The sequence below is a fragment of the Streptomyces sp. MUSC 14 genome (assembly GCF_001866675.1).
Taxonomy (GTDB): domain Bacteria; phylum Actinomycetota; class Actinomycetes; order Streptomycetales; family Streptomycetaceae; genus Streptomyces.
Genome location: NZ_MLYN01000024.1, coordinates 1 through 55,698, shown reverse-complemented (window position 1 = coordinate 55,698; position 55,698 = coordinate 1). Strand labels below are relative to the sequence as shown.

The following is a 55,698-nucleotide window of genomic DNA, read 5'->3' as shown; positions in this document are numbered from 1 at the left end:
AGAAGGGGTGGCTCTGAAAGCGCCGGGCGGGCACGTCAGTTGAGCATGGCCCGCGCGGTGTGCGCCTGTTCGCGCACCTTGCGGGCGGCCGGTTCGTCGACGACCTCGATCAGCTCGGCGTAGGCGTCCAGCTCCGCCGCCCCCGAGACGAACTCGCCGCGCTGCACCAGCAGTTGCCCCCGCTCGTAGCGCAGTCGCGCCGGGTGCGATGGCACCAGCAGCGCCAGCTCCACGGCCCACAGCGCCACGTCCGACCGCTCGGGCCGGGCGGCGGCCCAGGCCCGTATGTTGTTCAGGACGCGCTGGACGACCTCCAGCGGCGCGGCCGGCTCCAGCACGGCGGGATCCAGCGGCGCTCCCGTGGCCCCGACGACCAGCAGCTCGGCGTCGGTCCCGGTCAGTACCCGGCCGCCCTCGAAGGGATCGGCCAGCACCTGCTCGCACGCCGCGCCGAACCCCACCACGAAGTGCCCCGGCAGCGCGACCCCGTACACCGGGGCCCCCGCCCGCCGGGCGACCTCCAGCCACACCACCGACAGCAGGATCGGCAGCCCGCGCCGGCGCCGCAGCACCTCGTGCAGCAGCGAGGACTCCAGCCGCTGGTAGTCGCCGGGCGTCCCGTGGAACGCGTAGCACCCGCCCAGCAGCCGCCGTACGGCCTCCGCCCAGGCGCGCGGGCCGCCCGGCCGGTACGGCAGCTCGCCCGCCAGCCGGTCCAGCTCCAGCTGCGCCGCGTCGATCCCGGTCTCGTCCAGCGAGCCGTCCGCCGCGGCGCCGATCAGCAGGCACAGCGCGGACAGGTCCGGCCGCTCGGCGCGCGCCTCCTCGGCGAACCTGCGGCGCAGCTCGGCGGCGCGCTCCGGCGGCGGCGGATACGGCGGCGGCAGGTGCGGGTGCGGCATGGCAGGCTCAGGCCCTTCCACGGCGCTCGTCCGATGCGTCCGGCGCCCGGTAGTGGTGGTAGGTGTGGTGCGGTGTGAAGCCCAGCGCGGTGTACAGCGCCCGCGCACCCTCGTTGTCGGTCTCGACCTGGAGCCAGGCCGCCGACGCGCCCTCGTCCAGCGCCCGCCGGGCCAGCGCGGCCATCACCTCCGTGGCGAGCCCCGCGCGGCGCCGGGCGGGGTCCACCTCGACGGCGGCGAACCCGGCCCACCGTCCGTCCACGACGCACCGCCCGATCGCCGCGGGCGGCGCGGTCGCGTCCGCGGTGTCCCCCGGCACGGTCGCGAACCACACCGAGGGTCCCGTGCCGAGCACCCGCAGGGCCACCTCGCTCACTCCCTTGCGCTGGTACCGGGCGAGCCACGCCTCGTCCGCCTCCCGGGCCAGGGCCACACCCGCGCCCTCGGCCCGGTCCGCGACCGGCGCCAGGGCGCCGATCCAGACCTCGGCGCTCACCTCCCGCACCCAGCCGCGCCGCTCCAGCTCCGCGCAGAGCAGCTCCTGTGTGCCCTCGGCGCCGGTGGCGGTCTGGACGTAGGCGGGCAGACCACGCTCGCCGTACCAGCGTCGTACGGCATCCAGGGCCGCGTCGAGGGGAAGTCCCGGATCGCCGAGCGGCAGCACGCTGTTGGCCCGCCGGGTGAAGCCGGAGGCCGCCCGCAGCTCCCACTGGCCGAGCCGCTCGCTCTCCACGGGCTGCCAGCCGCGCGCGCCGACGCGTGCCAGCTCCTCGTACGAGGCGGCGGGCCCCCGGCGGCGCGCGGGCGCGGCGGGCACGACCTTGGCGGCCACCACGGAGTCTTCCGCGATGCGGACGCTCTCGCCGTTCCGTCGTGTGATCATGAGCACGCCATCAGTCCATGATGTGAGAACCCCCACCGTGTCGGTGAACTTCTCCGATCTCCCTCCAGACGCTTCCAAGCGCCGCACGGAGACGCGTTTTCCCACGTCAGCAGGGGTAATGCGGACCACCAGACGTCCTGCCGCCGAGATTTCCACCGGTCAGTTCACCCCTCCTGTTCGGATCATGCTCCGGAACGGAGATACTAGGGGCGGGCATCGACGACGCCGCGCTCCCGCGCGCCAGGCGGCGGAGCCTGAGGAGGCCCGCCAGCGCCCTATCGAGGAGGAACGACAGCGTGACCTACGTCATCGCAGAGCCTTGTGTCGATCTCAAGGACAAGGCGTGCATCGAGGAGTGCCCGGTCGACTGCATTTACGAGGGCCAGCGGTCCTTGTACATCCACCCGGACGAATGCGTCGACTGTGGCGCCTGTGAACCGGTCTGCCCGGTCGAGGCGATCTTCTACGAGGACGACGTGCCGGAGGAGTGGAAGGACTACTACAAGGCGAACGTCGAGTTCTTCGACGAGCTGGGCTCGCCCGGCGGTGCCAGCAAGCTGGGGCTGATCGAGCGCGACCACCCGTTCGTCGCCGCGCTGCCGCCGCAGTCGCACGACGAGTGATCCGGTAGCGGCCCGCTCCCCCTGGTCCGGGCCCCGCTCGAACCGGGGGACCCCCGACGCCGCCTCGGTCCCGTACGGCCCCGATCGCTCCGATCACGCCGGACGGGACCGAGGCGTTTGCCGCAGCAGCCGCGCACGTACGAAAGTGAGCCACTGACCGTGTCCGCAGTCTCCGACCGCCTGCCCGACTTCCCCTGGGACAAGCTGGAGCCGTACAAGAAGACGGCAGCCGCGCACCCCGGCGGGATCGTCGACCTCTCCGTGGGCACCCCGGTCGACCCGGTGCCCGAGCTGATCCAGAAGGCCCTGATCGACGCGGCCGACTCCCCGGGCTATCCGACCGTGTGGGGCACCCCGGCGCTGCGCGACGCGATCACCGGCTGGCTGGAGCGCCGTCTCGGCGCCCGCGACCTGACCCACCGCCATGTCCTGCCGGTGGTCGGCTCCAAGGAACTGGTGGCCTGGCTGCCGACCCAGCTCGGCCTCGGCCCGGGCGACACGGTGGCCTACCCGCGCCTCGCCTACCCGACCTACGAGGTGGGCGCCCGCCTGGCCCGCGCCGCGTACGAGGTCTACGACGACCCGCGCGACCTGGACCCGGCAAACCTGAAGCTCCTCTGGCTGAACTCGCCGTCGAACCCGACCGGCAGGGTGCTCGCCAAGGAGGACCTGACGAGCATCGTCGCCTGGGCCCGCGCCCACGGCGTCCTGGTCGTCTCCGACGAGTGCTACCTGGAGCTGGGCTGGGAGGCCGACCCGGTCTCGGTCCTGCACCCGGACGTCAACGGCGGCTCGTACGACGGCATCGTGGCCGTGCACTCCCTCTCCAAGCGCTCCAACCTGGCGGGCTACCGCGCCGCGTTCGTCGCCGGTGACCCGGCCGTCCTCGGCCCGCTGCTGGAGATCCGCAAGCACGGCGGCATGATGACCTCGGCGCCGACCCAGGCGGCCGTCGTGGCCGCCCTCGGCGACGACGCGCACGTGCACGAGCAGCGCGAGCGCTACGCCGCCCGCCGCGCGGCCCTGCGTACGGCCCTGCTCGGCCACGGCTTCCGCATCGAGCACAGCGAGGCCAGCCTCTACCTGTGGGCCACGCGGGACGAGTCCTGCTGGGACACGGTCGCCCACCTGGCCGGCCTGGGCATCCTGGTGGCCCCGGGCGACTTCTACGGCGAGGCGGGCGAGAACTTCGTCCGCGTGGCGCTGACGGCGACGGACGAACGGATCCGCGCGGCGGTGGGGCGCCTGTAGCCGCTTGCCGTTCACGCACGACGAAGGGGTCCGGGGAGCACGCTCCCCGGACCCCTTCGTGCTGTGGGGGGTCAGCTCAGCGGCACACCCTGCATCGGCAGGCCGGACGTCGGCAGGGTGCCGCCCTTCGTCGCGCCGGACGCGGCGTCCCCGAGGACGTTCCCGGCCGCCCCGGCCACGCTGCCCGCGGCCTGCTGGGCCACCGGGGCCGCCTTCTTCAGGCCGCCGCCGGCCGCCTGGCCCGCGGCCGGAACCGCCGTGCCGACCACACGGCCGCCCGCGTTGCCGGCGAGCGTGGTGGCGTTCTGCGCGGCACCGTCGGCGGTGTTGGAGAGCTGCGACGCGTCCACGGCGGACAGACCGCTCAGGTTCGGGGCGACCGTGGGCTGGCTCGGGGCCGCGCTGGCGGAGCCGGCCGCACCGACCCCGGCTGCCGCTCCCGCTGCGACGAGCAGCGCGGTACGGGCGATCCGGCGGGTCAGAGGGAGGGACATGATGCTCCATTCGACGGGAGAGAACGGTGTTGGTCCGGGCTCGGGTCCGGGCTCGGACGCCGTGACTACCGCTCGAAGCCCGCGAAGGTTGCGGACGTCCCAGGTAACGAATATATAACGCATCGCATAATCAGGTGTGGATAAAAACGGGCAAAGAACATCACCCGGAAACCACGCAGAATCCTTACATCCTTTTATTTCCAAGGGTTTCCACGTCCGGTGCGAAATCGGGCCGCCCGGCGCGGTGAACCGCGGCCGAGCAACCCTCCGGAGTGACCCCTCGTACTACTGTCCGGTCACGATCCGGACGACCCCCGCGGACTGCTCCGCCCCGCCGGCCCCGTCCGACACGACCGGTTTCCACTGGCTGTCGGTGCTCCCGGCGGCCCACTCGCGCCCGGCGTACGACACCCGCTGGATGTGCAGCGCCGAGGAGTTCGCGACCGCCCACTGGGCCAGCTGCCAGCCCCGCTGCCGCTCCCCGTACCCGCCGGCGTCGGTCCGCTGGCCCTCGGGTACGGGTACGGTCACCGTCCGCCCCTGCGCGGTCGCGGTCACGCTCGGCGACGGGGACGGCGAGGGCACCGGAACGCCGCCCACCTCCGCACCGGTCTCCTGGAGCGCGTCGCGCCCGAAGTCCCGTACCAGCGCGTCGCGTACGGCGTCCGGGCCGGTCGCCGAGGCCCCGGGCTGCGGGCGGCCGTCGCAGGTCAGCGTGGCCGACGCGGTCCCGGTCAGGGACGCCGCCAGCAGCGTGGCGTCCGGCTCGTGCTTGGCGTACGCCTCCGGGTAGCCGCTGCGCTGCACCCGCTGCGCGGCCACCGTCAGGGGCAGACCGGTGTAGTCCGGCACCTTCGCCAGGTGGGCGTAGAAGATGCCCGCCGCGTACGCCGGGTCCATGACCTGCGCCTCGGTGCCCCAGCCCTGCGAGGGCCGCTGCTGGAACAGGCCCAGTGAATCCCGGTCGCCGTGCTGGATGTTGCGCAGTCCCGACTCCTGGAGGGCCGTGGCCAGCGCGATCGCCACGGCCCGCTCGGGCATGTGGCGCCCGGTGCCGACGGCCGCGATCGTCGCCGCGTTCTGCGCCTGCTCCGGCGTGAACTCGTACGACGTCCCGTCGGCGTCGGCCGACACCACCCTGCAGCCGTGGGCTCCACCGCCTCCGGTGACGTACTGCACCACGAGATAGGCGGCGACGCCGCAGAGGACCAACAGGGCCGCGGAGAAACGAAACAGACGGCCGCGACGCTTGATACGGGTGGGGGGCTCTGACACGCGTACAAGGTACTGGAGCCCCGTCCGGTCCCTGCGGGGGGTCTGGCCGGTGCCGTTGACCAGGCCGGAGCAGCGCGGGCAACCCGGCGGCCACGGGTGACGCGTTAGGGTCGCAGGCATGGCCGACACCTCGCTTGACCTCACGCTCGACGCCGCCGCGCTCACCGCGCAGCTCGTGGACTTCCGCTCCGAGAGCGGCACCGAGAAGCCGCTCGCGGACGCGATCGAGACCGCCCTGCGCGGCCTGCCGCACCTCACGGTGGACCGCTACGGCAACAACGTCGTCGCCCGGACGGACCTGGGCCGCACCGAGCGCGTCATCCTGGCCGGCCACATCGACACCGTCCCGATCGCGGACAACGTCCCCTCGCGCCTGGACGAGGACGGCGTGCTGTGGGGCTGCGGCACCTGCGACATGAAGTCCGGCGTCGCGGTGCAGCTGCGCATCGCGGCCACGGTCCCCGCCCCCAACCGCGACCTGACGTTCGTCTTCTACGACAACGAGGAGGTCGAGGCCAGCCGCAACGGGCTGAGGCACGTCTCGCAGGAGCGTCCGCAGTGGCTGGAGGGTGACTTCGCGATCCTGCTGGAGCCCTCCGACGGCCAGGTCGAGGGCGGCTGCCAGGGCACCCTGCGCGTGCTGCTGAAGACCGAGGGCGAGCGGGCGCACTCGGCGCGTTCCTGGATGGGCGCCAACGCCATCCACGCGGCGGCCCCGATCCTGGCCCGGCTGGCGGCGTACGAGCCCCGCTACCCGGTCATCGACGGCCTGGAGTACCGCGAGGGCCTCAACGCGGTCGGCATCAGCGGCGGGGTCGCGGGCAACGTCATCCCCGACGCGTGCGTGGTGACGGTCAACTTCCGCTACGCCCCCGACCGCACCGAGGAGGAGGCCATCGCGCACGTCCGCGAGGTCTTCGCCGACTGCGGGGTGGCGGAGTTCGTCGTCGACGACCACAGCGGCGGCGCCCTGCCCGGCCTCTCCCACCCGGCCGCGGCGGCCTTCATCGAGGCGGTGGGCGGCACCCCGCTGCCGAAGTACGGCTGGACCGACGTGTCCCGCTTCTCCGCGCTCGGCGTCCCCGCCGTCAACTACGGTCCGGGCAACCCGCACTTGGCGCACAAGCGGGACGAGCGGGTGGAGACGGCCAAGATCCTCGCGGGCGAGGAGCGCCTGCGGAACTGGCTGACGGCGTAGGAGCCGCTGGTGCCGGACCGGACATGCCTACGTCCCCCCTCCGTAACCCGAGGCGATCTAGTCTGAGATCGAACTACCCGCAAGTGGAGGGAGCGCACATGCCTACCGGCAACCCCGAGGGAAAGAAGATCCCGCCGGACGAGCAGCGCCTGGGCCCGGTCCTCCGGCGGCGCGGGCAGGTGATCCCGAGCACCACCGACCAGCGGCTGCTGGACGAGCGCGCCCCCACGGACTGGGTCCACACCGACCCCTGGCGGGTCCTGCGGATCCAGTCGGAGTTCATCGAGGGCTTCGGCACCCTCGCCGAACTCCCGCCCGCGATCAGCGTGTTCGGCTCGGCCCGCACCCCGGTGGACTCGGCGGAGTACGACGCGGGCGTCCGGCTCGGCCGGGGCCTGGTGGAGGCGGGCTGGGCGGTGATCACGGGCGGCGGCCCGGGCTCCATGGAGGCGGCCAACAAGGGCGCCTGCGAGGCCGGCGGCACCTCCGTCGGCCTCGGCATCGAGCTGCCCTTCGAGCAGGGCCTGAACCCCTACGTCGACATCGGCCTGAACTTCCGCTACTTCTTCGTCCGCAAGATGATGTTCGTGAAGTACGCGCAGGGCTTCGTGGTCCTGCCCGGCGGCCTCGGCACCCTGGACGAACTCTTCGAGGCCCTGACCCTCGTCCAGACCCAGAAGGTCACCCGCTTCCCGATCGTCCTCTTCGGCAGCGAGTACTGGGGCGGCCTCGTCTCCTGGCTCCAGAACACCCTGGTCGCGCAGGGCAAGGCCGCGGAGAAGGACCTCCTCCTCTTCCACGTCACGGACGAGGTCTCGGAAGCGGTGGCCCTGGTCTCCAAGGAGGCGGCCCGCTAGGTCCTGTCGTCAAACTCGCGCCGTCCGCCCGGAGGGCGGGCCTCGCGGCGTCAGGTGCGTGCTGCCGGCGTGCCGGGCCTTGGCCCTCGTACTGGATGTACTTGGGCCGGGGCCCGGTGCGGCGAGTGGGGGCCTCCCACGCCCTTAAGGCAGTGGGGGAGCGTGCATGGCCTCGCGGGGCTGGGGGCACCTCCCGGCCGAAGGCTGGGGGAGGGAGTCTGACGACAGGGTCTGGAGGACCCCTCGTCGGGCGCGGGCCGGTCAGGCCAGGCCGCGGCGGGCCACCGCAGGAGGGCGGTGGCCCGCGATGGCGGCGACCATGTCCAGCACCTGACGGGTCTCGGCGACCTCGTGGACCCGGTACACCTGCGCCCCGAGCCACGCCGACACCGCCGTCGTCGCCAGCGTGCCGATCAGCCGTTCCTTGACCGGGCGGTCCAGGGACTCGCCCACGAAGTCCTTGTTGGACAGCGAGACCAGGACCGGCCAGCCCGTCGCGACCATCTCGGGCAGCCGTCGCGTCGCCTCCAGGCTGTGCCGGGTGTTCTTGCCGAAGTCGTGCCCCGGGTCGATCAGCACCGACTCCCGCGGCACGCCCAGCGCCACCGCCCGCTCCGCAAGAGCGACCGTCACGTCCAGGATGTCGGCCATGACGTCGTCGTACGTCACCCGGTGCGGGCGCGTACGGGGCTCGGCGCCACCCGCGTGCGTGCACACCAGGCCCGCCCCGTACCGCGCCGCCACCTCCGCCAGCCCGGGATCGACCCCGCCCCACGCGTCGTTCAGCAGATCCGCGCCCGCCTCGCACACCGCCTCGCCGACCGAGGCCCGCCAGGTGTCCACGCTGATGATCACGTCCGGGAAGCGCCGCCGCACCTCCGCCACGAAGCCGACGGTCCGCCGCGCCTCCTCCTCGGCCGTGACCTCCTCGCCCGGCCCGGCCTTCACCCCGCCGACGTCGACGATCGCGGCGCCCTCGGCCACCGCCTGCTCCACGCGCGCGAGGGCCGGCTCGTCGTGGAACGTGGCCCCCTGGTCGTAGAAGGAGTCGGGCGTCCGGTTCACGATCGCCATGATCACCGGCTCGTGCGCCCCGAATTCCCGCTTGCCCAGCCTGAGCATCCGCTGTGACCTCTCCCAGAACGTCCCGCAGTACGGCCGCCTGCGACCCTAACTGTCAGACGCGCATGGCACGATCGGACCCTGACAGTTTCTGTGTCCGGCAGAGAGCGTGGGGCCCTGGCGATGGTGATGTTCTTGTTCCTGGTCGTCGCGCTGGCCGTCGTGGTCGCCGCGGTGACGCTCGCCGTGGTGGGCGGCGGCGAGAGCGCCCCGCTGCCCGAGGTGGCGCCGGAGCGGCTCCAGGACCCGCTGCCCCCGGACCGGCCGGTGGACCGTGCCGACGTGGAGAGCCTGCGCTTCCCGCTCGCCCCGCGCGGCTACCGCATGGCGGATGTCGACGACGCCCTCGGCCGCCTCGGCGCCGAGCTGGCCGAGCGCGACGCCCGCATCGCCGACCTGGAGTCGGCGCTCGCCGGCGCCAGAGCCGCGGCCGCGCACGTCCACCTGGAGAAGCCCGAGCACCCCGAGGACCAGCGATGAGCGACGGAAGTGCCCTCGCCGGACCCGACGGCGCCCTGCGCTGCCCCTGGGCCCTGTCCACCGAGGACTACGTGTCGTACCACGACGAGGAGTGGGGCCGCCCGGTCCACGGCGACGACGCCCTCTTCGAGCGGCTCAGCCTGGAGGCCTTCCAGTCGGGCCTGTCCTGGATCACGATCCTGCGCCGCCGCCCGGGCTTCCGGGCCGCCTTCGCGGGCTTCCGCATCGAGAAGGTCGCCGCCTTCACGGACGACGACCGCGAGCGGCTGCTGGCGGACGCGGGCATCATCCGCAACCGCGCCAAGATCGACGCCACGCTCGCCAACGCGCGCGTGCTCGCCGACTGGGCGCAGGGCGAGCTGGACGAGCTGATCTGGTCCCACGCCCCGGACCCGGCCGGCCGCCCCGTCCCGCAGACCCTCGCCGACGTCCCGGCCGTCACCCCGGAGTCCACGGCCCTGTCCAAGGCCCTGAAGAAGCGCGGGCTGAGGTTCGTCGGCCCGACGACGGCGTACGCGCTCATGCAGGCGTGCGGACTGGTCGACGACCACCTGGCGGCCTGCGCCAGCCGCACCGGTCCGCACGCCCGCTGACCGCTCACCGGCCCAGGTACGCGGGCTTCTCCTTCTGCACGAAGGCCTGCACGGCGATCGCGTGGTCCTCGGACTGCCCGGCCCTGGCCTGGAGCTCGTCCTCCTTCTCCAGCGTCTCCGTCAGCGAGTGCGACAGCCCGTAGGCCACCGCCTCCTTGAGCGCCGCGTACGCCACCGTCGGCCCCTCGGCCAGCGCCCGCGCCACCTTCTCGGCCTCCGCGCGCAGTTCGCCCGCCGGTACGACCCGGTTGGCGATGCCCAACTCCAGTGCGTCCTGCGCGCTGATGCTGCGCGGGAAGAGCAGCAGGTCGGTGGCACGGCTCGGGCCGATCACCCGGGGCAGGGTCCAGGAGACGCCGGAGTCGGCGGTCAGCGCGACGCCCGCGAAGGACGTGTTGAAGGCGGCCGTGTCGGCGACCACCCGGTAGTCCGCGGCGAGCGCGAAACCGAAGCCGGCCCCGGCCGCGACGCCGTTCACCCCGGCGACCACCGGCTTCGGCGCCCCGGCCAGCGCCGTCACGATCGGGTTGTAGTGCTCCCTGACCGTGCTCATCGTCTGCCCGGCCCCCGTCTCGCGGTCGGACGCGAGCAGCCCGATGTGCTCCTTGAGGTCCTGGCCCACGCAGAACGCCCGCTCCCCGGCCGCGGTCAGCAGGATCGCTCGTACGGCCGTGTCCCCGGCCGCGGCTTCCGCCGCCTCCCGCAGGGCGACCTTGGTCGCGATGTTCAGCGCGTTCATCGCCTCGGGGCGGTTCAGCGTGATCGTCGCAAGCCCGTCGCTCACCTCGTAGAGCACGGTGTCGGCCATGGGACTCCTCCTCGTGGTCGCGGCTGACGTACCGCTCAGTACGTCCGCGTACGAGCACAGCATGGCGGAGATCACGGGCCAAGGACCGGACCGGACGTGTGACCTGCGTCAAAGAAAAACGGAGCGGAGTCCGCCGGTGGGCGTCGGTGCGGTGGCGCAGTATCGCAGCCACATCCCCGAATTGGGTGGTTTTGCTCGCGCGCGTTGCCCAAGCGATGCCGACTGATGTTGGTCATCGGGTCCTGCGATGCGGGATAATGGCCGGGAAGCAATGTGTTCGATGCCGGTGTCGTGTGTCCGATCCCGGGCCGCGGATGCCCTCCTCGGGGCTGTCGGCAGACGATGAGCTGGTTTCAGGAAGGGGAACGAGCATGGCGGCCATGAAGCCGCGGACGGGCGATGGCCCGCTCGAGGTGACCAAGGAGGGGCGGGGCATCGTCATGCGCGTTCCGCTCGAAGGCGGCGGTCGACTCGTCGTCGAGCTGACCCCTGACGAGGCCAAGGCGCTCGGTGAGGCCCTGGAGAAGGTCACCGTCTGACGCGCCAGCGATCTTGTCCTTACGTCTGCCCCGGCATCGTACGCGGTGCCGGGGCAGACGCGTTCGCGGCCCGGCCGCCCGGCCTCGGCGGCCGGGCGCCGACCGTGCGTACCGTGCTCACCTCTTGACGGCGCACAGCAGCCCGTCGCCGACCGGCAGCAGCGACGACAGCAGCTCCTGGCTCTCGCGCACCGAGCGCAGCAGCTCACGCAGGCGCAGCACCTCCGTCGGCTGCGGCGCGGAGTCGACCGTACGGCCGCCCGCGAGGACGCCCTCGAACACCACGAGACCGCCCGGCCGCAACAGGCGCAACGATTCAGCGAGATAGTCCGCGTACTCCTGGCGGTCGCCGTCGCAGAAGACGAGGTCGTAGCCCGCGTCCGCGAGCCGGGGCAGGACGTCCAGCGCGCGGCCCGGGATGAACCGCGCCCGGTTGCTGGCGAAACCGCAGGCGCGGAAGGCCTGCCGGGCGAACTGCTGGTGCTCCGGCTCCGGATCGACCGTCGTGAGCACTCCGTCCGGGCGCATGCCGTGCAGCAGATGAATTCCGGACACCCCGCAGCCGGTGCCGATCTCCGCGACGGCCTTGGCGTCCACGGACGCGGCGAGCAGCCGAAGGGCCGCGCCCGTGGCCGGCGACACCGAGCGCAGCCCTGCCTCGCGGGCCCGGTCACGGGCCCAGAGCAGCGCTGCGTCCTCGGCGACGTAGGCGTCGGCGAACGCCCAGCTCGTCTGCCGGTTGCCGGTAATGACCCTCTCCTGTCCCCGTGGTTGCCTGGGCGTGACTGTATCCGTTGGCGGCGGGAACCCGCAGATGGGACCGGACGTTTAAGGGGAAGAGACGGTGGCCGGATGTGCGACGGGGGGTATGAGGTGGATCAGGGCACCGAGCAACTGCTGACGCAGCCGTATGAGCCGTGCCAGCAAGTATCAAATTCTCGTAAAACCGCTTATCCGGAGCTAACGGGCGAGGTGGCTATGGTAGGGGCTCCACTGGACACCACCAGAGCCGACAGGGGAGGTGCGGCTGCGCCCGGGGACCGGGGCGGAGTGCTGCGGCGCTTCCTCGGATCGGCGGGCAGGCCGAAATCCGTGACCTACACCGCTGCTGACCACCACGCCGGTCTCGCCGCAGGCGAGACCCAGACCGCGACCTTCTCCACCGACGCGGACGGGCAGGCGTGGACTCCGCCCACGTGGGAGGAGATCGTCAGCACGCACAGCGCCCGGGTCTACCGCCTGGCCTACCGCCTGACGGGCAACCAGCACGACGCCGAGGACCTCACCCAGGAGGTCTTCGTCCGTGTCTTCCGCTCCCTGTCGACGTACTCGCCGGGCACCTTCGAGGGCTGGCTGCACCGCATCACCACCAACCTCTTCCTGGACATGGTCCGGCGTAAGCAGCGCATCCGCTTCGACGCCCTCGGCGAGGACGCGGCCGAGCGCCTGGCCAGCCGCGAGCCCACCCCGCAGCAGCTCTTCAACGACGCGCACTTCGACGCCGACGTCCAGCAGGCCCTCGACACCCTGGCGCCGGAGTTCCGCGCCGCCGTCGTCCTGTGCGACATCGAAGGACTGTCGTACGAGGAGATCGCCGCGACCCTCGGCGTGAAGCTCGGCACGGTCCGCTCCCGTATCCACCGCGGCCGCTCCCAGCTCCGCAAGGCCCTCGCGCACCGCTCCCCGGAGGCCCGTGCGGCCGAGCGGCGCTCCTTCGTGGCCCGTGTCCCCGCTCTGGGGGGAGGGGGCGCGACCGCGTGAGTGGATCCCGGCCGAAACCTGTGGAGAAGGCGCACCAGAAGGCGCATCTCGCCGAACAGCATCTGGGAGACCGGCTCTCCGCCCTGGTGGACGGAGAGCTCGGTCATGACTCGCGTGAGCGGGTCCTCGCGCACCTGGCCACCTGTGCCCGGTGCAAGGCGGAGGCGGACGCCCAGCGCCGGCTGAAGAACGTGTTCGCGGAGGCGGCCCCGCCTCCGCCCTCGGCGAGCTTCCTGGCCCGCCTCCAGGGCCTGCCCGGCGGCGACGGCACGTCCCCGCCCGGCGGCGGCCTCTTCGGAGGCGATCCCCGCGAGGAGAGCGCCGCGAGAGCCGACGAATCCAGTCCGTCCGGCCTGACCGCCGTACCGGGCGGGGTCTTCGGCGGCTCCGGCGTCTTCGGATCGCGGCGCGGCGGTGAGCGCTTCGTCCTCGGCTACCTGCCCGCCCCCTCGCGGCCCGCCGTCCCCGCGGACCACGAGCGCGGCTTCCGTATCCACCCCGTCGGCCGCCCGGACGACGGGCGCGGCGCTTCGCGCGGTCTGCGGTTCGCGGTCGCCGCCGCCGGTGCGGTGTCCCTGGCCGCGGTCGCTCTCGGCAGTGTGACCACGGCTCTCCCCTCCGACGCGACGGCGGACGCGCGCGGCAGCGGCAGCGTCGTCCCGGCCCGCTCGGCAGGCTCGGGCGCGGGTGCGGTCACGCCCGACAGCCAGCGCCGCCGTGCGACCGGCCCGCCGGCCGTCCAGGGCAGCACGCTGCTCGGACAGACCTCGGTGGCACCGACCTCGATGTCCGCGCCGCTGGTGCCCGGAGTGCCGACCCCCGGCACCGGACAGGTCCAGGGCAGCGCGCTGCGCGGTCTCACGGCACCGGTGATGGCCGGCGTGGCCGCCCTCTCCCCGCTGATACGTCCGCTCGACGACACCGTGGCCTATCCGCTCGCCGCATGGTCCGCGGTCCCCGGAGCGACCGGCTCCGGCCTGCTGTCCGCCCCCGTCCCCACCCCTGCGTCCCCCACGGCGCCCGCCGCGCCTTCCACCTCCCCCTCCTCACCGCCGCAGACCCCCTGACCTGCCACTGCGCTCCGGCCTCGGGAACCTGGTTGAATCCTGTGAGGGCCGTTCCCGCGGCGATGACCCGGGGGCGCAGTCGACATTCCGCGTCCGCCGCCGAAGCGTGCGGCCGCGGCCAGCTGTGGGGAGAGCATGAACGAGGGGAACCGTGTTCCGCCGGGGGCGGAGCCGGAGGGACCGGCGGCGCCGGAGCCGGCCGACCGGCCGGCCGGGCATCGCGCGCAGACCACGCCGGGCGACTCGGGGCGGATCTCTGGGCCGACGGATTCCGGGTCGGCCGACTTCGAGTTGGCGCGGCCGGAGGCGCCGGATGCCGCGGCCGACGGCGACTTCGAACTGGCCGAGCCGAGCGGGGGCGAGGAAAGCGGGGCTGAGGAGAGCGCCGCCGGGGTGGCCGGCGTACCGGCTGAGACCGTCCCCGGAGAGAACGCCTGGGCGGCCCCCACCGAGCGTCCCAGGCCCCTGCACGCCCCCGATCCCTACGGCACCCCGCCGTACGGCGAGCCGGGCCCCTGGGCACCCGCACCGCCCGTCCAGCACCCGGCGGCCCGGCCGACGCCCGCACCGACGGCACCGGGGACGCAGGCGCCGAGCGCAGCCCTGCCCATCCCCGTCCCTCCGACGTCACCCTCTGAAGTCCCTGTCCCGACGCCCGGCCCCGGGGCATCGGGCACCGCCTTCCCCGGCGCCCCCACGCCCGGCGCCCCCACGACGGCACCGGGGACGCAGGCGCCGAGTGCCCCCGCCCCCGTCCCTCCGACGTCACCCCCTGCCCCTGCCCCTGCCCCGGCGCCCGGCGCCGGGGTGTCGCCCCTCGGCATGGCGCTCCCCGCACCCGGGGCCGGTACCGGGGCACCGGCCCCCGGCCCCGCAACCCCGGGACCGACGCCCCCCGCACCCGCACCCGACGCCCCCGCACTCGGCGCTCCCGCCCCCGGTGGGCTGGTCGGGGTCGATGACGATCCCTGGGGGCGGTACGACCCCTGGGCGCCCGGGTCTCCGCAGGAGCAGGCGGTGCGGCGGGGGGTGCTCCGGTACGGCGGGGCCGGGCAGGCGAGTAGGCGGTTGATGGTGGGGTGGACGGTGGTCGTCGCCCTGGTCGCCGCCGGGGTCGGAGGGATCGTCGGCGCGTATGCCGAGCGGCAGGGGCTCGACGGCGAGGTGCGCCTGCCGCAGGCCGGGCGGGTGCCCGCCGGGCGCGCGCCGGACAGCGTGGCCGGGATAGCCGCCCGCGCCCTGCCCAGCGTCGTCACCCTGCATGTCAGCGGGACCGACCAGACCGACACCGGTACCGGCTTCGTGCTCGACACCCAGGGGCACATCCTCACCAACAACCACGTCGTCGCGCCCGCCGGATCGAGCGGCGCGATATCCGTGACCTTCAGCAGCGGTGAGAGCGTGCAGGCCAAGGTGGCCGGCCGGGACAGCGGCTACGACCTCGCGGTCGTCCAGGTGCACGGCGTGCACGGACTCACCCCGCTGCCCCTCGGCGACTCCGACGGCGTCCGGGTCGGCGACCCCGTCGTCGCCATCGGCGCCCCTTTCGACCTGGCCAACACCGTCACCTCCGGCATCATCAGCGCCAAGGAGCGGCCCATCACGGCCGGCGGCGAGAAGGGCGACGGCAGCGACGTGTCGTACGTCGACGCGCTGCAGACCGACGCGCCCATCAACCCGGGGAACTCCGGCGGCCCGCTCCTCGACTCCGAGGCCCGGGTGATCGGCATCAACTCCGCCATCCGGTCCGCCGACAGCGGCTCGGAGCCGGACGGCGGCCAGTCCGGTTCCATAGGCCTCGGCTTCGCCATCCCGGTGAACCAGGCCAAGCGCGTCGCCGAGGAACTGATCAACCACGGCCGGGCGACCCATCCGGTGCTCGGCGTCACGCTCGACATGGCCTACAGCGGTGACGGCGCCCGTATCGACGGCAAGAGCGCCAGCGGCGGCCCCGCCGTCACCCGGGGAGGCCCCGGTGACCGGGCCGGTCTGAAGGCGGGTGACGTCGTCGGCGCGGTCGACGGACAGCCCGTGCACTCCGCCCGGGAGCTGATCGTCAGGATCCGCGCCCACCGGCCCGGTGACCGGCTACGGCTGACGGTCCGGCGCGACGGCACCGACCGGGAGGTCCCGCTGGTCCTGGGCACGGCGGAGCAGAACTGACACAAGTCTCACCTCGGGACGGTACCGGTCGGACGGGAACGCCGGGTACCGTTGAGCGACCGAGGACATCAATAGGAGCGTCAGGTGTTCAATGACATAGGACCACTCGAGCTGCTCACGATCGTCGTGATCGCCGTGCTCGTCTTCGGTCCGGACAAGCTCCCGAAGGTCATCCAGGACGTGACGCGCACGATCCGGAAGATCCGCGAGTTCTCGGAGAGCGCGAAGCAGGACATCCGCAATGAACTGGGTCCCGAGTTCAAGGACTTCGAGTTCGAGGACCTCAACCCCAAGACGTTCATCCGCAAGCAGCTGGACAACGACGAACTGGGGCTGAAGGAGATCCGCAACGGCTTCGACCTGAAGAAGGAGATGGCCGAGGTCACCGACGCCGTCAACAGCCGGGACACCGAGGCCCCGTCCTCCTCCGCCTCGTCGTCCTCCTCTGCCTCGTCGTCCTCGAGCTCCGGTTCCGGCGGGCGTATCGACATGACCAAGAAGCCCGAGGAGCCCGGCAACGACGACCGGCCGCCCTTCGACGCGGACGCCACCTGACCGTTGCCGACACGCGCGCGGGCGTGCACCGCGCACGTGACGCGTTTCATAACACACCCCCGGCGCGCACGGCCTGAACAGGCCGTTCGTACGACCCACGCACCTACTGCCTGCCCTGCCGCACTCGTTCGTGTGGATATGCTGCCGTGTTGTTGTGCGGACCGGAGGAGTACGCCCGAAGGGGGGCGGGCCGCCCCGGTCCGACGAGAGCGAGGAGGCGTCCGGGCAGATGGAGACGACGAGTCGGGTGGGCGCACAGGCGCCGGCCGCGGAGGGCGGACAGCAGTTCTCCTCCGCCCGGCGTACGGTCGACGGTTATCTTCAGGCGTCCTTCCCGTGGTACGGCCTCGACGAGGCGTTCACCGGACCGCGCTGGCTGATGCAGGTAGGTACGGCGGCGGACGGCGCCGTCGAGCACGGTTCGACGGGGCACGGCGACGAGCCCTCCGTGCGCGGCGAGACCGGTTCCGCCACTGAGCCGCGGGAGAAGTTCGCGGTGGTGGTCACGGTCGCCGCGCAGCCGTCGCGGCGCAGCGCCGACGGTACGGGACTGCTGGAGGCCACCTCCGTGTCCTCGGCGGCGTGGCTGGCCGGGGTGGGACTGCTGTCGTTCACCTGGCCCGGACAGATGGACCACAGCCTGCGGGACGACTGGCTGGAGCAGCAGACCGAGACCGCGTGGGCACTGGCCGACGATCTGGAGGGACCGGAGTGGTCCACGCTGTCCCTCCCGGTGGACGGGGTCGCGGCCACTTTCTACTACCGGGAGTCCGAGTTCGGCTGGGTGCTCGCCGGTACGACCGAGGCGGGGGTGCACCTGGGCGCGTACGGCCGGGGCATGAGCGCGTACGGACTCGGGTTCGCCGTGGTGAAGGACGTCGCGGCCTACGCGTGACGACGCGCGGGACCGCATGACGAAGGGCGCCGATCGATTTCGGCGCCCTTCGTCATGCGGCTGGACGGTGTTCCGTACGGCGCTAGAACTTGTTCTTCGGGGTGAGCCCCAGCGACAGGCCCGACAGGCCCCGCTGCCGGCCGCCCAGCTTTCCGGCGATCGCCCGCAGGGCGGTGCCCGCCGGGGAGTCCGGGTCGGTCAGGACCACCGGCTTGCCCTCGTCGCCGCCCTCGCGCAGGCGGACGTCGATCGGGATCGAGCCGAGGACCGGGACCGTCGCACCCGTGGTGCGGGTCAGGCCGTCGGCGACGAGCTGGCCGCCGCCCGTGCCGAAGACGTCGACCATCTCGCCGCAGTGCGGGCAGGGCAGGCCGGACATGTTCTCGACCACGCCGACGATCTTCTGGTGGGTCTGTACGGCGATGGAGCCGGCGCGCTCGGCGACCTCGGCCGCCGCCTGCTGCGGGGTCGTGACGACCAGGATCTCGGCGTTCGGGACCAGCTGGGCGACGGAGATCGCGATGTCGCCGGTGCCGGGCGGCAGGTCCAGGAGCAGGACGTCGAGGTCGCCCCAGTACACGTCCGCCAGGAACTGCTGGAGGGCGCGGTGCAGCATCGGGCCGCGCCAGACGACCGGGGCGTTGCCCGGCGTGAACATGCCGATGGAGATGACCTTCACGCCGTTCGCCGACGGCGGCATGATCATGTTCTCGACCTGGGTGGGACGGCCGTCCGCGCCCAGCATGCGCGGCACGCTGTGGCCGTAGATGTCGGCGTCGACCACGCCCACCTTGAGTCCGTCGGCCGCCATGGCCGCCGCCAGGTTGACCGTCACGGAGGACTTGCCGACGCCGCCCTTGCCGGAGGCGACCGCGTAGACGCGGGTGAGGCTGCCCGGCTTGGCGAAGGGGACCTCGCGCTCGGCCTGGCCGCCGCGCAGGGCGGTCGCCAGCTCCTTGCGCTGCGCGTCGCTCATCACGTCCAGCGTGACGTCGACGCGGGTGACGCCCTCGACCCGGGAGACCGCCTCGGTGACGCGCTGGGTGATGGTGTCGCGCATGGGGCAGCCGGAGACCGTCAGGTACACGGTGACCGCGACCGCTCCGTCCGCACCGATCTCCACCGACTTGACCATCCCCAGTTCGGTGATGGGGCGGTTGATCTCGGGGTCGTTCACCGTCGCCAGTGCCTCGCGCACCGCGTCTTCCGTAGCCATAAGGACGATGGTACGGCGCGGTGCGGGGCGTTCGGGATGCCCCTCAGCGGTCGTCTGTGTCACGTCCGGGCGACCGTTCTGACCGTTCCGCCGGGAATACGACACGGTCGCTGCGGCCCTGGCGGTCCTCCAGCTCCTTCAGCAGATCCTGGAGTTCCGAGCGCATCCAGTCGCGGGTCGCCACCTCGCCGAGGCCCAGGCGCAGGGTGGCGATCTCCCGGGTCAGGTACTCGGTGTCGGCGATCGACCGCTCGTTCTGCTTGCGGTCCTGCTCCAGGTTGACCCGGTCGCGGTCGTCCTGCCGGTTCTGCGCGAGCAGGATCAGCGGGGCGGCGTAGGAGGCCTGGAGGGACAGGGCCAGGGTCAGGAAGATGAACGGGTACTGGTCGAAGCGCAGGCTGCCGGGCACGGTGACGTTCCACAGCACCCACAGGATGATGACGACCGTCATCCAGACGATGAAGCGGCCCGTGCCCAGGAACCGGGCGATCTTCTCCGACATCACGCCGAAGGCCTCGGGGTCCCACTCCGGCAGATACCGGCGCCGGGGCGGGCGCGGCTGGTCCAGGCGGGGCGTGCGGTGCCGGGTGGCCGCCGTCGCGCCCGTCGGGGTGCGCTCACGGGTGCCGCTCTCGCGCTCAGGAGTCATGCGCGGCCGCCCCCTCTCCCTCGTATCCCTCGTCCAGATGGAACTCGTGCTCCCGCCAGTCCTCGGGCAGCATGTGGTCCAGTACATCGTCCACGGTCACGGCGCCGAGCAGCCGCCCGGCCTCGTCCACCACGGGCGCGGCGACCATGTCGTAGGTGGCGAAGAACCCGGCGACGGCGGGCAGCGCCGCGTCCGGGTCGAGCGGTTGCAGATCGGTGTCGACGATCGAGCTGACCAGCGTGTACGGCGGGTCGCGCAGCAGCCGCTGGAAGTGGACCGTGCCGAGGTACTTGCCGGTCGGGGTCTCGTCGGGCGGGCGGCAGACGTAGACCTGGGCGGCGAGGGCGGGGGAGAGGTCGGGGTTGCGGACCCGGGCGAGGGCGTCGGCGACGGTGGCGTCCGGGCGCAGCACGATCGGTTCGGTGGTCATCAGACCGCCCGCCGTGTGCTCCTCGTACGACATCAGGCGCCGCATCTCGGCCGCGTCGCCGGGCTGCATCAGGCTCAGCAGCCGTTCCTTGTCCGCCTCGGGCAGCTCGGAGAGCAGGTCGGCCGCGTCGTCGGGGTCCATGGCCTCCAGCACGTCCGCCGCGCGCTCCTCCTTCAGCTTGCCGAGGATCTCGATCTGGTCGTCCTCCGGGAGCTCTTCGAGGACGTCGGCCAGCCGGTCGTCGTCGAGCGCGGCGGCGACCTCGGCGCGGCGCTTGGCGGACAGGTGGTGCAGGACGTTGGCGAGGTCGGCGGGGCGCAGCTGCTCGAAGGTGGCGAGCAGGCTCTCGGCGCCCTGCCCGTGCTCCTCCAGCGAAAAACCGGTGACGGCCGACCACTCGACGGTCAGCGTCTCGCCCTTGACCCGCCGGAAGGCGCCGCCCTTCTTGCCCTTGCGGACGAAGACCCGGTCGACCTCCCAGTCCCGGCGGGCGGGCAGCTGTTGCACGGACACGTCGAGCACGGTGACCTCCTCGCCGGTCTCCGTGAGCGTCACGCGCCGGTCCAGCAGCTCGCCGAAGACCAGCCGCTCGGTGGGCCGCTGCTCGAAACGGCGGACGTTCATGACGCCGGTGATGATGACCTGGCCGGACTCGATACCGGTCACCCGGGTCATGGGCAGGAAGATCCGGCGCCGGGTGGACAGCTCGACGACCACCCCGAGCACGCGCGGGGGCCGTCTGCCGACGCGCAGCATGACGACGAGGTCGCGGACGCGTCCCACCTGGTCGCCGTTGGGGTCGAAGACGGGGACCCCGGCGAGGTGCGAGACGAAGATCCGGGGGGCGCCGGCTGCCATGGCTGTGCTTCCTCTGCTGACGTGGCCTGGGAATCTCCCTCAGGGGGTGTTCCGCTTTCTTTGTGAAGTGATCGATGAATTGCTCGGATTTGCCCGCTCGGGTGCGCTTCAGGCTAGCCCGTGGCGGTCGGACACGCCCTGGTGGGGGGTCCGGACGGACTGACTCCGCCGGGGGACCGGGGCACCGGTACGCTGCCGTACGCCGCTCAGGACCCGTCAGAAAGGCGACTTGACCTGTGACTGCGATTCCCCAGGGCCGAACCCGCCGGACCGCGCGGGCGACCGCGATCTGCGCACTGGCGGTGACGGGGGTGGCGGTGCTGGGCGGCTGCGGGGGCGACGATCCGGACGCGGGGACGAACGGCGTGGGCAAGCTGCCCGCCGAGCAGATCCAGACGAGGACCCGCGCGGCGGCGGACGGGGCGGCCGCGGTACGGCTGGCCGGCGCGGTCGTGACCAGCGGCCGTACGTATCAGCTGGACATGCGCCTCAAGGAGGACGGCGGCACCGGCTCGGTGACCGCGCAGGGTGCCACCTTCCAGTTGCTGCGGGTCGGTGAGCAGCTCTATCTGAAGGCCGACTCGGACTTCTGGAACCACGCGAGCGGCGGCGACGGCGGCGGTGACGGCACGGCCGGCAAGCTGAACGGCAAGTACGTGAAGGTGCCGCAGACGGACCCCGCGTACAAGAGGTTCAGCGGCTTCACGGACAAGTCCGTCCTGCTCGACGGGCTGCTGACGCTGCACGGCAGCCTGGCGACCGATGGCCACCACGACCAGTCGGGCACCCCCACCATCCGTATCACCGGCGACAAGGGCTCCGGCGGCACCCTCGACGTCTCCCTCCAGGGCACCCCCTACCCGCTGCGCCTGGTCCGCGCCGGTGGTGCGGGCGCGCTCAGCTTCTCGGACTGGGGCAAGGACTTCACGGTGACGGAACCGGACCAGGGGGACACGGTGGACTACGGCAAGCAGCTGCCGACGTCATAGCGGTGGCCCGGCGCCGAATCCGGCTGCGGGTCAATACACCTAGGCCCGCCGTCGCCTGCCGAGCAGCTTCGGCAGGCCCGCCGGAATCGGCCCCCTGGTGGTCGCCGCAGTGGGCACCGGACGCTCCGCCAGGCTGCCGTCGGGCAACGGCACCACGGACCCGGCCGGAGCCAGGCGCAGCACCCGGCACTCGCGCGCCCAGCGGCCCGGCATTCCCTCGCCGTCCGGGGCGTTCAGGCGCTTGCCCTTCAGCTCGGCGACGGCCGCCTCCCACTCCTCGGAGCCCGCCGCGAGCTCGGTCACGGCCGCAGGGAACGTGACCAGCCGGCCGCCCTTGTCCTTGCCGCGCACGGTCACCTCCGCGGAGCCGCCGTCGACCAGCTCCGGCAGCGGCTGCTCCCCGGGCCCGTCGCCGACCAGGTACACCGCGCCCTGGTGCCACACGTGCCACAGCGCCCGCGCGGCCGGAGCACCGGTGCCCCTGACCCAGATCAGGCCGGACTTCTTCGCGGCTTCCTCGATGAGGGCCTGGTCGAGAAGGGCCTGGTCGAGGGGGGCCCGGCCGGGCGGATTGCTCGTCATGCGCCCAGCCTATCGAGCGGCGCTCACAGCCAGCCGTTGCGCTTCAGCACCCGGTGGATGCCCACACACATGCCGATGGTGAGGCTCAGGACCAGCGGGTAGCCGTACTTCCAGTGCAGCTCCGGCATGTGGTCGAAGTTCATGCCGTACACGCCCGTCACCATCGTCGGCACGGCGATGATCGCGGCCCAGGCGGTGATCTTGCGCATGTCCTCGTTCTGCGCGACGGAGGCCTGCGCCAGGTTGGCCTGGAGGATGGAGTTGAGCAGCTCGTCGAAGCCGACGACCTGCTCCTGGACCCGGGCGAGGTGGTCGGCGACGTCCCGGAAGTACTTCTGGATGTCCGGGTCGACCAGCCGCATCGGCCGCTCGCTCAGCAGCTGCATGGGTCGCAGCAGCGGCGCGACCGCCCGCTTGAACTCCAATACCTCGCGCTTGAGTTGGTAGATCCGCGCCGAGTCCACACCGCGCGAGACCTTGCCGCCCGGGCCCGGCGAGAAGACCTCGGTCTCCACCTCGTCGATGTCGTCCTGCACGGCGTCGGCGACCGCGATGTAGCCGTCCACGACGTGGTCGGCGATGGAGTGCAGCACCGCCGAGGGGCCCTTGGCCAGCAGCTCCGGGTCGTCCTGGAGGCGGTGGCGCAGCGCCCGCAGCGAGCCCTTGCCGCCGTGCCGGACGGTGATGAAGAAGTTCCGGCCGGTGAAGCACATCACCTCGCCGGTCTCCACGACCTCGCTGCTGGCGGTGAGCCGGTCGTGCTCGACGTAGTGGATGGTCTTGAAGACGGTGAAGAGAGAGTCGTCGTAGCGCTCCAGCTTCGGGCGCTGATGGGCCTGCACCGCGTCCTCGACGGCCAGCGGGTGCAGCCCGAACTCGCCCGCGATACCGGCGAATTCGGCCTCGGTCGGCTCATGCAGCCCGATCCAGACGAAGTCGCCGTCGCGCCGCACCTGGCGCATCGCCTCGTGCGGGCTGAGCGGCTTGCCGCTCGCGACCCGGCGGCCGTCGCGGTAGACGGCGCAGTCCACGACGGCCGAGGAGGTGCCGGGGTCGCGGGTGGTGTCGTACGGGGCGGTGTCCTTGTGCAGCGAGGAACGCGACGACGGGCGGACCGCGGCGCGCAGGTCGCGGATCATCGACATGGGCAGGCTCCTTCGCGGGCAGGCAGCGAGAGCGCGTGACGACGGGTGGAACTACCCGGAATGAGGACGGTCCTGGCTACGGGATGTTTGGCACGTCCACAAAGCGGGGAGCACCGCACCGTCGCGGTGGCGACTTCGCCACTGATGCGGAACTGACGTTGATCAGACGGATCAGGCAAAGCGAATGAAGTGCTCTTCCGGATCTTCCGGAGCTGTTCGAAGACGACGGCCGGACCACGGCGCACACGAAAGGGCGGCGGACAGCCGGGGGTTTCAGTCAGTGACCGGATCAGCGGTCGGAAGAGCGGGTGGTACTACCAGGTCGACTTCGATCCATGACAGCCCCACCTCCTCCGGCCGGTCCCTCGTAAGGGAGTCCCCATGGTCGCCGGGGCGAGATCGACTCCCCCAGTGCCTAAGGCCTGGGAGGGGCACCCATCTGCGTGCCGCCCCGAACCACCGGCTCAGAGTAGCAGCCGCCCGAACTGTCAAGGTGCCGCTTTGCCCGGCACTGACGAGTTCTATGCTCGCCGCATGGTTGATGTTCTTCCTCTGGTCGAGGCACGGTTGAGCACCGCTCTGGGCGAACCGGACGCGCGCGCCGCCGTCACCTTCCTCGGCACGGACCGCGTCGAGGTGCTTCGGTTCCGGGAGGGGGACCTCCTGCGGTACGCCACCCTCGGCATGTCCGGGCACCCCATGACCGATCCCACCGCGGCGGTCGCGGACCCGGTCAAGGGGCCCCGCGCCGAGCTGGTCCTCACGGTTCGCGCGGACCGTGCCGACACCGACAAGGTGCTTCGCCCGCTCGCCGTGCTGGCCGCGTCCCCGCAGGTCGAGGGTCTGATCGTGACGCCTGGCGCCTCCTTGGACACCGGCGAGCCGCTGTGGCCCGGCGCCCCCTTCACGTCGGTGCTGGTGGGCGAGCCCGGCGGGCTGGTCGAGGATCTGGAGCTGGACGACCCGATGGATCCCGTACGGTTCCTGCCGCTGCTGCCGATGACCCCGAACGAGGCCGCCTGGAAGCGGGTGCACGGCGCCCAGGCCCTCCAGGAACGCTGGCTCGCCCAGGGGACGGACCTGAGGGACCCGGCCCGCGCGTCCGTCCCGCTGGACTGAACCCGGCGTGACCGAACTCACCAACACAAGGCGGATTCCGGTCAGTTGGCGAACGCGCTGACGCCGTCCTCCGTGGCGTGCGCCACGTCCCGCTCCTCGGCCCCGTCGGTGAGCGCCCTGCGCCGTACGACGATCACGGCCGCGCCCAGCAGGGCGGTGACCGCCGCGACCACGAACGGGACGTGGATGTCGGTCCAGCCCTCGGTCTTCGGCGCGAAGCAGCGGACGAAGTCGCAGCCCGCGCTCGCCACCGGGCGCAGGGCGTCCGGGACGCCGAGGGCCGGCTCGGTGCAGAGGGTGTCGTTCACGCCGATGAACGCGCCGGACAGGACCGTGCGGACGACGGCCGTGGTGTGGTCGCTGTAGCCGAGGACGAGGACGTCCGCGGCGAGCGCCACCAGCGAGGCGCCGAGCACCTTCAGCGAGCCGAGGCGGGCCTGCGGGCGCGGGGCCACGATCACCGAGAAGACGGCGAGCAGCACGCCCCGGGCGAAGAACACCGCGCCCGAGCGCCCTGCCGGGTCGAGCGCCGAGGTCTTCCGGGGCCGGCTTCGGCTGCTCCTCCAGGAACTTCGTGACGCACAGGAAGCCGATCGCCATCCGCGTGGCCGTCCCGACGAACGGGTGGCGCCGGCTGCCGTTGCCGAGGACCGCGCCGAGCAGCGGGCCGCAGACCATGCCGAGGCCGACAGGGCGTTGCCGAGGCCCCGGCCCGCCCGGAAGGCGACCAACCGGCCGACGCTGTCCGACGTGCCGGCCAGGCCCGCGAAGACGCCGACGAACACGAGGCCGAGCAGCAGGGTCCAGCGCCCGCCGATGCGGCTGGAGACAAAGCCGGTGCACTATGCAAATAGTTGCCCCCGTCAAGGGGTCCGTCCGGACGGGTGATCGTCCTTGACGTGGGCGGGCAGGGGTAGGACCGTGGGGCCCTATGAGGGGCGAACCCAGTTGCCCGAGGTGTGGTGGCCGGGTCAGGGCGCCCGGTCTCTTCGCCGATGCGTGGCAGTGCGACGTGCACGGCACGGTGTATCCGCTGCAGCCCGTGATCCCGCCCAGCGTCGAAGCCCTCGCCGCCGTCGTGCAGCGCACCCACGTCCCGGTGTGGATGCCCTGGCCGCTGCCGGTCGGCTGGCTCTTCACGGGGGTGACCTACGCGGGCGACGACCGCAGCGGAGGCCGCGCCACCGCCGTGGCCTGTACCGGTCCCGGTCCGCTGGGCGGCCCGGCCGAACTCGTCCTGGTCGCCGAGGAGCTCGGCGTCGGTCTCGGCGCGCGCTACTCGGGCATCGACGGACCGGACCCGGGGCCGTACATGAACATCGAGAAGCCACCGGACGCCAAGGTGCTCGCCGTCGGCCGCCCGACCCCGCTCTGGCACGTCTTCCGCACCCCCGAGGACCGCGCGGTCTTCGCGGGCGAGGCGCTCGGCATGTGGCTGTGGGCGGTGATGTGGCCCGAGCAGTCCGGGCTGCTCATGTACGACGAGCTGGTGCTGACGGATCTGCGGGACGCGGGGGCGGAGCTGGATCTGGTGCCCTGCGGAGCGTTGTCGCCGCGCTTGCTCCGGCCGTAGCGCCCGTGGGGGTGCCGGGTTGCCCGCCGTCGGCGGGTGCGGTGCGTTGTGGTTGATCGCGCCCAGGCGGCGGAGCCGCAGATCGATACAGTCCCGCGCCCTTAGGGGTTGCAATTGCCGGTACCATCAAGTGTTCCCCTTTGAATCGTCGGTGTCTGGAGTCCTTGTGCGTATAGATCTGCACTGTCACTCCACGGCTTCCGACGGTACGGACACCCCGGCCGAGCTGGTGCGGAACGCTGCCGCCGCCGGGCTGGACGTCGTCGCGCTGACCGATCACGACACCACGCGCGGGTACGGCGAGGCGATCGCCGCGCTGCCCGCGGGGCTGACCCTGGTCACCGGCGCCGAGCTCTCCTGCCGAGTCGACGGGGTGTCCATGCACATGCTGGCCTACCTCTTCGACCCCGAGGAGCCCGCGCTCCTCGCCGAGCGGGAGCTGGTGCGGGACGACCGGGTGCCGCGCGCCCGGGGGATGGTCGCGAGGCTCAACGACCTCGGCGTGCCGGTCACCTGGGAGCAGGTCGAGCGGATCGCCGCCGGCGGTTCCGTGGGGCGGCCGCACGTCGCCACCGCGCTCGTCGAGCTGGGCGTCGTCCCGACCGTGAGCGACGCGTTCACCGAGGAGTGGCTGGCCGACGGCGGGCGGGCCTTCGTGGAGAAGCACGAGACCGACCCGTTCGAGGCGATCCGGCTGGTCAAGGGGGCGGGCGGGGTCTGCGTCTTCGCGCATCCGGCCGCCGCCAAGCGGGGCCGGACCGTTTCCGAGGCGCGCATCGCCGAGCTGGCGGCGGCCGGTCTGGACGGCCTCGAGGTCGATCACATGGACCACGAGGCCGACGCGCGCGAGCGGCTGCGGGGCCTCGCGAAGGACCTGGACCTGCTGGTCACGGGCTCCTCGGACTACCACGGCAGCCGCAAGACCGTCGCGCTCGGCGCGTACACGACCGACCCCGAGGTGTACGGGGAGATCACGCGACGCGCCACCGGCGCGTTCCCGGTGCCGGGCACCGGCGGAGCCTGAGGCCGGGGCCGGCACCGGCCTCACCCACTCACGCCCGTATCACTTCTTTCCGCAAGGCCTGCTTCCGCATGTTCGACATCGCCGTCTTCGGCTCCCTGTTCCTGACCCTCTTTGTCATCATGGATCCCCCCGGGATCACCCCGATCTTCCTTGCCCTGACCGCCGGACGGCCGGCCAAGGTGCAGAAGCGGATGGCCTTCCAGGCCGTCTGCGTGGCGTTCGGGGTCATCGCCGTCTTCGGCGTGCTCGGGCACCAGATCCTGGACTACCTGCACGTCTCCGTCCCCGCGCTGATGATCGCGGGCGGCCTGCTGCTCCTGCTGATCGCGCTGGACCTGCTCACCGGCAAGACCGACGAGCCGAAGCAGACGAAGGACGTGAACGTCGCCCTCGTACCGCTCGGCATGCCGCTGCTCGCCGGGCCCGGGGCGATCGTGTCCGTGATCCTGGCCGTGCAGAAGGCCGGCAGTGTGGCCACGCAGGTCTCCGTGTGGTCCGCGATCCTCGCGATCCACGTCGTGCTGTGGCTGGTGATGCGTTACTCGCTGCTGATCATCCGGGTCATCAAGGACGGCGGTGTCGTCCTCGTGACGCGACTCGCGGGCATGATGCTCTCCGCGATCGCCGTGCAGCAGATCATCAACGGGATCACTCAGGTGATCCGGGGGAGCTGAGCCGTCCTCGGCCCGGCTCCCCCGGAAAGCGTGAGTGTGGTCGCCCCGTTACGAGGCCGGGGTCTCGGCCGGGCGGATCCACAGGCGCTGCCCGATGGCGGCGGCCTGCTGAACGATCCGGTTGACGGAGGCGGCGTCCACGACGGTGCAGTCCACGGTGGTGCCGTCGACCTCGTCGAGTCGCCTGATCTCGAAGCGCACGGGCTTCTCCCTTCGTCTGGTCATCCTCCTGAGGAGAACTACTGGTGACTGTGTTGCCGTACACCACAGTCAACGTGCTTCGTGTTACAAACATTCCCTACGCTAAAGAAATTTTTCGAACGACTAATTACTAGTGGGTAAGGAACCGATCGGGACCGGTTGTGTTCGCAGCGTGACCACCGGGACAATGGGGACGATGACTGACGACCCGGCGGCCCTGGCCGCCCGCATCGAGCGCACGAACGAGCTGCTGGAGCGCATGCTCGCCGAGGTGGCGAAGACGCCCTCCACGCACGCGATCTTCGTCGACGCGGGCTATCTGTACGCGGCCGCGGGCCGGCTGGTCGCCGGGACCGAGGACCGCCGGGCCTTCGACCTCGACGCCGAGGGGCTGATCGACGCGCTGATCGACAAGGCCCGCACGATCTTCGCGGACAGCCGGCTGTTGCGCGTCTACTGGTACGACGGCGCCCGCCGCCGCATCCACACCGCCGAGCAGCAGACCATCGCCGAACTGCCCGACGTCAAGGTCCGTCTCGGCAACCTCAACGCCAACAACCAGCAGAAGGGCGTCGATTCGCTGATCCGCACGGACCTGGAGTCGCTGGCCCGCCACCGCGCCATCAGCGACGCCGCCCTCCTCGGCGGGGACGAGGACCTGGTCTCGGCGGTCGAGGCGGCCCAGGGCTACGGCGCCCGGGTCCATCTGTGGGGCATCGAGGCGCCCGACGGCCGCAACCAGGCCGAGCCCCTGCTCTGGGAGGTCGACAGCCAGCGCACCTTCGAGCTTGAGTTCTTCAAGCCGTACGTCTCGCGCCGTACCGCCGCCGCGTACGACGCCTCCGCCGGAACCCGGCCCAGTCGCGAGGACGTCCGCTTCGTCGGCGCCCAGATCGCGGCGAAGTGGCTGGCCTCCCGCGGCCGCGATGCGCTGGTCGAGCTGCTGCCCGGCCACCCTTATCTGCCCGGCTCCGTCGACCAGGACCTGCTGGTCGAGGCCGAGGGGCTGCTCCAGTACTCCCTGCGCGGCCAGGCCGATCTGCGCCGCGCCCTGCGCGACGGATTCTGGGAGCACCTGCAGGCGCAGTACTGAGGTCGGTGATACGTCGGCGGCCGGTGCCGAGTCCCCTGGTGTGGGGCGGGAGGGCACCGGCCGCAGCTTGGCCGCCGGGGCTGCGCCAGTGGTGCACCGGCGGTGATGCGGAGCCCGCCCTGTGGTTCCCTTGCGGGAAGCGGTGGCGTGAACCGATAGCTCATCCGGCTCTGTTCCTGCGGCCCATCCGCGAAAACCGGCCGGTAATTCGAATATTTCCAGCCAGTGTCCGCGAGGGGGTGTATCCACGTGGTCACTGGTGAGCACACTGGCAGGCCAGCGCCGCGCACCATCGAGCATGCAGGACTCACCTACACGTTTTCTACGGGAGATCTTTCGGAGTAAAGCCAGCACCATTAATTACACTGATTGACTGCCGACAACGCCGGGGGATCCGCACCAGTGAACAAACGAGCACTGAAACGCCTGCTCAAGGACCGCCGCGCACTCATCGCCCCCGAAGCCCACGGCCTCACACGCCCCACCGGATCCGGCCGGCGTGCCCCGGGCCTGTCCCAGCACCAGGTGGATCAGCTCGTCAACCGGGCCTTCGGCACGTACCACCGCCTGGAGTCCGGCACGTATCCCAACCCGCCCGTGGACCTGCTGCGCGACATAGCCCGCCTGTTCGTCCTGAACGAGCAGGAGTGGATCTCGCTGTGCCGGTACGCGCGCGGCGAGGACCCGCCCGGCCCGCTCTACGACACCAGCGGTCACGCCGTCCCCTCCGTTTGGGAGGAGGCCGTCGCCGCCGTGGCGCACCCCGCCTATGTCACCGACGCCTCCTGGAACCTGGTCACCTGCAACGAGCCGTTCCACCGGATCTTCGAGTCCGGGCAGGCCCCTGGGAACACCATGCGCTGGATGCTGATCGACGGTCGCGGGCAACTCACCGACTGGATCAGTGCCTGGGCGCCGCTCGTCATGCCCCAGCTGCAGGCCGCGCTCGCGCAGCGCCCCGACGACAAGGTCCTCAGGCAGATCGAGCAGGATGTCCTCGACGACCGCCTCGCCCGCCCGTTGTACGAGGTCGGCGGCGCCTGGATCCACCCCGACGGCGACGAGCGGCCGATCCGCCACGCGGTCGACGGCTCGGGCTGGGTGAGGATGTGCGTCGCGGAGCCGATGGCGGCTCCGGGGGCACGCCTCACGATCCTCATCTTTCGGCCAGGTCCGCGGCAGCCGAGCCAGTGTCCCCCCATGCTCCAGGCCCGCTGACCGTTTCAAACCCCCCTTCTTTGCGCGAGATTGGCAAAGAGTGAGAGAGCATGGCCGAGACGGCAGTGGCTCGAACCAGCCAACTTTGCCGTACCTTGACCTTTATCAGGTTGCGTGCCCTAGGGGGGACACATGCCCGTCCACATCGCCCGTCCGAGCGCCCTCCTCGCTGCGCACAAGGTCACCACGGGCGAGATAGCCGACGACATCCGGGCCCACCACCCCAATCATCCGCGCCTCGGGGCGATCCTCCGTGTCCTCGGTAACTGCGGTGTCCAGACCCGGTACTTCACCCAGCCGCTGGACTCGCCCACCGTCAGCGGCACCGCCCCGGTCGAGGAGCGCGCGCCCGCCGCCTTCGCCGACGCCCTGGGCATGGCCGAGCGCGCGGCCCGTTCCGCACTCCGCAGCCACGGGCTCGAACCGGGCGACATCACTGGCCTGATCACCGCCCACGCCACCGGCTGGGCGGTACCGAACCTCGACGTCCACCTGGTGCACCGGCTCGGCCTGCGTCCCGCCGTCCGTCGTACGGCCCTGACCACCGGGGCCTGCGTGGGCGGCGTCACCGCCCTCGTCCGCGCCGTCGAGCAGGCACTGCTCCACCCCGGCTCCCGTGTCCTCGTCGTCGCCGCCGAAGTTCCCTCCTCGGTCTACAACCACACGGACACCGAGATCGAGCACATGATCTACAAGGCGCTGTTCGGCGACAGCGCGGCCGCCACCGTCGTCAGCAGCGACCCCCTCGGCCCCGGCCTCACCGTCGACGGACCCGGAGGCCTCTTCGAGTACCTCCTGCCGGACTCTCTCGACTTCTACGCGGGTCGTATGGACAGCCACGGCCTGCACTTCGACTCCACCAAGGCCGCCATGGGCGGGGCCAAGCACGTCATGCCCGCTCTCCTGGAGTGGCTCGCCGGCCGCTCGGTCACGGTTCCGGTCATCCACCCCGGCTCCCGGCCGATCATCATGGACACCGCCGCGGCCCTCGGCCTCACCGAGGACGACGCCCGCCACTCGCTCGACACCCTGTCGGAAGAGGGCAACCTCGGAGGCGTATCGGTTCTTCGCGTCCTGGAACGCACCCACGGCCGTCCTCCGGCCGACGGCGAGCAGGCTCTGATCGTCGCCTACGGACCCGGTTTCAGCCTCTGCGCCCTGCACGCCACGTGGACCGACTAGGACACGGCGGTCGGAAGTGGCACACTGAAGACGGCTGTCCTGCTCTGCATCCCCCGTCGGAGCAGGGCAGTCGTCCTGCGTCAGCGGTGCGTACGGTGACCACAGGGTCAGCGGCTCATCCGGTGACCGCGGGCGGCTGGTCCGCCACGTCCCTCACGCCCGCCCCGTCCGCAGCGTCCCAGAAGTCGGCGACGGCCTCGGCCGTGGCGAGCGGCCGGTCGGTGTTGGGCGAGTGCTCCGCGTCCGCGACGACCGTGCGCCGCGCCCGCAGCCGTACCGCCATGGCGTCGAGCAGCGGCAGCGGCCAGGTGTCGTCCTTGTCGCCCGACAGCACATGGAACGGCAGCGGTACGGCGGCCAGTTCGGCGACCCGGTCCGGCTCCGTGCACAACTGCCGTCCGGTGGCGATCAGTTGGGCGGGAGTGGTGCCCAGCCAGCGGCGCCGCAGATCGTCCCGGTCGTCGAGTCCGCCGTCGAGCGCGGCCGTCTCGGTCTCCTCGGGCGTCTCCATCGCCTGGATCGCCTCCCAGACTTCGGCCATGTTCATCACCGCGAGCGCGTCCCGCAACAGCTTCACGCGCTGCTGCTGGGACGGCGAGATCTGCGCCGGACCGGATGCCATCAGGGTCAGCGACCGGAAGGGCGCGTGGTCGAGCAGTACGGCCGCACGCGAGATCTGCCCGCCGAGCGAGTGCCCCAGCAGATGCACCGGGCTCCCGGCCCCGACGGCCTCCGCCTGCGCCAGCACGTCCTGCGCCAACTCGGCCTGGGCATAGGCCCGTTCATCCGTCTCGGGCCCGGCGGACTCGAACTGTCCGCGTCCGTCCACGGCCACCGTCCGGTATCCGCGCCGCGCGAGCGGCACGTGCAGAGGATTGAAGTCCTCCTTGCTTCCGGTGAACCCCGGCAGCAACAGCGCGATCCCTCGGGGCTCCACCCCGTCGGCCACGGGAGCGTCGACGACGGCGAACTCCCCACGCGCGGTACGCAACGCGTACGCACGCGCACCGGGGGGCGGGACGAAGGTGGCGGGCCTGCTCATGGGGAGAGGCTATCGGTCGGGCGACACCCGAGCGGAGCGGGGAGGGGACGGAAGGGGGGGGCAGGCTGTGGTCCGCCGGATGCACGACGGCCCGGCCCACAAGGAGTGGGCCGGGCCGTCGGTTACAGGCGTTCCGGATCAGCCTTCGGCTGCCTCGACGACCGCCGTGGCCTTACGGGTCCGGCGCCGCGGCTTGGCCTCCGGCTCCTCGGTGGCCTGCGCCGGGATCTCGGCGGTGGCTGCCGTCTTCCGCGCGCGGCGGGGCTTGGCCTCGGCGGCACCGTCCGCGTCGGCGGCCGTGGCGGCGGCCGTGGCGGCGGCCTTGCGGGTGCGACGGGGCTTGGCCTCCGCTTCCGCGGCCTCGGGCACGGCGGCCGCCGTCTTCCGGGTCCGGCGCGGCTTGGCCTCGGCCACCGGAGCCTCGGCCGTCGCCGTCGCCGTCGCTGCCGTCTTGCGGGTGCGGCGGGGCTTGGTCTCCGTGACCTCGGCGGTGTCCACCGCGGCCTCGGCGGCGGCTGCCGTCTTCCGGGTCCGGCGCGGCTTGGCTTCCGTGCCTTCGGCGGTTTCGACGGCGGCCGTGGCGGCCGTCTTCCGCGTGCGACGGGGCTTGGCCTCGGCCTCGGCTTCCGGAGCCTCGGCCGTCGTTGTCGTCTTGCGGGTGCGGCGGGGCTTGGCCTCCGTGACCTCGGCCGTGTCCGCCACGGTCTCGGCGGCGGCCGCCGTCTTGCGGGTCCGGCGGGGCTTGGCTTCGGCCTCGGGGGCTTCGGCCGTCTCCGGGGCGGTGGCAGCCGTCTTGCGGGTGCGGCGGGGCTTGGTCTCCGTGACCTCGGCGGTGTCCACCGCGGCCTCGGCGGCGGCCGCCGTCTTGCGCGTGCGGCGCGGCTTGGCCACCGGAGCGGGCTCGGCCGTGGCGACGGCCTGCTCCGCGGCGGGCTCGGCCGTGGTGGCGGCCTGCTCCGCGGCGGGCTCGGCCGTGGTGGCGGCCTTGCGGGTCCGGCGGCGCGGCGTGGCCTCGGCCTCCGGGGCCGCCACGGTCACCGGCTCGGACGCGGACGCGGACACGGTCTCGGTCACCGTCAAGAGCGTCTCGGCCGTGGGCTCGGCGGCGGGCGCCGGCACCGTCGGCTCCGCCGACTTGCGGGTGCGGCGGCGGCGCGGCTTCTCGTCCGCTTCCGGGGTCTCCGGCGCGGCCGGGGCCGTCACCGTGTCGGCCACGACGGCGGACTCGACCACGCTCTCGGCGGCCGGCACCGGCTGGCCCGACGCTCCGGCGCGCGTACGGCGGCGGCGACGCAGGGTGCGGGGCGCCGTCTGGGCCTCCTCCGCCGGACCGGACTCGGCTGCAGGCGCCGGAGCCGTCGTGGCGGCGGGCGTGCTGCCCGTGGCGTCCAACGGGGTGCCACCGCGCGTACGGCGGCGGCGACGCGGCGTACGGGACGGACGCTCGCGCTCGGCAGCCGGGGCGGCAGCGGCGTCCGAACCGCCGCGGCCATCACGGCCGTTGCGGTCACCTCGGTCACCCCGGTCACCGCGACCGCGCGCACCGCGGCCGCCGGTCTCGCCCAGGTCCTCCAGCTCCTCCGCGTCCAGACCGGCACGCGTCCGCTCCGAGCGCGGCAGGATGCCCTTCGTGCCCGCCGGGATGTCGAGGTCGGAGAACAGGTGCGGGGACGTCGAGTACGTCTCCACCGGGTCGTTGAAGTCCAGCTCCAGCGCCTTGTTGATCAGCTGCCAGCGCGGGATGTCGTCCCAGTCGACGAACGTGATCGCCGTACCCTTGGCGCCCGCGCGGCCCGTACGGCCGATGCGGTGCAGGTACGTCTTCTCGTCCTCGGGGGACTGGTAGTTGATGACGTGGGTGACGCCCTCGACGTCGATACCGCGCGCGGCGACGTCGGTGCAGACGAGGACGTCGACCTTGCCGTTGCGGAACGCGCGCAGCGCCTGCTCGCGGGCGCCCTGGCCGAGGTCGCCGTGGACCGCGCCGGAGGCGAAACCGCGGCGCTGCAGCTGCTCGGCGATGTCGGCGGCCGTCCGCTTGGTGCGGCAGAAGATCATCGCCAGTCCGCGGCCCTCGGCCTGCAGGATGCGGGCGACCATCTCCGGCTTGTCCATGGAGTGACCGCGGTACACGAACTGCTTGATGTTCGCGACCGTCGCGCCCTCGTCGTCCGGCGCGGTCGCGCGGATGTGCGTGGGCCGGGACATGTAGCGGCGCGCGAGGCCGATGACCGCGCCCGGCATGGTGGCCGAGAACAGCATGGTCTGGCGCTTGGCCGGCAGCATGTCGATGATCTTCTCGACGTCGGGCAGGAAGCCCAGGTCGAGCATCTCGTCGGCCTCGTCGAGGACGAGGCACTTGACGTGCTTCAGGTTCAGCTTCTTCTGGCCCGCGAGGTCGAGCAGCCGGCCCGGGGTGCCGACGACGACGTCGACGCCCTTCTTCAGGGCCTCCACCTGCGGCTCGTAGGCCCGGCCGCCGTAGATCGCCGTCACGCGCACGTTACGGACCTTGCCGGCCGTCAGCAGGTCGTTGGTGACCTGGGTGCACAGCTCGCGCGTGGGGACGACGACGAGGGCCTGAGGGGCCTCCGTGAGGGCCTCGGGGGCGGCGCGTCCGGCCTCGACGTCGGCGGGGACGGTGACGCGCTCAAGGAGCGGGAGGCCGAAGCCCAGCGTCTTGCCGGTGCCGGTCTTGGCCTGGCCGATGACGTCCGTGCCGGAAAGGGCGACGGGGAGCGTCATCTCCTGGATGGGGAAGGGGTTGATGATGCCGACGGCCTCCAGGGCCTCGGCGGTCTCGGGAAGGATTCCGAGTTCTCGAAACGTCGTAGTCAGGGTGCTGCCTCTTCTGTGTGGTGCGGTGCGAGGCGAGCGCGGGGGTCATGTCTGACCGTGCCGGGGACGTCGGCTAGCCGTACGGGCGAACCACTCGGGCAAGCCGTAAGACACGGGACCTCTGCCGACGCTCTAGCGCTCGTACCGCTGAGGGTGTCCCTCCGGTCGTCGTACGTACTGATCCGTACGGCCAGGGAGGGCTGTCGGGTCGGAGCCGATCGGGCCACCGACCGGGCATCCTCATGCGTGCGCCCTGTCGGAGCACGTCGAATATTGTCAACGCACTCAGCAGGCGCATTACCACCATACCCCGGATTGGCGCACACGCGATGGCCGATTTGGTCACGTAGTCGTGGTCACACTGATCGACCAGGCACTTCCAGGGGGGCGCGAGCGGGCTATTGTGCGGCTCATGACTAGCGCTGACAAGCCTGAGAAGGACTCCGTCGCACCCACGGGCATCGCCGCCCAGGACTGGGCGCGGGCCTCCGCCGACCCGCAGTACCGCGCGGCCGTCGTGGATCTGCTCGGCGCGCTCGCGTACGGGGAGCTGGCGGCGTTCGAGCGGCTCGCGGAGGACGCGAAGCTGGCGCCGACCCTCTCGGACAAGGCGGAGCTGGCGAAGATGGCCTCGGCCGAGTTCCACCACTTCGAGCGGCTGCGGGACCGGCTGACCGAGATCGGCGAGGAGCCGACGGCCGCCATGGACCCGTTCGTCGCGGCCCTGGACGGCTTCCACCGTCAGACCGCGCCGTCGGACTGGCTGGAGGGCCTGGTCAAGGCGTACGTCGGCGACTCGATCGCGAGTGACTTCTACCGGGAGGTCGCGGCAAGGCTCGACTCCGACACCCGCGAGCTGGTCCTCGCCGTCCTCGACGACACCGGGCACGCCGGGTTCGCGGTGGAGAAGGTGCGGGCCGCCATCGACGCCGATCCGCGCGTGGGCGGCCGGCTGGCACTGTGGGCGCGGCGGCTGATGGGCGAGGCGCTGTCGCAGTCCCAGCGGGTGGTCGCCGACCGGGACGCGCTGTCGACGATGCTCGTGGGCGGTGTCGCCGACGGGTTCGATCTCGCGGAGGTCGGCAGGATGTTCTCGCGGATCACGGAGGCGCACACGAAGCGGATGGCGGCGCTGGGCCTCGCGGCCTGAGGGCCGGTGCGCTCCGTGGGGGTCGGTTTCGGCGAGCTGCGCGGCTGCGGGTCCGTCGGGGCCGGTCGCGCAGTTCCCCGCGCCCCTTCGGGGTGCGGCCCCGAAACCCTACGCCGTCGCTGATCGGCGGATTCTGCCGGTCGGGCGCAGGAGCAGGGACAGGGATGCCGCCGAGATGACGGCGGCGCCCACGAGGCTCAGCCAGGCGGTGCCGGGGCCGAGGGCGGTGTGGGTGACGAAGTCGCCGAAGAGGGCTCCGGCGATGCCCGTGGAGAACACCAGCGGGCGGGCCGGGAGCCGGTGGGAGAGGCGGTGGGCCGCCGCCCACGCCAGGACGAGACCGAGCACTGCGGACGCGAGTGCTTCCAAGATCATGTCGGAGTCCCTCCCATGGCCGGTCTCTGCCTTGACGTTCGTAGCCCGTCATACCCGTGGCCTGCGGACTGCAACCCTCCGCTGTGCGGGAGTTGTGTCCTACCTGTGTGCGAATCCCCGAAAGCAAGGGCCCGGCGGCCGAATTGCCGCCGGGCCCTTCTCACTGCATCGGCCTACTAGGCGCCGAAGCCCACCTTGCGCACGGTGGGCTGGCCGATCTCCACGTACGCCAGGCGGTCCGCCGGCACCAGGATCTTGCGGCCCTTCTCGTCCTGAAGGCTCAGCAGGGGCGTCTTTCCGGCCAGCGCGTCGTTCACCAGGCGCTCGACCTCCTCGACGCTCTGACCGCTCTCCAGAACGATCTCGCGGGGCGCGTACTGCACGCCGATCTTGACCTCCACGGCTATGTCCCTCCGACGGCCAGTGATGTGCGCGATCTTCCGCGCCGTACGCAGCACACATTAGCCCGGTGAGGGGACGTACACGCTGCGGGGCGGAACGCCATCAGCGAACAGCCGTCGGGAACAAACGGCCGTCAGTGGTGTTCGGTGCCGTGCAGCGGGAAGCCGGCGATGCCCCGCCAGGCCAGCGAGGCCAGCAGCTGCACGGCCTGATCACGCGGGACGCTGCGGTCGCTGTGCAGCCAGGAGCGGGCCACGACCTGGGCCAGACCGCCGAGGCCGGAGGCGAGCAGCATCGACTCCGCGCGCGACAGGCCCGTGTCCTCGGCGATGACCTCGCAGATCGCCTCCGCGCAGTCGTTGGTGACCTTGTCGACGCGCTCGCGCACGGCGGGCTCGTTCGTCAGGTCCGACTCGAAGACCAGCCGGAAGGCGCCGCCGTCGTCCTCGACGTAGGCGAAATAGGCGTCCATGGTGGCGCGCACGCGCTGCTTGTTGTCCGTCGTGGACGCGAGCGCGGTGCGCACGGACTGGATCAGTGCTTCGCAGTGCTGGTCCAGCAGGGCGAGGTACAGGTCGAGCTTGCCCGGGAAGTGCTGGTAGAGCACCGGCTTGCTCACTCCGGCCCGCTCGGCGATGTCGTCCATCGCGGCCGCGTGGTAGCCCTGTGCGACGAAAACCTCCTGGGCGGCGCCCAGGAGCTGGTTCCGTCGGGCTCGGCGCGGCAGACGGGTGCCACGCGGGCGTGCCGCCTCAGTTTGCTCGATGGCTGTCACGCCGCCTCCCAAAGTCGTCCACATGCGGTGTCGGCCGCGCGGCCATCGTACTTTTCGGTAACCGTGGTGTGCGCGGTGCGAGCGCAGAATTTCATGTACCGGACGGTGGCGAAAGCCGTGATCATCCTCTGGAACGGGCCGGAAGTCCGCCAGAGGTCAGCGGTAGTCGTCCTCGTCGAGTCGGACCACGTGCGCCTGTTCGAGTTGGTCGGCCACGTTCGCGGCCCGGTCCGGGTCCACGTCCGTCAGGGGGTCGTCGCGGTCCGGCGCGAGGTCGGCGTGCTGTTCGGCGGCGTCCACCTCGGGGGCCTCGACGTCGAGCTCCGCCGTCTCGCTCTCCGGGTCGTCGGTCGTGTCGGGCTCGGTGGGGTCATAGGCCATGGTGGGCTCCCTTCCTACGAACGTCCCTGGAAGCAGCACACACGGGTGCCCTGGGTACGAGCCTAGGAGAGAGCGGAACCGGACGCCATACGCTGCATCGCGCGCGTACGGCGCACGCTGTGACGGCGAACACACGGACCTCGGCGTGATCACCTCGTAACATTGCCGCATGTCTTCGACCGAGTCGCCGTCCGTGTCGGCCGCAAGCGTGCTTCCGAAGGTGGCGCCCGTACGGGTCGGTGAGGGCGAGCGGCTGCGGTCCGTGGGGCTGCCCGGTGTCACCCTGTCGATCCGCTCCCGCCCACCCGCGCGCGCGGGCCTGCCGCCCGCGCTGTACGTCCACGGGCTCGGCGGTTCCTCGCAGAACTGGTCGCAGCTGATGACCGAGCTGGACGGCGTCGTCGACAGCGAGGCGCTCGACCTGCCCGGCTTCGGCGACTCCCCGCCCCCGGACGACGGCGACTACTCCGTCACGGGGCACGCGCGCGCGGTGATCCGGTATCTCGACGCGGCCGGCCGCGGCCCGGTCCACCTCGTCGGCAACTCGCTGGGCGGCGCCGTCACCACGCGCGTGGCCGCCGTACGCCCCGACCTCGTCCGTACGCTCACGCTCGTCTCGCCCGCCCTGCCCGAGCTGCGCGTCCAGCGCACGGCGGTGCCGACCGCGCTGCTCGGTGTGCCCGGCATCGCCGCGATGTTCACCCGGATGACCAAGGAGTGGTCGGCCGAACAGCGGGTGCGCGGGGTCATGGCGCTCTGTTACGGCGATCCCTCGAAGGTGTCTCCCGAGGCGTTCCGGGAGGCCGTCGAGGAGCTGGAGCGGCGGCTGCAACTGCCGTACTTCTGGGACGCGATGGCCCGCTCCGCGCGCGGGATCGTCGACGCCTACACCCTCGGCGGCCAGCACGGGCTGTGGCGCCAGGCCGAGCGCGTGCTCGCGCCGACCCTGCTGGTCTACGGCGGCCGCGACCAGCTGGTCGGCTTCCGTATGGCCGCCAAGGCCGCCCGCACCTTCCGCGACTCCCGTCTGCTGTCCCTGCCGGACGCCGGGCACGTGGCGATGATGGAGTACCCGGGGGTGGTGGCCAGCGCCTTCCGGGAACTCCTGGTCGGCGCCGCCGACGCTGCCGAGACGGCTGGTGGCGCCTCGGGGGCGGGCGCCACGCGCGCGTCCGCCGAGGGCGACGTCACCGTCCAGGGCGCGGGGAGCTGAGGCCGGCGTGGGACGCCACAGCCGTCGCGGACCGGCCCCCAGGACCGGTGCCGCGGACATAGCCGCAAGGCGCACGGAGAACTCGAAGGGCGCTGGGCGGGCGGAGGGGGCCGAGCAACGGCTCACGCCCGGGCGCGGGGCGCCACGGCTGCCGGACGGCACGCCCGCGCAGGGGGTGCCGCGGTTTCCCGACGGGACTCCGGCCCAGGGGATGCCCCGGCTGCCCGACGGCACGCCCGCCCACGGCATGCCGGGGTTCGGCGGGGGTACGCCCGCGCGTGGTGTGCCGCGTCTTCCCGACGGCACGCCCGCGCAGGGGGTGCCGCGGTTTCCCGACGGGACTCCGGCCCAGGGGATGCCCCGGCTGCCCGACGGCACGCCCGCCCACGGCATGCCGGGGTTCGGCGGGGGTACGCCCCCGCGTGGTGTGCCGCGTCTTCCCGACGGGACGCCCGTGCGGGGCGTTCCCCGGCTGCCCGACGGCACCCCTGCCCATGGCGTGCCCGGTTTCCCGGAGGGGGCTCCCGCGCGCGGGGGACATCCCGAACAGCGGGAACGGGGCGGCGGCTGGGGCGAGTTCGCGGGGCGGGCCGGAGCAGGCGGCGGTCCCGGTGCCGGCGGTGGTCCCGGTGTCGTGCTTCCGCGGCAGCGGCGGGCGGGGCAGGAGGGCGGGCCCCGGCAGGAGTACCTGGACGCCTTCGGTGACGCCGAGGCCGGCGGCGCGGACCCGGAGGACGTCGACGTCTTCACGCCCCGCGCGCGTGGGCCACGCGGTACCGAGGAGCCGTCGGCGTACGCGACGACCGCCCTGGAGGCCGAGGCCGATGGCGGCGGCACAGCCCCTGCCGGGCTGCCCGCGCAGCGTTCCGGGGGCAAGGGGCGGGCCTTCACCGGGGTCGCGGCGGCCGCCGTCACCACGGTGCTCGCCGTGATCGTCGCCGGACAGGTGGCCGAGGGGCAGCGGGGCGACAGCGCCACGCAGTCGCGGTCGGCCACCGACCAGGATCAGGACACCCGTGCGCCCGCAGGGTCGGTGCCCTCCGCCTCGGCGAGCGCGGTGCCGCTGACGTACGAGCAGGCGATGGACCGGACGTACCCGCTCAGCGCCACGCTGAAGGCCTCGGGCACGTTCGACGCCGTCCCCGGGTTCGACAAGGCGCCGGGCACCGGGCACAAGTACACCTACCGCGTCGACGTCGAGCGGGGGCTCGGGCTGGACGGCGCCCTGTTCGCCGAAGCCGTGCAGAAGACCCTGAACGACAGCCGCAGTTGGGCCCACGGCGGCGCCCGCACCTTCGAGCGGATCTCCTCCGGCAAGCCCGACTTCGTGATCACGCTGGCCAGCCCCGGCACGACCGCCGCCTGGTGCGCCAAGTCCGGACTGGACACCACGGAGGACAACGTCTCCTGCGACTCGGCCTCCACCGAACGAGTGATGATCAATGCATACAGGTGGGCGCAGGGCAGCAAGACATACGGGGACAGGATTCATCCCTACCGGCAGATGTTGATCAACCACGAGGTCGGTCACCGCCTCGGCTACGGCCACGTGACGTGCCAGAAGAGCGGCGAACTCGCTCCCGTCATGCAGCAGCAGACCAAGTTCCTGGATCATGACGGAATCCACTGTCTGCCCAATCCCTGGCCCTATCCCGGGAGTTGACAGATGCTTCTCATGTCACATTGACATGAGTCGCAAGTTCGTTCATATTTCTGCGCATGTGGTCCCGTCACACCCTTCATGAGAGCGCCGCCATCGAGCTGGCGCTCCTCGGTGTGACCGCGCTCTGCGTGGCCGACATCCACTGTCGCTGACGCCGCCTCCCCGGCGTACGCGTCGCGACCGCTTTCTCCTTTTCCGTCCGTGACTGTCACGGACTTTTCGACGACCCGACGCCGGGGCCGACGTCTGCGCACAGACGTCTCATTCCTCGTCCACATGTCTCACTCTTCGAGAAACCCTCGATCAGAGCCCCGTCAGTTCCCCGAGAGGTCGTCATTCCGATGCGTCAACCGTCCGTCATAGCGCGCCGCGTGGCAGTGGCATCCGTCAGCCTGGTCGTGGCAGCGGGCGCCGCGGCCTGCGGCCCGAAGGACAACGATGCCAAGGGCTCCGGGGGCGACTCCACGCCCCACAAGGGCGGCACGCTCACGGTCCTGAACGCCCAGCCGCAGACCGACTTCGACCCCGCCCGGCTCTACACCTCCGGCGGCGGCAACGTCCCCTCCCTGGTCTTCCGCACGCTCACCACCCGCAACCGCGCGAACGGCCAGGCCGGCGCCAAGGTCGTCCCCGACCTCGCCACCGACACCGGGCGTCCCGGCAAGGACGCGACCGTGTGGACGTACACCCTGAAGAAGGGCCTGAAGTACGAGGACGGCACGCCGATCACCTCGGCCGACATCAAGTACGGCATCGAGCGCTCCTTTGCCCCCGAGCTGTCCGGCGGCGCCCCCTACCTGCGGGACTGGCTGGTCGGCGCGGCCGACTACCAGGGGCCGTACAAGGACAAGAAGGGGCTCTCGGCGATCGAGACGCCCGACGCGCGGACCATCGTCTTCCACCTGGACAAGCCCGAGGGCGAGTTCCCGTTCCTCGCCACGCAGACGCAGTTCGCCCCGGTGCCGAAGAGCAAGGACACCGGCACCAAGTACGAGGAGCACCCGGTCTCGTCCGGTCCGTACAAGGTCGTCAAGAACGAGAACGACGGCGAGCACGTCCTCCTCGAACGCAACACGTACTGGTCGACGGCCCTCGACGACCAGCGCAAGGCCTACCCGGACACCATCGACGTCCGCTCCGGCCTCGACTCCTCGGTGATCAACCAGCGGCTGTCCGCGTCCCAGGGGGCGGACGCGGCCGCGGTCACCACGGACACCAACCTCGGCCCGGCCGAACTCGCCAAGGTCAGCGGCGACAAGGACCTCGCCGCGCGCGTGGGCACCGGCCACTTCGGCTACACGAACTACATCGCGTTCAACCCGACCGTGAAGCCGTTCGACAACCCCAAGGTGCGCCAGGCGATCGCGTACGCCGTCGACCGCTCCTCGGTCGTCAACGCGGCCGGCGGCAGCGCCCTGGCCGAGTCCGCGACCACTTTCCTGCCCGACCAGAAGTCCTTCGGCTACACGCCGTACGACCCGTTCCCGGCGGGCGCGTCCGGCAACCCGGCCAAGGCCAAGCAGCTGCTCGCGCAGGCCGGTTACAAGAACGGCCTCACCATCACGCTGACCCACTCCAACGCCAAGGACTTCGAGACCAGCCCGGAGATCGCGACCGCCGTCCAGGACGCGCTCAAGAAGGCCGGCATCACGGTCAGGCTGCAGGGCCTGGAGGACAACGACTACCGGGACACGATCCACGGCGTGAAGACCGAGCCCGGCTTCTTCCTCGCCCATTGGGGCGCCGACTGGCCGTCCGGCGGTCCCTTCCTCGCCCCGATATTCGACGGCCGGCAGATCGTCAAGGACGGCGCGAACTTCAACACGGGCCTGCTCAATGACACGTCGGTCAATGACGAGATTGACTCGATCAACAAGTTGACCGACCTTGACGCCGCCGCCAAGCGATGGGGCGCACTGGACCAGAAGATCGGCGAGCAGGCCCTCGTCGTGCCGTTGTTCCACCCGGTCTACAAGCGCCTGTACGGCACGGACGTCAAGAACATCGTCATCAGCGACTGGACCGGCGTCCTCGACATCTCCCAGGTCGCGGTGAAGTAGCGCCGTGAGTGAGGCACTTGTCGCCGTCGAGGCCGCCGGGACGGACGCGTCCGTCCCGGCGGCCTCGGGGGCCCGTCAGTTCTGGCGGCGGCTGCGAGCGCAGCGCGCCGCCCTGGTCGCGGCGGCCGTCGTCGCGCTGCTCGTCCTGGTCGCGCTCGCCGCGCCGCTGCTCACCGCCCTGGAGGGCCAGGACCCCACCACGTACCACCCGTCCCTGATCGACTCCGCGCGCGGAGGCGTGCCCATCGGCTCCTTCGGCGGCATCGGCGCCGACCACTGGCTGGGCGTCGAACCGCAGACCGGACGCGACATGTTCGCCCGGCTCGTCTACGGGGCGCAGGTGTCCCTGGGCGTCGCGCTGGCCGCCACGGTGCTGCAGGTCGTCCTCGGCGTCGCCATGGGCGTGGCCTCCGGCCTCGGCAACCGCTGGGTCGACCTGGTCCTGAGCCGCATCACCGACATCTTCGTCTCGATGCCACTGATGATCATGGCGCTCGCGCTGCTCGCCATCGTGCCGAACGGCTTCCCGCGGCCCGTCCTCGTCGCGCTGATCATCTCCCTGGTCTCCGGCTGGAGCACCACGGCGAAGATGGTGCGCGCCCAGACCCTCACCCTGAAGAACCTCGACTACGTCGCCGCGTCCCGGCTCAGCGGCTGGAGCACCTGGCGCACCGCCGTACGCGAACTCCTGCCGGGGCTCGCCGCGCCCGTCATCACGTACGCGGCCCTGCTGATCCCGACGAACATCAGCACCGAGGCGGCCCTGTCCTTCCTCGGCGTCGGCGTGAAGCCGCCGACGCCGTCCTGGGGGCAGATGCTCGCCTCCGCCGACGTCTGGTACCAGTCCGCGCCGCAGTACCTGCTGCTGCCCGCCGCCGCCCTGTTCATGACCGTGGTCGCGCTGACCGCCCTCGGTGACGGCGTGCGCGTCGCCCTCGACCCGCGCGCGGCCTCGCGTCTGCGGATCGGCACCGGCCGCAGGCGCGAGGCCCGCGCGGACAAGGCCGTACCGGCGACGGACACGGCGAACCCGGCCGCCGTACGGACGGAGGACCGGGCATGAACGGCCTCACCGGCTTCGTCCTGCGCCGCGCCATCGGCGCCGTGGTCACCCTGTTCGCGCTCTCGGTGATCATCTACGTCGTCTTCTACGTCACCCCCGGCAACGTCGCCCAGATCACCTGCGGCCCGCGCTGCTCCCCGGAACAGGTCCACCAGGTCGCGCAGCAACTGCACCTCGACGACCCGCTGTACGTGCGCTACTGGCACTTCCTCCAGGGCATCTTCGCGGGCCAGGACTTCTCGACCGGCACCGGCGTGGAGCACTGCTCGGCGCCCTGCCTCGGCCAGTCGTACCAGAACGACCAGCAGGTGACCGACATCATCCTGACCAAGCTGCCGGTGAGCTTCTCGCTGGTGCTCGGCGCGATGGTGATCTGGCTGCTGCTCGGTGTCGGCACCGGCGTGCTCTCCGCCTGGCGGCGCGGCAGGTTCAGCGAGCGGGTCCTGACCGCGATCACGCTGGCGGGCACGGCGACGCCCGTCTTCGTCATCGGCCTGGTCCTGATGATCGTGGTCTGCGGCCAGCTCCAGCTGCTGCCCTTCCCGGAGTACGTGAACTTCACCGACGACCCCGAGCAGTGGGCGTGGAACCTGCTGCTGCCCTGGCTCTCCCTCGCCCTCATCGAGGCGGCGGGCTTCGCCCGGCTGACCCGGGCGGCGATGCTGGAGACGCTGGCCGAGGACCACATCCGCACGTTCCGTGCGTACGGCGTCGGCGAGCGGGCGGTGATCGCCCGGCACGCGCTGCGCGGCGCGACCGCGTCCGTCATCGCGCTCAACGCGGTGACGTTCGGCTCGGCCGTCGGCGGTGCCGTCCTCACCGAGACCCTGTTCGGCCTGCCTGGCATCGGCCAGGAGCTGGTGCACGCGGTGCAGGTCGTGGACCTGCCGGTGGTCGTCGGCATGGTCCTGGTCGTCGGTTTCTTCGTGGTGCTCGCCAATGCCGTCGCGGACGTGCTGTACGCGGTGGCCGACCGACGGGTGGTGCTCGCATGAGCCTGGTGGAAGTGACTGACCTGACCGTCGAGTTCGGCTCCCTGCGGGCCGTGGACGGGCTCTCCTTCAGCCTGGCGAGGGGCGCCGCGCTGGCCCTCGTCGGCGAGTCCGGCTCCGGGAAGTCCACGGTCGCGGGCGCCCTGCTGGGCCTGCACCGGGGCACCGGAGCCCGCGTCGCGGGGTCGGTCCGCGTGGCCGGCACGGACGTACAGGAGGCCACGGACGAGGAGTTGCGGCGGCTGCGCGGGGCGAAGGCCGCCATGGTCTTCCAGGACCCGCTGTCCTCGCTCGACCCGTACTACGCGATCGGCGAGCAGATCGCCGAGGTCCATCGCGTGCACGCGCGCGTGTCGCGACGTGCCGCACGCGCGCGTGCCGTCGAGGTGCTGGAGCGGGTGGGAATCGCGGACGCGGCACGCCGGTCCCGGTCCCGGCCGCACGAGTTCAGCGGCGGCATGCGCCAGCGCGCCCTGATCGCCATGGCCCTCGCCTGCGAGCCGGACCTGCTGATCGCCGACGAGCCGACCACCGCCCTCGACGTCACCGTCCAGGCCCAGATCCTCGACCTGCTGCACACGCTGCGCGAGGAGACCGGCATGGGCCTGCTGCTCGTCACGCACGACGTGGGCGTCGCCGCCGAGAGCGTGGACGACATCCTCGTCATGCGCCGTGGCCGGGCCGTCGAGCACGGCAGGGTCGGCACCGTCCTCGCGGCGCCCGCCCAGGCGTACACGCGCGAACTGCTCGACGCCGTCCCGCGCGTGGGCGCGCGCCGCACCGGCTCCGAGGCCACCGACGAGGTCGTGCTGGAGGCCACCGGGTTGCGGCGCGAGTTCGGGCGTGGCAAGCGGGCGGCGGCGGCCGTGGACGACGTCTCGGTGACCGTGCGCCGCGGCGAGACCCTCGGCGTGGTCGGCGAGAGCGGCAGCGGCAAGACGACGCTCGGCCGGATGCTGGTCGGGCTGCTGGAACCGACCGCCGGCGCGATCCGCTACGAGGGCTGCCCGCACACCACGGTGAACCCGGCCGTCCAGATGGTCTTCCAGGACCCGGTCTCCTCCCTCAACCCCCGCCGCAGCGTCGGCGAGTCCATCGCCGACCCGCTCCGCGCGCGTGGCGTGGGGGTCCCCCCGCTCGAGCGAAGCCGAGAGTGGGGGAGCGACGAGGAGCGCATACGAGGGCGCGTGACGGAACTGCTGGAGCGCGTGGGGCTCGAAAGGGCACACTACGACCGCTACCCGCACGAGTTCAGCGGCGGCCAGCGCCAGCGCATCGGCATCGCCCGGGCGCTCGCCGCCGACCCGCGCGTCATCGTCTGCGACGAGCCCGTCTCCGCGCTCGACGTGACCACGCAGGCCCAGGTGGTCGAGCTGCTCGGCGCGTTGCAGCGGGAGCTCGGCCTCGCGCTGGTCTTCATCGCGCACGACCTCGCCGTCGTACGGCAGGTCAGCGACCGCGTCGCGGTCATGCGCCGCGGCAGGGTCGTCGAGTACGGGCCCGCCGACGAGGTGTACGACAGTCCGCGCGAGCCGTACACCAGGCAGCTCCTGGCCGCCGTACCCGCGCTGGACCCGGAACTCGCGGCCCAGCGGCGCGCGGCCCGGCGGGAACCGGTCGTGGCGTAACGTTTCGTGCACGGCCGATGACGCGCTGAGCCCTTAGCGCGACGAAACGCGACCCGCACGCGAAAGTTACGACCGTTCACCCCTTTTGGTGGCGCGATGGACAACCGTCCGTCGCGCCACCGCCTTGTCCGCTTACGTTCGTCCCGCTGTGAGCCGCCGGGACAACGGCGGCTCCCGAGACGGGAGATCGGGGGTGCACACGTGCGCATCGGACTGCTTACGGAGGGTGGCTATCCGTATGTGAGTGGTGACGCCGGACTCTGGTGCGACCGGCTCGTACGCGGGCTCGAACAGCACGAGTTCGACCTCTACGCGCTCAGCCGCAGCCGACAGCAGGAGGACGCGGGCTGGGTCCCGCTCCCGCCGCAGGTGAGCCGGGTGCGTACGGCGCCGCTGTGGACGGCCGACGACGACGGGGTCACCCACGGGCGGCGCGCCCGCCGGCGCTTCGCCGAGTGCTACGGGGAGCTGGTCGGGGCCGTGTGCGCCGGAGCCGCCCCGGGGGCCGACGGTCCGTCCGGGGGCGGATCCAGCGAATCGGCGGGCGCGTCCGCCGATCTGGCGGACCGTTTCGGCAGCGCGCTGTACGGGCTCGCCGAACTCGCCCGCGAGGAGGGCGGCCTGGTCGGGGCCCTGCGCTCCGACGCCGCCGTACGCACCCTGGAGCGCGCCTGCCGCGCCCCGGGCGCCCTGCGCACGGCGCACGAGGCGCGCGTTTCCGACCTGCTCGCCGTCACCGCGCACCTCGAACGCGCCCTGCGCCCCCTCACCCTCGACTGGTACGGCGACGACGGCCTCGGCGCGGCCGACCTCTGCCACGCCACCGCCGGCGGCCCCGCCGCCCTGCCCGGCCTGCTCGCCCGGCGCTTCTGCGGCGTACCGCTGCTCGTCACGGAGTACGGCGTGCAGCTCCGCTCGCACTACCTCGGTCTCGGCCCCGACGCCGCCGCCCCCGCCGTACGCGCGCTCCTCAGCGCCTTCCACGGCCGGCTCGCCGCCGAGGTCTACCGGCGCGCCGAGATCCTCACCCCCGGCAACGCCCACGCCCGCCGCTGGCAGGAACGGTGCGGCGCCGACCGGGCCAGGATCCGCACGGTCTACCCGGGCATGGACGCCACCCGGTTCGCGGAGGTCGGCGAGGCCCCCGACCGCGCCGAACCGGACACCCTGGTCTGGGTCGGGCGCGTCGAACCGGCCAAGGACCTGATCTCGCTGCTGCACGCCTTCGCCGAGGTCCGCAAGGAGGAGCCCAAGGCACGGCTCAGGATCGTCGGGGCGCCCTGTGGTCCCGAGGGCGCGGCCTACCTCGGCCACTGCCGGGCGCTCGCCGCCCAGCTCTTCCCGGACGAGGCGGAGGGCGCGCACGCCGTCGGCGACAACCCCGTCTCCTTCGAGGAGATCGGCGGCCCCGAGGCCCCGACCCTGCCCGACGCGTACGCCGCCGGTGCGGTCGTCGTGCTGTCCAGCGTGGTCGAGGGCTTCCCCATCAGCCTCGTGGAGGCCATGCTCTGCGGCCGAGCCACGGTCTCCACCGACGTCGGCGCGGTGGTCGAGGTCATCGGCGGCACCGGGCTCGTCGTGCCGCCGCGCAATCCGCGGGCGCTCGCCGAGGCGTGCGTGGCGCTGCTGCACGACCCCGAACGCCGTGTACGCCTCGGCGCCGCCGCGCGCGCCCGCGCGCTCGAACTGTTCACCGTCGAGCAGAACATCGCGGCATTTCACGGCATTTACCTGCAGATCGTTTCGCACTGCCCGGTGCGCCGGGTCGTCCTCGACGCGTCCGGCGAGCCACGGCCGTTCGCCGCCCCCGCCGAGTCCCACGTTCCCGGCCGCTGGACCGGCCCCACGGCGCGCGTCCTGCCCCGGACCGCCCCCGGCTGGGCCACGACCGCGCCGGAGGGGGCGTGATGGGCGTGATCGACGTACAGGACGACGGCTACGGCGACGGGGACGGGCTCAGCGGCGGGAGCCCGAGCGGAACGGACCTGCCCGGCATGCCGAGCGGCGCGGAACCGTGGGACTCACGGGCGGGGGAGCGGCTCGGGACCGGGAGGACGTCACCGCAGACGCCGTCGGCTTCCACGCGCGCGTTGGTGACGTCGGAGTCCGCGTCCGCGAGCGCGCCCGTACCCGCGTCCTCCGCGGCGCGCCCGGCGCCCCGGCGTGGCGCCGCCGACCCGGTGAAGGCCCTGCTGCACCGGCACCGTGAGCTGTGCGAGCGAGCCGTGGACCCGCTGGAGATCGCCGCCGGGCTGGAGGCGCACGGCATCACCGACCGGACCGCCGCCCGGTTCCGGCACCGTGACGTCTTCTCGCTGGCCGAGGAACTGTACGCACGCGTGCCGCGCAGCAGCGCCGAAGCGGGCCCCGGGACCGAACCCCTGCCCGTACCCCGCGTCCGCGCCGGCTGGGTGCTGCTCACCCTCCTTCCCGGCGCCCTGGGCGCGGCCACCACGGCCGGACTGCGGCTCACCCACGGGCACCCGCGCCTCCTTGTCGCCCTCGTGGGCCTTCTCACCCTCTGCCTCGCTGCGCGCGCCGCACTGCGCCACGGCCCGCTCGCGGGGCCGCCCCGCACACGCGCGTGGCACGCGACGAGCGCCACGCGCGCGTGGAGCGTCTGGCTGCTCGGGTACGCCCTCTTCGGCGGCGGTCTGCTGAGCGACATCCTGACCGGCGGCCCCGACGCCCTCCCGACCGGCGCCCCGGACGCCGCCTGGCCGACGGCCGTGGCGCCCGTGCTGGCCCTCACGCTGGCGTGCGCCCCGGCAGCCTGGTGCGCCCACCTGCTCGGCGCGGGTGCCCGCCGCAGACTGGCCGACAGCCGGGGCCTGGAGGACTTCACGGCCAGCGTCCGGCCACTGCTGTTCGGCACGTTCACACTCTTCGTCGGCACGCTCACCGCGCTGCTCCTGCTGTGCGGCACGGTCCTGCGCCAGCCCCCGGCCTACGCGCAGACCCTCACCCTGGGCGCTCTGCTCCTGCTCGCCCGCCTGCTCGCCGTACACCGCCACCGACGCGCACCGGCCCTCGCGCTGGGCACCGCCGCGGCGGCCGAGGTGGCGGCACTCGCCCTGCCGCTGACCGGCCGGCTTCCCGGCTGCGCCGTCCTCGCGGCCCCGGTGCGGGCCCTCGTGAACGCCTGCGGCCCGGCCGCCGTCCCGGCCCTCGCGTGCGGCGCCGCGGCCCTGGCCCTGCTGTTCCACGCCGGCCACACCCTCACACGGGCCTCGGCCCACGCGCTCACGGAGGCTCCCGAGTGAGTCTCCGAGTGAACCTTCCGCCACGGCCCACCGCCGCGGGCACCCGCGCCACCCCTTCGAAGGAGAAGACCAGATGACCACCTCCCGACCCGGAGCGTCCGGAGCGTCCGGGGCCGCCGGAACCGCCGGAGCGCCCGCGGCGACCGGTGCCATCGCCAAGGCCGGTGCCGCCGGCGCGCACACCCGGGGAGGCGCCCGATGAGGGTCCTGCTGATCGGAGCGAACGGCTACATCGGCCGCTTCGTCGCCGACCGCCTGCTCGCCGACCCGGCCGTCCAGCTCACCGCGCTCGGCCGCGGCGACGACGCCGACGTCCGCTTCGACCTCGCCACCGGCAGCCCGGGCGCGCTCACCCGCTTCCTCGACGCGGTCCACCCCGGTGTCGTCGTCAACTGCGCGGGCGCCACCCGCGGCGGCGCCCGCGAACTCACCCGGCACAACACCGTCGCCGTCGCCACCGTCTGCGAGGCCCTGCGCCGCAGCGGGTGCGGCGCCCGGCTGGTGCAGATCGGCTGCGGCTCGGAGTACGGCCCCAGCCAGCCCGGCTCCTCCACGGCCGAGGACGCCGTACCCCGCCCCGGTGGCCCGTACGGTGTCAGCAAGCTCGCCGCGACCGAACTCGTCCTCGGCTCGGGCCTGGACGCCGTCGTCCTGCGCGTCTTCTCCCCGGCCGGCCCCGGCACCCCGGCCGGCTCCCCGCTGGGCCGGCTCGCCGAGGCCATGCGCCGCGCCATGCAGTCCGGAGACGGTGAGCTCAAACTCGGCGGGCTCGGCGTCCAGCGCGACTTCGTCGACGTACGCGACGTCGCGCGCGCCGTGCACGCCGCCTCGCTCTCCGCCGCGCAGGGCGTCATCAACATCGGCTCCGGGCGCGCCGTCCGTCTCCGTGACGCCGCCGGGGTCCTCGCCCGGGTCGCCGGGTACGGCGGTGCGCTGCACGAACTCGACGCCCCGCCCGGCCCGTTGCGCGGCCCCATCGGCCATCCCCGCGCCGATTCCGACCACGCGGCTCCGGTCGCCTACCCGTACCCGGACGGCTGCGGCAGCTGGCAGCAGGCCGATGTGCGCACCGCGCGGGACCGGCTCGGCTGGCGCCCCCGTATCAACCTCGAAGAATCCCTGGCCGACATCTGGATGGAGGCGGCATGCCGCATCTGACCACGACCGAGGCGGGCGCCGCGAGCACAGGAGTGCGCACCGCCCTCGGCGTGCCGGGGTTCGCCCATCCGCTCGTCGCCCCCGCCCAGTGGGCCGAGCTCGCCCGGCCGGGCACCCCGCTGGACTGGGTGGTCCTCAACGTGTCCGCGGGGCCGGGCACCCGCCCCGACCCGCACTGCCTGGAGGCCGCGGGCCGGCTCCGGGGCGCCGGGGTCCGTGTGCTCGGCCAGCTGGACCTCACCTACGGCGCCCGTTCGTTCGCCGACGTGCTCGGCGACGCGCACCGCCACCTCGACTGGTACCGCGTCGACGGCTTCCTGCTCGACCGCTGCCCCGGCGAGCGCGCGGCGCTCCTTGAGGTCCGACGGGCGGTCACCACGCTGCGGGCGATCAGTGACACCGCCCACATCGTCCTCGGCCACCGCCGCCACCCGTATCCCGGCTACGCGGAGAACGCCGACCAGCTGGTGACCTTCTCCGGCTCCTGGTCCGACTACCGCTGGTCGCAGGTCGCCGAGTGGACCGCCGACTATCCGCCGGACCGCTTCTGCCACTTCGTGCACAGCGTCCCCCTGGGACACCTGGACGAGGCGCTGCGCATCGCCCGCTGGCAGGGAGCGGCGACGATCTACTTCACCGACCGCACGGACCGCGGCGGCCGCACCGATCCGTGGGAGACGATGCCCGGCTACTGGGACGACATCGTCTCGCGTATCGGAACAGGTGTCTCGGAATGAAAAAGGCCGTGGCAGTGTTACGGGCAGAACAACCGTACTGTTTGACCGACCAACGGAGTCCCCGTGTCGTTGCCACCCCTGGTTGAGCCAGCCGCTGAGCTCACCGTAGACGAGGTTCGCCGGTACTCCCGCCACCTGATCATCCCCGACGTGGGCATGGACGGGCAGAAGCGGCTGAAGAACGCCAAGGTGCTGTGTGTCGGCGCCGGCGGCCTGGGCTCGCCCGCGCTGATGTACCTGGCCGCCGCGGGCGTGGGCACCCTGGGCATCGTGGAGTTCGACGAGGTCGACGAGTCGAACCTGCAGCGCCAGATCATCCACAGCCAGTCCGACATCGGCCGCTCCAAGGCCGAGTCCGCCCGTGACAGCGTCAAGGGCATCAACCCGTACGTGAACGTGATCCTTCACGAAGAGCGGCTCGAAGCCGAGAACGTGATGGACATCTTCAGCCAGTACGACCTGATCGTCGACGGCACGGACAACTTCGCGACCCGCTACCTGGTCAACGACGCGTGCGTGCTGCTGAACAAGCCGTACGTGTGGGGCTCGATCTACCGTTTCGACGGTCAGGCCTCCGTCTTCTGGTCCGAGCACGGTCCCTGCTACCGCTGCCTCTACCCGGAGCCCCCGCCCCCGGGCATGGTCCCCTCCTGCGCCGAGGGCGGAGTCCTGGGCGTGCTGTGCGCGTCCATCGGCTCCATCCAGGTCAACGAGGCCATCAAGCTCCTCGCGGGCATCGGCGAGCCCCTGGTCGGCCGCCTGATGATCTACGACGCCCTGGAGATGACGTACCGCCAGGTCAAGGTCCGCAAGGACCCGAACTGCGCGGTCTGCGGCGAGAACCCGACCGTCACCGAGCTCATCGACTACGAGGCCTTCTGCGGCGTCGTGTCCGAGGAGGCCCAGGAGGCGGCCGCCGGTTCGACGATCACTCCGAAGCAGCTCAAGGAGTGGATCGACGACGGCGAGAACATCGAGATCATCGACGTCCGCGAGCCGAACGAGTACGAGATCGTCTCCATCCCGGGCGCCAAGCTGATCCCGAAGAACGAGTTCCTCATGGGCGCGGCCCTGCAGGACCTCCCGCAGGACAAGAAGATCGTCCTGCACTGCAAGACGGGTGTCCGCAGTGCGGAAGTCCTCGCCGTACTGAAGTCCGCGGGCTTCGCCGACGCCGTCCACGTGGGCGGCGGCGTCATCGGCTGGGTCAACCAGATCGAACCGAACAAGCCGGTCTACTGACCGACAACCCCGCCGACCAGCGGGACCGCCGAAGCCCACGTCTCTGACCAGCTCAGATGCCGTGGGCTTCCGGCATTGCCGGTCGGCTTCGGACATCGTCCCGGCCGGCTCGGACCTGTCGGTTCCCGGCGCTGTCGCGCGGCGCCCGCCGGGGAACCACACTGGTCGGTGGGGCGCTCTCCCGGAGGCGCTTGCCCGCGACGAAAGGACGGACCCATGCCCACGGACACGCTTCCCGGCCCGCTGCGATTCCTGGTCTTCGGCGCGGCTCTGCGGGCCGATTCGATCAACGCCCGCCTCGCCTCCCTCGTGGCCCGGCTCATCTCCGACACCGGTGCCTCCGTCGACCTCGCCTCCATGCGCGACTTCGACATGCCCTTGTACGACGGCGACGCGGAGGCCAGTGAGGGGCTGCCGCAGGGCGCCCTCGCCCTGCGCGACAGGCTTGAGCAGAGCGACGCCTTCGTCATCTCCTCGCCGGAGTACAACGCGTCCGTGCCGGGACTGCTGAAGAACGCGATCGACTGGGTCTCGCGTGTCCGGCCGCAGCCGTTCAAGACCAAGCACGCGCTGCTCGTCTCCGCCTCGCCGTCGCTGGTCGGCGGCAATCGCGGGCTGTGGGCGCTGAGGGTTCCACTGGAACACCTGGGCACCCGTGTCTACCCGGACATGTTCAGCGTGGCCAACAGCTACCAGGCCTTCGCCGAGGACGGAACCCTGGCCGACCCGGGGCTTCAACAACGTCTCACCGAGACGGTGTCGGGTTTCCTCAGCCTCGTCGAAGCGGACGTGCGCTACGTCTGTCTCGAACGCCGTTGGTACGAGTTCCTGGGAGACCGTACCGAGGCGGCCATCACCCAGCGGGCCGAGAAGTGACGGAGCGACCGGAAACGTCAGGAGCAGACCTTCCCGTGCTGCGGCACCGTTCCCTTCAGTAGGTGGGCGTTCACCGTCGAGTCGACGCAGTCGCTGCCGTAGGCGCCGTGGCCCTCGCGCTTCAAGGTGCGCTCCACACCGACGCCCTTGCCCAGCGCGTCGGCCATCGTGCGGGCGCTCTCGTACTGGGTCGCCGGGTCCCCGGTGTTGCCGACCAGCAGGATCGGTGCCGCACCCGGGGCGCTGACCTGTGGGGTGGTGAACTGGCCCGGTACCGGCCAGGCATGGCACCAGCCTGCCGTGTCCCAGCCGAGGAAGTCCCCGAACACCGGCGAGATCCGCTCGAAGCGCGCCAGCCTGCTCTTCGTCTCGGCGAGCGTCGGGCGCTCCTCCTCGTCCAGGCACGATATGACCCGCTGGGACTGGGTCGTGGTGCCGTAGTGCCCCGACGAGTCCCGCTCGTTGTAGCTGTCCGCGAGCGCCAGCAACGGTGAACCGTCGCCCTTTCGCGCCGCGTCGAGCGCGCTGGCCAGCCGCGGCCAACCGGACTCGCTGTACAGCGGCACGATGATGCCGGTGGTCGCGAGTGTCTGGGTCGGCTTCCGCCCGGAGGACGTCGGCAGCGGCTTCGCGTCGATCCGCTTCAGCAGGGCGGCGATCTTCCGGGAACCCTGCGCGGGATCCTGCCCGGTGGACTTCAGGTAGTCCTCCGGTGCCCGCTGGAATCCGCGGGCCTGGTTCTCGATGTGACCCACCGCGTCCGCGGTCGGGTCCACCACCGCGTCGAGGATCGGCCGCCCGACCCGCCGCGGGAACAAGTCGGCGTACACGCCGCCGAGTTCGGTGCCGTAGGAGATGCCGAAGTAGTGCATCGTGCCGTTGCCCAGGATCTGGCGCATCAGGTCCATGTCGCGGGCGGTGTCTGTGGTGGACACGTGGGCGAGCAGCGGGCCGGCCGCCTTCTGGCAGCCCTTGGCGAAGTCGGCGGCGTCCTGGAGGTACGTCTGTTCCTCCTGCGGGGTGCCGGGCGTGGCGTCCACGTCCTCGGCGGCCGTGATCCGACGGTCGTCACTGCAGCGGACCCCCGCGCCGGCGCCGCGTGGGTCCCAGCTCACCAGGTCGTAGCGCTCGCGCAGGGCGGAGACGGTGGCCGCGTAGCAGGGCATCGTCTGCACCCTCGAGCCGCTCGGCCCGCCGAAGTTGAACAGCAGGGAGCCGATAGGGTCGCCGCCGGTCGCCTTGGCGTGGATGAGGGAGAGGCCGATCGTCGCCCCGCCCGGCTCGGACCAGTCCAGCGGCACCGTGAGCGTCGCGCACCGCCACTCGCCGCCGGGCGCCGTCGAGTCGCCGGAGGCCTTGCAGCGGCGCCAGCCGAGATGCTGGGAGGTGAGGGGGGGTGCCTCTATGTCTTTCGTCAAGCG

At 72.2% G+C, this 55,698-nt stretch carries 56 protein-coding genes and 1 pseudogene (1 of these 57 only partly in view); 36 read left to right on the top strand and 21 right to left on the bottom strand.

The window, feature by feature from the left end; genetic code table 11:
• A protein-coding gene (locus BIV25_RS15800) for a response regulator transcription factor (protein ID WP_071372960.1) crosses the window boundary here: on the top strand, nt 1-17 show its end. The gene continues 598 nt to the left of window position 1, outside the view; 17 of the gene's 615 nt are visible here — the last part of the coding sequence; its start codon lies off the left edge, out of view; it ends in the stop codon at nt 15-17.
• Nucleotides 18-35: 18 nt separating this feature from the next.
• On the opposite strand, the gene BIV25_RS15795 is transcribed toward BIV25_RS15800, so the two are convergent.
• Together BIV25_RS15795 and BIV25_RS15790 are read right to left on the bottom strand one after the other, a co-directional pair.
• Complete coding sequence (locus BIV25_RS15795; RefSeq protein WP_071372959.1) at nt 36-902, bottom strand: transglutaminase-like domain-containing protein; 867 nt, start codon at nt 900-902, stop codon at nt 36-38.
• 7 nt (nt 903-909) lie between these two features.
• Nucleotides 910-1,941: a GNAT family N-acetyltransferase gene (locus tag BIV25_RS15790; protein ID WP_079176663.1), complete on the bottom strand. Its 1,032-nt coding sequence runs from the start codon at nt 1,939-1,941 to the stop codon at nt 910-912.
• A 140-nt stretch (nt 1,942-2,081) separates the two neighbouring features.
• Between BIV25_RS15790 and fdxA the strand changes: the two genes are divergently transcribed.
• Together fdxA and BIV25_RS15780 are read left to right on the top strand one after the other, a co-directional pair.
• Nucleotides 2,082-2,408, top strand: a complete 327-nt coding sequence (fdxA, locus tag BIV25_RS15785; protein WP_071372957.1) for a ferredoxin — start codon at nt 2,082-2,084, stop codon at nt 2,406-2,408.
• A 159-nt stretch (nt 2,409-2,567) separates the two neighbouring features.
• Nucleotides 2,568-3,659: a bifunctional succinyldiaminopimelate transaminase/glutamate-prephenate aminotransferase gene (locus BIV25_RS15780; RefSeq protein WP_071372956.1), complete on the top strand. Its 1,092-nt coding sequence runs from the start codon at nt 2,568-2,570 to the stop codon at nt 3,657-3,659.
• Nucleotides 3,660-3,730: 71 nt separating this feature from the next.
• Here BIV25_RS15780 and BIV25_RS15775 read toward each other — a convergent pair whose 3' ends face one another.
• Complete coding sequence (locus BIV25_RS15775) at nt 3,731-4,153, bottom strand: ATP-binding protein (RefSeq protein ID WP_071372955.1); 423 nt, start codon at nt 4,151-4,153, stop codon at nt 3,731-3,733.
• Nucleotides 4,154-4,438: 285 nt separating this feature from the next.
• Nucleotides 4,439-5,428 (bottom strand): heavy metal transporter, encoded by a 990-nt coding sequence (locus tag BIV25_RS15770; protein ID WP_177235297.1) that lies wholly within the window; start codon nt 5,426-5,428, stop codon nt 4,439-4,441.
• A gap of 118 nt (nt 5,429-5,546) precedes the next feature.
• Between BIV25_RS15770 and dapE the strand changes: the two genes are divergently transcribed.
• Together dapE and BIV25_RS15760 are read left to right on the top strand one after the other, a co-directional pair.
• The gene (dapE, locus tag BIV25_RS15765; RefSeq protein WP_071372953.1) at nt 5,547-6,626 is read left to right on the top strand and encodes a succinyl-diaminopimelate desuccinylase; all 1,080 of its coding nucleotides are present in this window, start codon (nt 5,547-5,549) and stop codon (nt 6,624-6,626) included.
• Between the two features lie 98 nt (nt 6,627-6,724).
• Complete coding sequence (locus tag BIV25_RS15760; protein WP_071372952.1) at nt 6,725-7,483, top strand: TIGR00730 family Rossman fold protein; 759 nt, start codon at nt 6,725-6,727, stop codon at nt 7,481-7,483.
• Between the two features lie 261 nt (nt 7,484-7,744).
• Here BIV25_RS15760 and folP read toward each other — a convergent pair whose 3' ends face one another.
• Complete coding sequence (gene folP, locus BIV25_RS15755) at nt 7,745-8,605, bottom strand: dihydropteroate synthase (RefSeq protein ID WP_071372951.1); 861 nt, start codon at nt 8,603-8,605, stop codon at nt 7,745-7,747.
• A 123-nt stretch (nt 8,606-8,728) separates the two neighbouring features.
• On the opposite strand from folP, the gene BIV25_RS15750 reads away from it, so the two are divergent.
• Together BIV25_RS15750 and BIV25_RS15745 are read left to right on the top strand one after the other, a co-directional pair.
• Nucleotides 8,729-9,085: a DivIVA domain-containing protein gene (locus BIV25_RS15750; RefSeq protein WP_071372950.1), complete on the top strand. Its 357-nt coding sequence runs from the start codon at nt 8,729-8,731 to the stop codon at nt 9,083-9,085.
• Nucleotides 9,082-9,678 (top strand): DNA-3-methyladenine glycosylase I, encoded by a 597-nt coding sequence (locus tag BIV25_RS15745; protein WP_071372949.1) that lies wholly within the window; start codon nt 9,082-9,084, stop codon nt 9,676-9,678. The genes BIV25_RS15750 and BIV25_RS15745 overlap by 4 nt, the downstream gene beginning before the upstream one ends.
• 4 nt (nt 9,679-9,682) lie before the next feature.
• Here the strand turns inward: BIV25_RS15745 and BIV25_RS15740 are convergent, their stop codons facing one another.
• Nucleotides 9,683-10,486: an enoyl-CoA hydratase/isomerase family protein gene (locus tag BIV25_RS15740; RefSeq protein ID WP_071372948.1), complete on the bottom strand. Its 804-nt coding sequence runs from the start codon at nt 10,484-10,486 to the stop codon at nt 9,683-9,685.
• Between the two features lie 371 nt (nt 10,487-10,857).
• Between BIV25_RS15740 and BIV25_RS15735 the strand changes: the two genes are divergently transcribed.
• The gene (locus BIV25_RS15735) at nt 10,858-11,025 is read left to right on the top strand and encodes a DUF3117 domain-containing protein (protein WP_003985072.1); all 168 of its coding nucleotides are present in this window, start codon (nt 10,858-10,860) and stop codon (nt 11,023-11,025) included.
• Nucleotides 11,026-11,142: 117 nt separating this feature from the next.
• Here the strand turns inward: BIV25_RS15735 and BIV25_RS15730 are convergent, their stop codons facing one another.
• The gene (locus BIV25_RS15730) at nt 11,143-11,841 is read right to left on the bottom strand and encodes an O-methyltransferase (protein ID WP_079176662.1); all 699 of its coding nucleotides are present in this window, start codon (nt 11,839-11,841) and stop codon (nt 11,143-11,145) included.
• Between the two features lie 234 nt (nt 11,842-12,075).
• Here BIV25_RS15730 and sigE point away from each other — a divergent pair, with 234 nt between their 5' ends.
• The 5 genes from sigE to BIV25_RS15705 all read left to right on the top strand — a co-directional run bounded on the left by sigE (nt 12,076) and on the right by BIV25_RS15705 (nt 17,466).
• Complete coding sequence (gene sigE, locus BIV25_RS15725) at nt 12,076-12,786, top strand: RNA polymerase sigma factor SigE (protein WP_071372946.1); 711 nt, start codon at nt 12,076-12,078, stop codon at nt 12,784-12,786.
• Nucleotides 12,783-13,853, top strand: a complete 1,071-nt coding sequence (locus tag BIV25_RS15720) for a zf-HC2 domain-containing protein (protein ID WP_079176661.1) — start codon at nt 12,783-12,785, stop codon at nt 13,851-13,853. Before sigE ends, BIV25_RS15720 begins: the two co-directional genes overlap by 4 nt.
• Before the next feature lie 135 nt (nt 13,854-13,988).
• A complete protein-coding gene (locus tag BIV25_RS46975; protein ID WP_079176660.1) occupies nt 13,989-16,016 on the top strand; it encodes a trypsin-like peptidase domain-containing protein in 2,028 nt (675 codons plus the stop codon).
• 84 nt (nt 16,017-16,100) lie between these two features.
• Complete coding sequence (locus BIV25_RS15710; RefSeq protein WP_071372944.1) at nt 16,101-16,571, top strand: sec-independent translocase; 471 nt, start codon at nt 16,101-16,103, stop codon at nt 16,569-16,571.
• Between the two features lie 229 nt (nt 16,572-16,800).
• On the top strand, nt 16,801-17,466 hold the full coding sequence (locus BIV25_RS15705; protein ID WP_071372943.1) for a hypothetical protein: 666 nt from the start codon (nt 16,801-16,803) through the stop codon (nt 17,464-17,466).
• 82 nt (nt 17,467-17,548) lie between these two features.
• Here BIV25_RS15705 and BIV25_RS15700 read toward each other — a convergent pair whose 3' ends face one another.
• The 3 genes from BIV25_RS15700 to BIV25_RS15690 are packed head-to-tail and all read right to left on the bottom strand — an operon-like array spanning nt 17,549 to nt 20,619.
• Nucleotides 17,549-18,682: an Mrp/NBP35 family ATP-binding protein gene (locus BIV25_RS15700; protein ID WP_071372942.1), complete on the bottom strand. Its 1,134-nt coding sequence runs from the start codon at nt 18,680-18,682 to the stop codon at nt 17,549-17,551.
• Nucleotides 18,683-18,725: 43 nt separating this feature from the next.
• Nucleotides 18,726-19,331, bottom strand: a complete 606-nt coding sequence (locus tag BIV25_RS15695; protein ID WP_071372941.1) for a DUF1003 domain-containing protein — start codon at nt 19,329-19,331, stop codon at nt 18,726-18,728.
• The gene (locus tag BIV25_RS15690) at nt 19,321-20,619 is read right to left on the bottom strand and encodes a magnesium transporter MgtE N-terminal domain-containing protein (protein WP_071372940.1); all 1,299 of its coding nucleotides are present in this window, start codon (nt 20,617-20,619) and stop codon (nt 19,321-19,323) included. The genes BIV25_RS15695 and BIV25_RS15690 overlap by 11 nt, the downstream gene beginning before the upstream one ends.
• Nucleotides 20,620-20,855: 236 nt before the next feature.
• On the opposite strand from BIV25_RS15690, the gene BIV25_RS15685 reads away from it, so the two are divergent.
• A complete protein-coding gene (locus BIV25_RS15685) occupies nt 20,856-21,608 on the top strand; it encodes a hypothetical protein (protein WP_177235296.1) in 753 nt (250 codons plus the stop codon).
• 39 nt (nt 21,609-21,647) lie between these two features.
• Here BIV25_RS15685 and BIV25_RS15680 read toward each other — a convergent pair whose 3' ends face one another.
• On the bottom strand, nt 21,648-22,190 hold the full coding sequence (locus tag BIV25_RS15680; RefSeq protein ID WP_071372939.1) for a hypothetical protein: 543 nt from the start codon (nt 22,188-22,190) through the stop codon (nt 21,648-21,650).
• A gap of 23 nt (nt 22,191-22,213) precedes the next feature.
• Entirely contained in the window at nt 22,214-23,335 is a 1,122-nt protein-coding gene (locus tag BIV25_RS15675) for a magnesium and cobalt transport protein CorA (RefSeq protein WP_071372938.1), read from the bottom strand.
• A gap of 534 nt (nt 23,336-23,869) precedes the next feature.
• Here BIV25_RS15675 and BIV25_RS15670 point away from each other — a divergent pair.
• The gene (locus BIV25_RS15670; protein WP_071372937.1) at nt 23,870-24,454 is read left to right on the top strand and encodes a suppressor of fused domain protein; all 585 of its coding nucleotides are present in this window, start codon (nt 23,870-23,872) and stop codon (nt 24,452-24,454) included.
• A 41-nt stretch (nt 24,455-24,495) separates the two neighbouring features.
• Here the strand turns inward: BIV25_RS15670 and BIV25_RS46970 are convergent.
• A pseudogene (locus BIV25_RS46970) lies at nt 24,496-25,293 on the bottom strand (MFS transporter); the annotation flags it as partial.
• Between the two features lie 92 nt (nt 25,294-25,385).
• On the opposite strand from BIV25_RS46970, the gene BIV25_RS15660 reads away from it, so the two are divergent.
• The 3 genes from BIV25_RS15660 to BIV25_RS15650 all read left to right on the top strand — a co-directional run bounded on the left by BIV25_RS15660 (nt 25,386) and on the right by BIV25_RS15650 (nt 27,725).
• The gene (locus tag BIV25_RS15660) at nt 25,386-26,027 is read left to right on the top strand and encodes a DUF6758 family protein (protein WP_071372935.1); all 642 of its coding nucleotides are present in this window, start codon (nt 25,386-25,388) and stop codon (nt 26,025-26,027) included.
• 166 nt (nt 26,028-26,193) lie between these two features.
• Nucleotides 26,194-27,051 (top strand): PHP domain-containing protein, encoded by an 858-nt coding sequence (locus BIV25_RS15655; RefSeq protein ID WP_071372934.1) that lies wholly within the window; start codon nt 26,194-26,196, stop codon nt 27,049-27,051.
• Between the two features lie 68 nt (nt 27,052-27,119).
• Nucleotides 27,120-27,725: a MarC family protein gene (locus tag BIV25_RS15650; protein ID WP_071372933.1), complete on the top strand. Its 606-nt coding sequence runs from the start codon at nt 27,120-27,122 to the stop codon at nt 27,723-27,725.
• Between the two features lie 48 nt (nt 27,726-27,773).
• Here BIV25_RS15650 and BIV25_RS51045 read toward each other — a convergent pair whose 3' ends face one another.
• Nucleotides 27,774-27,950, bottom strand: coding sequence for a hypothetical protein (locus BIV25_RS51045; protein ID WP_177235293.1), 177 nt, complete (start codon nt 27,948-27,950; stop codon nt 27,774-27,776).
• A 163-nt stretch (nt 27,951-28,113) separates the two neighbouring features.
• On the opposite strand from BIV25_RS51045, the gene BIV25_RS15645 reads away from it, so the two are divergent.
• The 3 genes from BIV25_RS15645 (at nt 28,114) to BIV25_RS15635 (ending at nt 31,419) form a co-directional block, all read left to right on the top strand.
• Complete coding sequence (locus tag BIV25_RS15645) at nt 28,114-29,019, top strand: NYN domain-containing protein (RefSeq protein WP_177235295.1); 906 nt, start codon at nt 28,114-28,116, stop codon at nt 29,017-29,019.
• A gap of 402 nt (nt 29,020-29,421) precedes the next feature.
• Nucleotides 29,422-30,237, top strand: coding sequence for a helix-turn-helix transcriptional regulator (locus BIV25_RS15640; RefSeq protein WP_071372931.1), 816 nt, complete (start codon nt 29,422-29,424; stop codon nt 30,235-30,237).
• A gap of 132 nt (nt 30,238-30,369) precedes the next feature.
• A complete protein-coding gene (locus BIV25_RS15635; RefSeq protein WP_071372930.1) occupies nt 30,370-31,419 on the top strand; it encodes a PhlD in 1,050 nt (349 codons plus the stop codon).
• 115 nt (nt 31,420-31,534) lie between these two features.
• Here BIV25_RS15635 and BIV25_RS15630 read toward each other — a convergent pair whose 3' ends face one another.
• The gene (locus BIV25_RS15630) at nt 31,535-32,461 is read right to left on the bottom strand and encodes an alpha/beta fold hydrolase (RefSeq protein ID WP_071372929.1); all 927 of its coding nucleotides are present in this window, start codon (nt 32,459-32,461) and stop codon (nt 31,535-31,537) included.
• Nucleotides 32,462-32,599: 138 nt separating this feature from the next.
• Nucleotides 32,600-35,206, bottom strand: a complete 2,607-nt coding sequence (locus BIV25_RS15625) for a DEAD/DEAH box helicase (protein WP_071372928.1) — start codon at nt 35,204-35,206, stop codon at nt 32,600-32,602.
• Nucleotides 35,207-35,711: 505 nt separating this feature from the next.
• Here BIV25_RS15625 and BIV25_RS15620 point away from each other — a divergent pair.
• Nucleotides 35,712-36,449 carry a ferritin-like fold-containing protein gene (locus BIV25_RS15620; protein WP_256255837.1) on the top strand — a complete coding sequence of 246 codons (738 nt, stop codon included), beginning with the start codon at nt 35,712-35,714 and terminating at the stop codon, nt 36,447-36,449.
• A gap of 108 nt (nt 36,450-36,557) precedes the next feature.
• On the opposite strand, the gene BIV25_RS15615 is transcribed toward BIV25_RS15620, so the two are convergent.
• The 4 genes from BIV25_RS15615 to BIV25_RS15600 all read right to left on the bottom strand — a co-directional run bounded on the left by BIV25_RS15615 (nt 36,558) and on the right by BIV25_RS15600 (nt 38,382).
• Nucleotides 36,558-36,824, bottom strand: coding sequence for a hypothetical protein (locus BIV25_RS15615; protein ID WP_071372926.1), 267 nt, complete (start codon nt 36,822-36,824; stop codon nt 36,558-36,560).
• 176 nt (nt 36,825-37,000) lie between these two features.
• Nucleotides 37,001-37,225, bottom strand: coding sequence for a DUF3107 domain-containing protein (locus tag BIV25_RS15610; protein WP_071372925.1), 225 nt, complete (start codon nt 37,223-37,225; stop codon nt 37,001-37,003).
• 134 nt (nt 37,226-37,359) lie between these two features.
• A complete protein-coding gene (locus BIV25_RS15605) occupies nt 37,360-38,001 on the bottom strand; it encodes a TetR/AcrR family transcriptional regulator (protein ID WP_071372924.1) in 642 nt (213 codons plus the stop codon).
• 156 nt (nt 38,002-38,157) lie between these two features.
• Nucleotides 38,158-38,382, bottom strand: a complete 225-nt coding sequence (locus tag BIV25_RS15600) for a hypothetical protein (RefSeq protein ID WP_071372923.1) — start codon at nt 38,380-38,382, stop codon at nt 38,158-38,160.
• Nucleotides 38,383-38,551: 169 nt separating this feature from the next.
• Between BIV25_RS15600 and BIV25_RS15595 the strand changes: the two genes are divergently transcribed.
• From BIV25_RS15595 to BIV25_RS15540, 14 genes are all read left to right on the top strand, one after another.
• A complete protein-coding gene (locus BIV25_RS15595; RefSeq protein WP_071372922.1) occupies nt 38,552-39,595 on the top strand; it encodes an alpha/beta fold hydrolase in 1,044 nt (347 codons plus the stop codon).
• A gap of 7 nt (nt 39,596-39,602) precedes the next feature.
• Entirely contained in the window at nt 39,603-41,258 is a 1,656-nt protein-coding gene (locus BIV25_RS46960) for a DUF3152 domain-containing protein (protein WP_079176659.1), read from the top strand.
• A gap of 56 nt (nt 41,259-41,314) precedes the next feature.
• The gene (locus tag BIV25_RS54355) at nt 41,315-41,410 is read left to right on the top strand and encodes an Ms4533A family Cys-rich leader peptide (protein ID WP_371273026.1); all 96 of its coding nucleotides are present in this window, start codon (nt 41,315-41,317) and stop codon (nt 41,408-41,410) included.
• Nucleotides 41,411-41,599: 189 nt separating this feature from the next.
• Complete coding sequence (locus tag BIV25_RS15585) at nt 41,600-43,318, top strand: ABC transporter substrate-binding protein (RefSeq protein WP_071372920.1); 1,719 nt, start codon at nt 41,600-41,602, stop codon at nt 43,316-43,318.
• A 4-nt stretch (nt 43,319-43,322) separates the two neighbouring features.
• Entirely contained in the window at nt 43,323-44,381 is a 1,059-nt protein-coding gene (locus tag BIV25_RS15580) for an ABC transporter permease (protein WP_071372919.1), read from the top strand.
• Entirely contained in the window at nt 44,378-45,376 is a 999-nt protein-coding gene (locus BIV25_RS15575; RefSeq protein WP_071372918.1) for an ABC transporter permease, read from the top strand. The genes BIV25_RS15580 and BIV25_RS15575 overlap by 4 nt, the downstream gene beginning before the upstream one ends.
• Nucleotides 45,373-47,001: an ABC transporter ATP-binding protein gene (locus BIV25_RS15570; RefSeq protein ID WP_071372917.1), complete on the top strand. Its 1,629-nt coding sequence runs from the start codon at nt 45,373-45,375 to the stop codon at nt 46,999-47,001. Before BIV25_RS15575 ends, BIV25_RS15570 begins: the two co-directional genes overlap by 4 nt.
• A 240-nt stretch (nt 47,002-47,241) precedes the next feature.
• Nucleotides 47,242-48,909, top strand: coding sequence for a glycosyltransferase (locus BIV25_RS15565; RefSeq protein ID WP_071373047.1), 1,668 nt, complete (start codon nt 47,242-47,244; stop codon nt 48,907-48,909).
• A 272-nt stretch (nt 48,910-49,181) separates the two neighbouring features.
• Complete coding sequence (locus tag BIV25_RS15560; RefSeq protein WP_071373046.1) at nt 49,182-50,264, top strand: hypothetical protein; 1,083 nt, start codon at nt 49,182-49,184, stop codon at nt 50,262-50,264.
• Nucleotides 50,265-50,337: 73 nt separating this feature from the next.
• Entirely contained in the window at nt 50,338-50,466 is a 129-nt protein-coding gene (locus BIV25_RS52760) for a hypothetical protein (protein ID WP_256255835.1), read from the top strand.
• Nucleotides 50,463-51,422 (top strand): NAD(P)-dependent oxidoreductase, encoded by a 960-nt coding sequence (locus BIV25_RS15555; protein ID WP_071372916.1) that lies wholly within the window; start codon nt 50,463-50,465, stop codon nt 51,420-51,422. The genes BIV25_RS52760 and BIV25_RS15555 overlap by 4 nt, the downstream gene beginning before the upstream one ends.
• Entirely contained in the window at nt 51,410-52,159 is a 750-nt protein-coding gene (locus BIV25_RS15550) for a spherulation-specific family 4 protein (RefSeq protein ID WP_071372915.1), read from the top strand. The genes BIV25_RS15555 and BIV25_RS15550 overlap by 13 nt, the downstream gene beginning before the upstream one ends.
• A 63-nt stretch (nt 52,160-52,222) precedes the next feature.
• A complete protein-coding gene (moeZ, locus tag BIV25_RS15545; RefSeq protein WP_071372914.1) occupies nt 52,223-53,401 on the top strand; it encodes an adenylyltransferase/sulfurtransferase MoeZ in 1,179 nt (392 codons plus the stop codon).
• A 216-nt stretch (nt 53,402-53,617) separates the two neighbouring features.
• On the top strand, nt 53,618-54,277 hold the full coding sequence (locus BIV25_RS15540) for an NADPH-dependent FMN reductase (protein ID WP_071372913.1): 660 nt from the start codon (nt 53,618-53,620) through the stop codon (nt 54,275-54,277).
• A gap of 17 nt (nt 54,278-54,294) precedes the next feature.
• On the opposite strand, the gene BIV25_RS15535 is transcribed toward BIV25_RS15540, so the two are convergent.
• On the bottom strand, nt 54,295-55,698 hold a 1,404-nt coding region (locus BIV25_RS15535), incomplete at its 5' end, for an alpha/beta hydrolase (protein ID WP_071372912.1).

Coding starts and splice junctions, on each gene's coding strand:
- BIV25_RS15680 (WP_071372939.1), bottom strand. CDS start 22,190: ATGACGAGCAATCCGCCCGGCCGGGCCCCCCTCGACCAGGCCCTTCTC.
- BIV25_RS15650 (WP_071372933.1), top strand. CDS start 27,120: ATGTTCGACATCGCCGTCTTCGGCTCCCTGTTCCTGACCCTCTTTGTC.
- BIV25_RS15735 (WP_003985072.1), top strand. CDS start 10,858: ATGGCGGCCATGAAGCCGCGGACGGGCGATGGCCCGCTCGAGGTGACC.
- BIV25_RS15745 (WP_071372949.1), top strand. CDS start 9,082: ATGAGCGACGGAAGTGCCCTCGCCGGACCCGACGGCGCCCTGCGCTGC.
- BIV25_RS51045 (WP_177235293.1), bottom strand. CDS start 27,950: ATGACCAGACGAAGGGAGAAGCCCGTGCGCTTCGAGATCAGGCGACTC.
- BIV25_RS15630 (WP_071372929.1), bottom strand. CDS start 32,461: ATGAGCAGGCCCGCCACCTTCGTCCCGCCCCCCGGTGCGCGTGCGTAC.
- BIV25_RS15660 (WP_071372935.1), top strand. CDS start 25,386: ATGAGGGGCGAACCCAGTTGCCCGAGGTGTGGTGGCCGGGTCAGGGCG.
- BIV25_RS54355 (WP_371273026.1), top strand. CDS start 41,315: ATGTGGTCCCGTCACACCCTTCATGAGAGCGCCGCCATCGAGCTGGCG.
- BIV25_RS15570 (WP_071372917.1), top strand. CDS start 45,373: ATGAGCCTGGTGGAAGTGACTGACCTGACCGTCGAGTTCGGCTCCCTG.
- BIV25_RS52760 (WP_256255835.1), top strand. CDS start 50,338: ATGACCACCTCCCGACCCGGAGCGTCCGGAGCGTCCGGGGCCGCCGGA.
- BIV25_RS15645 (WP_177235295.1), top strand. CDS start 28,114: ATGGGGACGATGACTGACGACCCGGCGGCCCTGGCCGCCCGCATCGAG.
- BIV25_RS15760 (WP_071372952.1), top strand. CDS start 6,725: ATGCCTACCGGCAACCCCGAGGGAAAGAAGATCCCGCCGGACGAGCAG.
- BIV25_RS15740 (WP_071372948.1), bottom strand. CDS start 10,486: ATGGCCGACACCGTGCTCTACGAGGTGAGCGACGGGCTTGCGACGATC.
- BIV25_RS15670 (WP_071372937.1), top strand. CDS start 23,870: ATGGTTGATGTTCTTCCTCTGGTCGAGGCACGGTTGAGCACCGCTCTG.
- BIV25_RS15695 (WP_071372941.1), bottom strand. CDS start 19,331: ATGACTCCTGAGCGCGAGAGCGGCACCCGTGAGCGCACCCCGACGGGC.
- BIV25_RS15540 (WP_071372913.1), top strand. CDS start 53,618: ATGCCCACGGACACGCTTCCCGGCCCGCTGCGATTCCTGGTCTTCGGC.
- BIV25_RS15555 (WP_071372916.1), top strand. CDS start 50,463: ATGAGGGTCCTGCTGATCGGAGCGAACGGCTACATCGGCCGCTTCGTC.
- BIV25_RS15625 (WP_071372928.1), bottom strand. CDS start 35,206: ATGACGCTCCCCGTCGCCCTTTCCGGCACGGACGTCATCGGCCAGGCC.
- BIV25_RS15585 (WP_071372920.1), top strand. CDS start 41,600: ATGCGTCAACCGTCCGTCATAGCGCGCCGCGTGGCAGTGGCATCCGTC.
- BIV25_RS15595 (WP_071372922.1), top strand. CDS start 38,552: ATGTCTTCGACCGAGTCGCCGTCCGTGTCGGCCGCAAGCGTGCTTCCG.
- folP (WP_071372951.1), bottom strand. CDS start 8,605: ATGCTCAGGCTGGGCAAGCGGGAATTCGGGGCGCACGAGCCGGTGATC.
- BIV25_RS15635 (WP_071372930.1), top strand. CDS start 30,370: ATGCCCGTCCACATCGCCCGTCCGAGCGCCCTCCTCGCTGCGCACAAG.
- BIV25_RS15600 (WP_071372923.1), bottom strand. CDS start 38,382: ATGGCCTATGACCCCACCGAGCCCGACACGACCGACGACCCGGAGAGC.
- BIV25_RS46975 (WP_079176660.1), top strand. CDS start 13,989: ATGAACGAGGGGAACCGTGTTCCGCCGGGGGCGGAGCCGGAGGGACCG.
- BIV25_RS15620 (WP_256255837.1), top strand. CDS start 35,712: ATGACTAGCGCTGACAAGCCTGAGAAGGACTCCGTCGCACCCACGGGC.
- BIV25_RS15690 (WP_071372940.1), bottom strand. CDS start 20,619: ATGGCAGCCGGCGCCCCCCGGATCTTCGTCTCGCACCTCGCCGGGGTC.
- BIV25_RS15615 (WP_071372926.1), bottom strand. CDS start 36,824: ATGATCTTGGAAGCACTCGCGTCCGCAGTGCTCGGTCTCGTCCTGGCG.
- dapE (WP_071372953.1), top strand. CDS start 5,547: ATGGCCGACACCTCGCTTGACCTCACGCTCGACGCCGCCGCGCTCACC.
- BIV25_RS15750 (WP_071372950.1), top strand. CDS start 8,729: ATGGTGATGTTCTTGTTCCTGGTCGTCGCGCTGGCCGTCGTGGTCGCC.
- BIV25_RS15795 (WP_071372959.1), bottom strand. CDS start 902: ATGCCGCACCCGCACCTGCCGCCGCCGTATCCGCCGCCGCCGGAGCGC.
- BIV25_RS15550 (WP_071372915.1), top strand. CDS start 51,410: ATGCCGCATCTGACCACGACCGAGGCGGGCGCCGCGAGCACAGGAGTG.
- BIV25_RS15705 (WP_071372943.1), top strand. CDS start 16,801: ATGGAGACGACGAGTCGGGTGGGCGCACAGGCGCCGGCCGCGGAGGGC.
- BIV25_RS15575 (WP_071372918.1), top strand. CDS start 44,378: ATGAACGGCCTCACCGGCTTCGTCCTGCGCCGCGCCATCGGCGCCGTG.
- BIV25_RS15775 (WP_071372955.1), bottom strand. CDS start 4,153: ATGTCCCTCCCTCTGACCCGCCGGATCGCCCGTACCGCGCTGCTCGTC.
- BIV25_RS15675 (WP_071372938.1), bottom strand. CDS start 23,335: ATGTCGATGATCCGCGACCTGCGCGCCGCGGTCCGCCCGTCGTCGCGT.
- BIV25_RS15700 (WP_071372942.1), bottom strand. CDS start 18,682: ATGGCTACGGAAGACGCGGTGCGCGAGGCACTGGCGACGGTGAACGAC.